55 protein-coding genes and 1 rRNA gene (1 of these 56 cut by a window edge) are annotated in these 56,668 nt (G+C 62.7%); 21 read left to right on the top strand and 35 right to left on the bottom strand.

The features are described 5' to 3' along the window. Positions 1–578: the 3' portion of a methionyl-tRNA formyltransferase gene (fmt, locus tag OX459_RS23610; RefSeq protein ID WP_289906774.1), read on the top strand. 379 nt of this gene lie to the left of the window's left edge; the window shows 578 of its 957 coding nt (coding positions 380–957); the start codon falls outside the window, past its left edge; its stop codon occupies positions 576–578. Positions 579–676: 98 nt separating this feature from the next. On the opposite strand, the gene OX459_RS23605 is transcribed toward fmt, so the two are convergent. Then, positions 677–3,154 (bottom strand): IPT/TIG domain-containing protein, encoded by a 2,478-nt coding sequence (locus tag OX459_RS23605; RefSeq protein WP_289906773.1) that lies wholly within the window; start codon positions 3,152–3,154, stop codon positions 677–679. Between the two features lie 641 nt (positions 3,155–3,795). Here OX459_RS23605 and metH point away from each other — a divergent pair. Both metH and OX459_RS23595 read left to right on the top strand, forming a co-directional pair. Next, positions 3,796–7,590 (top strand): methionine synthase, encoded by a 3,795-nt coding sequence (gene metH, locus OX459_RS23600; protein WP_180278628.1) that lies wholly within the window; start codon positions 3,796–3,798, stop codon positions 7,588–7,590. 120 nt (positions 7,591–7,710) lie between these two features. Beyond that, a complete protein-coding gene (locus tag OX459_RS23595) occupies positions 7,711–8,082 on the top strand; it encodes an SPW repeat protein (RefSeq protein ID WP_289906772.1) in 372 nt (123 codons plus the stop codon). Positions 8,083–8,154: 72 nt separating this feature from the next. On the opposite strand, the gene OX459_RS23590 is transcribed toward OX459_RS23595, so the two are convergent. The 8 genes from OX459_RS23590 to rsmB all read right to left on the bottom strand — a co-directional run bounded on the left by OX459_RS23590 (position 8,155) and on the right by rsmB (position 16,379). Further along, a complete protein-coding gene (locus OX459_RS23590) occupies positions 8,155–9,435 on the bottom strand; it encodes an EAL domain-containing protein (protein ID WP_289906771.1) in 1,281 nt (426 codons plus the stop codon). A gap of 137 nt (positions 9,436–9,572) precedes the next feature. Continuing rightward, positions 9,573–10,352 (bottom strand): class II glutamine amidotransferase, encoded by a 780-nt coding sequence (locus OX459_RS23585; protein ID WP_099668254.1) that lies wholly within the window; start codon positions 10,350–10,352, stop codon positions 9,573–9,575. Positions 10,353–10,429: 77 nt separating this feature from the next. Continuing rightward, positions 10,430–10,687 (bottom strand): DUF3567 domain-containing protein, encoded by a 258-nt coding sequence (locus OX459_RS23580; protein ID WP_077399469.1) that lies wholly within the window; start codon positions 10,685–10,687, stop codon positions 10,430–10,432. A 153-nt stretch (positions 10,688–10,840) separates the two neighbouring features. After that, complete coding sequence (locus OX459_RS23575) at positions 10,841–11,242, bottom strand: GTPase (RefSeq protein WP_289906770.1); 402 nt, start codon at positions 11,240–11,242, stop codon at positions 10,841–10,843. Then, complete coding sequence (locus tag OX459_RS23570) at positions 11,239–11,958, bottom strand: response regulator (RefSeq protein ID WP_034784724.1); 720 nt, start codon at positions 11,956–11,958, stop codon at positions 11,239–11,241. Before OX459_RS23570 ends, OX459_RS23575 begins: the two co-directional genes overlap by 4 nt. 98 nt (positions 11,959–12,056) lie before the next feature. Further along, entirely contained in the window at positions 12,057–14,354 is a 2,298-nt protein-coding gene (locus OX459_RS23565; RefSeq protein ID WP_099665532.1) for an ATP-binding protein, read from the bottom strand. After that, on the bottom strand, positions 14,354–14,860 hold the full coding sequence (locus OX459_RS23560) for a DUF4390 domain-containing protein (RefSeq protein WP_251350982.1): 507 nt from the start codon (positions 14,858–14,860) through the stop codon (positions 14,354–14,356). The genes OX459_RS23565 and OX459_RS23560 overlap by 1 nt, the downstream gene beginning before the upstream one ends. Positions 14,861–14,957: 97 nt before the next feature. After that, positions 14,958–16,379 (bottom strand): 16S rRNA (cytosine(967)-C(5))-methyltransferase RsmB, encoded by a 1,422-nt coding sequence (gene rsmB, locus OX459_RS23555; protein ID WP_289906769.1) that lies wholly within the window; start codon positions 16,377–16,379, stop codon positions 14,958–14,960. Positions 16,380–16,755: 376 nt separating this feature from the next. Here rsmB and argS point away from each other — a divergent pair, with 376 nt between their 5' ends. Genes argS through OX459_RS23520 form a run of 7 tightly spaced genes read left to right on the top strand, consistent with a single transcriptional unit; the run spans position 16,756 to position 22,948 of the window. Further along, on the top strand, positions 16,756–18,465 hold the full coding sequence (argS, locus tag OX459_RS23550) for an arginine--tRNA ligase (protein ID WP_251350981.1): 1,710 nt from the start codon (positions 16,756–16,758) through the stop codon (positions 18,463–18,465). Positions 18,466–18,485: 20 nt separating this feature from the next. Further along, a complete protein-coding gene (locus tag OX459_RS23545) occupies positions 18,486–19,202 on the top strand; it encodes an SPOR domain-containing protein (RefSeq protein WP_289906768.1) in 717 nt (238 codons plus the stop codon). 9 nt (positions 19,203–19,211) lie between these two features. Next, positions 19,212–19,883, top strand: a complete 672-nt coding sequence (locus tag OX459_RS23540) for a thiol:disulfide interchange protein DsbA/DsbL (RefSeq protein WP_289906767.1) — start codon at positions 19,212–19,214, stop codon at positions 19,881–19,883. A 37-nt stretch (positions 19,884–19,920) separates the two neighbouring features. Then, on the top strand, positions 19,921–20,682 hold the full coding sequence (locus OX459_RS23535; protein WP_289906766.1) for an SDR family oxidoreductase: 762 nt from the start codon (positions 19,921–19,923) through the stop codon (positions 20,680–20,682). 10 nt (positions 20,683–20,692) lie between these two features. Further along, the gene (locus OX459_RS23530) at positions 20,693–21,487 is read left to right on the top strand and encodes a biotin--[acetyl-CoA-carboxylase] ligase (protein WP_289906765.1); all 795 of its coding nucleotides are present in this window, start codon (positions 20,693–20,695) and stop codon (positions 21,485–21,487) included. Between the two features lie 4 nt (positions 21,488–21,491). Beyond that, positions 21,492–22,250, top strand: a complete 759-nt coding sequence (locus OX459_RS23525) for a type III pantothenate kinase (protein ID WP_289906764.1) — start codon at positions 21,492–21,494, stop codon at positions 22,248–22,250. Then, positions 22,244–22,948 carry an SPOR domain-containing protein gene (locus OX459_RS23520; RefSeq protein WP_289906763.1) on the top strand — a complete coding sequence of 235 codons (705 nt, stop codon included), beginning with the start codon at positions 22,244–22,246 and terminating at the stop codon, positions 22,946–22,948. Before OX459_RS23525 ends, OX459_RS23520 begins: the two co-directional genes overlap by 7 nt. A gap of 137 nt (positions 22,949–23,085) precedes the next feature. On the opposite strand, the gene OX459_RS23515 is transcribed toward OX459_RS23520, so the two are convergent. From OX459_RS23515 to OX459_RS23490, 6 genes are all read right to left on the bottom strand, one after another. Then, complete coding sequence (locus tag OX459_RS23515) at positions 23,086–24,129, bottom strand: septal ring lytic transglycosylase RlpA family protein (RefSeq protein WP_289906762.1); 1,044 nt, start codon at positions 24,127–24,129, stop codon at positions 23,086–23,088. Further along, entirely contained in the window at positions 24,129–25,244 is a 1,116-nt protein-coding gene (gene rodA, locus OX459_RS23510; protein ID WP_077399426.1) for a rod shape-determining protein RodA, read from the bottom strand. The genes OX459_RS23515 and rodA overlap by 1 nt, the downstream gene beginning before the upstream one ends. A gap of 8 nt (positions 25,245–25,252) precedes the next feature. Beyond that, positions 25,253–27,223 carry a penicillin-binding protein 2 gene (mrdA, locus tag OX459_RS23505; RefSeq protein WP_289906761.1) on the bottom strand — a complete coding sequence of 657 codons (1,971 nt, stop codon included), beginning with the start codon at positions 27,221–27,223 and terminating at the stop codon, positions 25,253–25,255. 12 nt (positions 27,224–27,235) lie between these two features. After that, a complete protein-coding gene (gene mreD / locus OX459_RS23500) occupies positions 27,236–27,748 on the bottom strand; it encodes a rod shape-determining protein MreD (protein ID WP_077399420.1) in 513 nt (170 codons plus the stop codon). Continuing rightward, on the bottom strand, positions 27,745–28,827 hold the full coding sequence (gene mreC, locus OX459_RS23495) for a rod shape-determining protein MreC (protein WP_289906760.1): 1,083 nt from the start codon (positions 28,825–28,827) through the stop codon (positions 27,745–27,747). The genes mreD and mreC overlap by 4 nt, the downstream gene beginning before the upstream one ends. A gap of 110 nt (positions 28,828–28,937) precedes the next feature. Continuing rightward, positions 28,938–29,981, bottom strand: a complete 1,044-nt coding sequence (locus OX459_RS23490; RefSeq protein WP_010393186.1) for a rod shape-determining protein — start codon at positions 29,979–29,981, stop codon at positions 28,938–28,940. 350 nt (positions 29,982–30,331) lie between these two features. Here OX459_RS23490 and gatC point away from each other — a divergent pair, with 350 nt between their 5' ends. The 4 genes from gatC (at position 30,332) to OX459_RS23470 (ending at position 34,825) form a co-directional block, all read left to right on the top strand. Then, positions 30,332–30,634, top strand: a complete 303-nt coding sequence (gatC, locus tag OX459_RS23485) for an Asp-tRNA(Asn)/Glu-tRNA(Gln) amidotransferase subunit GatC (RefSeq protein WP_077399414.1) — start codon at positions 30,332–30,334, stop codon at positions 30,632–30,634. A 53-nt stretch (positions 30,635–30,687) separates the two neighbouring features. Next, positions 30,688–32,172, top strand: coding sequence for an Asp-tRNA(Asn)/Glu-tRNA(Gln) amidotransferase subunit GatA (gatA, locus tag OX459_RS23480; RefSeq protein WP_289906759.1), 1,485 nt, complete (start codon positions 30,688–30,690; stop codon positions 32,170–32,172). Positions 32,173–32,209: 37 nt separating this feature from the next. Then, positions 32,210–33,685, top strand: coding sequence for an Asp-tRNA(Asn)/Glu-tRNA(Gln) amidotransferase subunit GatB (gene gatB / locus OX459_RS23475; RefSeq protein ID WP_289906912.1), 1,476 nt, complete (start codon positions 32,210–32,212; stop codon positions 33,683–33,685). A 102-nt stretch (positions 33,686–33,787) separates the two neighbouring features. Next, positions 33,788–34,825 carry an oxidoreductase gene (locus tag OX459_RS23470; RefSeq protein WP_289906758.1) on the top strand — a complete coding sequence of 346 codons (1,038 nt, stop codon included), beginning with the start codon at positions 33,788–33,790 and terminating at the stop codon, positions 34,823–34,825. Here OX459_RS23470 and OX459_RS23465 read toward each other — a convergent pair. The 5 genes from OX459_RS23465 to OX459_RS23445 form a co-directional block, all read right to left on the bottom strand. Continuing rightward, entirely contained in the window at positions 34,818–35,147 is a 330-nt protein-coding gene (locus tag OX459_RS23465) for a hypothetical protein (protein WP_289906757.1), read from the bottom strand. The two genes, OX459_RS23470 and OX459_RS23465, sit on opposite strands and share 8 nt — an antisense overlap. Continuing rightward, positions 35,147–35,611 carry a carboxypeptidase regulatory-like domain-containing protein gene (locus OX459_RS23460; RefSeq protein ID WP_289906756.1) on the bottom strand — a complete coding sequence of 155 codons (465 nt, stop codon included), beginning with the start codon at positions 35,609–35,611 and terminating at the stop codon, positions 35,147–35,149. The genes OX459_RS23465 and OX459_RS23460 overlap by 1 nt, the downstream gene beginning before the upstream one ends. 65 nt (positions 35,612–35,676) lie before the next feature. Further along, on the bottom strand, positions 35,677–35,868 hold the full coding sequence (locus tag OX459_RS23455; protein WP_077399393.1) for a YqaE/Pmp3 family membrane protein: 192 nt from the start codon (positions 35,866–35,868) through the stop codon (positions 35,677–35,679). A 73-nt stretch (positions 35,869–35,941) separates the two neighbouring features. Then, positions 35,942–36,835 carry an alpha/beta fold hydrolase gene (locus OX459_RS23450; RefSeq protein WP_289906755.1) on the bottom strand — a complete coding sequence of 298 codons (894 nt, stop codon included), beginning with the start codon at positions 36,833–36,835 and terminating at the stop codon, positions 35,942–35,944. A 21-nt stretch (positions 36,836–36,856) separates the two neighbouring features. Beyond that, the gene (locus OX459_RS23445; RefSeq protein ID WP_289906754.1) at positions 36,857–37,750 is read right to left on the bottom strand and encodes a LysR substrate-binding domain-containing protein; all 894 of its coding nucleotides are present in this window, start codon (positions 37,748–37,750) and stop codon (positions 36,857–36,859) included. A gap of 124 nt (positions 37,751–37,874) precedes the next feature. Between OX459_RS23445 and OX459_RS23440 the strand changes: the two genes are divergently transcribed. Both OX459_RS23440 and OX459_RS23435 read left to right on the top strand, forming a co-directional pair. Next, positions 37,875–38,618 carry a sulfite exporter TauE/SafE family protein gene (locus OX459_RS23440; RefSeq protein WP_289906753.1) on the top strand — a complete coding sequence of 248 codons (744 nt, stop codon included), beginning with the start codon at positions 37,875–37,877 and terminating at the stop codon, positions 38,616–38,618. After that, complete coding sequence (locus OX459_RS23435) at positions 38,606–38,860, top strand: GNAT family N-acetyltransferase (RefSeq protein ID WP_289906752.1); 255 nt, start codon at positions 38,606–38,608, stop codon at positions 38,858–38,860. The genes OX459_RS23440 and OX459_RS23435 overlap by 13 nt, the downstream gene beginning before the upstream one ends. Here the strand turns inward: OX459_RS23435 and pyrE are convergent. After that, the gene (gene pyrE, locus OX459_RS23430; protein WP_034784688.1) at positions 38,857–39,519 is read right to left on the bottom strand and encodes an orotate phosphoribosyltransferase; all 663 of its coding nucleotides are present in this window, start codon (positions 39,517–39,519) and stop codon (positions 38,857–38,859) included. The two genes, OX459_RS23435 and pyrE, sit on opposite strands and share 4 nt — an antisense overlap. 108 nt (positions 39,520–39,627) lie before the next feature. Here pyrE and OX459_RS23425 point away from each other — a divergent pair, with 108 nt between their 5' ends. Continuing rightward, the gene (locus OX459_RS23425) at positions 39,628–40,404 is read left to right on the top strand and encodes an exodeoxyribonuclease III (protein ID WP_289906751.1); all 777 of its coding nucleotides are present in this window, start codon (positions 39,628–39,630) and stop codon (positions 40,402–40,404) included. 6 nt (positions 40,405–40,410) lie between these two features. Here the strand turns inward: OX459_RS23425 and OX459_RS23420 are convergent, their stop codons facing one another. From OX459_RS23420 to OX459_RS23360, 13 genes are all read right to left on the bottom strand, one after another. Then, positions 40,411–41,325, bottom strand: coding sequence for a pseudouridine synthase (locus OX459_RS23420; protein ID WP_289906750.1), 915 nt, complete (start codon positions 41,323–41,325; stop codon positions 40,411–40,413). 1 nt (position 41,326) lies between these two features. After that, a complete protein-coding gene (locus OX459_RS23415; RefSeq protein ID WP_251350967.1) occupies positions 41,327–42,229 on the bottom strand; it encodes a M48 family metallopeptidase in 903 nt (300 codons plus the stop codon). Further along, positions 42,210–43,469: an AmpG family muropeptide MFS transporter gene (locus tag OX459_RS23410; protein ID WP_289906749.1), complete on the bottom strand. Its 1,260-nt coding sequence runs from the start codon at positions 43,467–43,469 to the stop codon at positions 42,210–42,212. The genes OX459_RS23415 and OX459_RS23410 overlap by 20 nt, the downstream gene beginning before the upstream one ends. Next, positions 43,469–44,080, bottom strand: a complete 612-nt coding sequence (gene metW / locus OX459_RS23405; protein WP_099665555.1) for a methionine biosynthesis protein MetW — start codon at positions 44,078–44,080, stop codon at positions 43,469–43,471. The genes OX459_RS23410 and metW overlap by 1 nt, the downstream gene beginning before the upstream one ends. Continuing rightward, positions 44,077–45,276 carry a homoserine O-acetyltransferase gene (locus OX459_RS23400; protein ID WP_289906748.1) on the bottom strand — a complete coding sequence of 400 codons (1,200 nt, stop codon included), beginning with the start codon at positions 45,274–45,276 and terminating at the stop codon, positions 44,077–44,079. The genes metW and OX459_RS23400 overlap by 4 nt, the downstream gene beginning before the upstream one ends. Before the next feature lie 135 nt (positions 45,277–45,411). Continuing rightward, a complete protein-coding gene (ptsP, locus tag OX459_RS23395) occupies positions 45,412–47,154 on the bottom strand; it encodes a phosphoenolpyruvate--protein phosphotransferase (protein ID WP_077408955.1) in 1,743 nt (580 codons plus the stop codon). A 44-nt stretch (positions 47,155–47,198) separates the two neighbouring features. Continuing rightward, entirely contained in the window at positions 47,199–47,468 is a 270-nt protein-coding gene (locus tag OX459_RS23390; RefSeq protein ID WP_034749416.1) for an HPr family phosphocarrier protein, read from the bottom strand. 92 nt (positions 47,469–47,560) lie between these two features. Further along, positions 47,561–47,965 carry a PTS fructose transporter subunit IIA gene (locus tag OX459_RS23385; RefSeq protein WP_035824452.1) on the bottom strand — a complete coding sequence of 135 codons (405 nt, stop codon included), beginning with the start codon at positions 47,963–47,965 and terminating at the stop codon, positions 47,561–47,563. Between the two features lie 14 nt (positions 47,966–47,979). Further along, positions 47,980–48,936 carry a glutathione synthase gene (gene gshB, locus OX459_RS23380; RefSeq protein WP_099665557.1) on the bottom strand — a complete coding sequence of 319 codons (957 nt, stop codon included), beginning with the start codon at positions 48,934–48,936 and terminating at the stop codon, positions 47,980–47,982. A 97-nt stretch (positions 48,937–49,033) separates the two neighbouring features. Further along, positions 49,034–50,332 carry a glutamate--cysteine ligase gene (gshA, locus tag OX459_RS23375; RefSeq protein ID WP_077399358.1) on the bottom strand — a complete coding sequence of 433 codons (1,299 nt, stop codon included), beginning with the start codon at positions 50,330–50,332 and terminating at the stop codon, positions 49,034–49,036. A gap of 204 nt (positions 50,333–50,536) precedes the next feature. Further along, positions 50,537–52,075, bottom strand: a complete 1,539-nt coding sequence (gene amt / locus OX459_RS23370; protein ID WP_285817187.1) for an ammonium transporter — start codon at positions 52,073–52,075, stop codon at positions 50,537–50,539. Positions 52,076–52,086: 11 nt separating this feature from the next. Then, positions 52,087–52,425 carry a P-II family nitrogen regulator gene (locus tag OX459_RS23365; protein ID WP_010393464.1) on the bottom strand — a complete coding sequence of 113 codons (339 nt, stop codon included), beginning with the start codon at positions 52,423–52,425 and terminating at the stop codon, positions 52,087–52,089. An 11-nt stretch (positions 52,426–52,436) separates the two neighbouring features. Next, a complete protein-coding gene (locus tag OX459_RS23360; RefSeq protein WP_289906747.1) occupies positions 52,437–53,204 on the bottom strand; it encodes a TorF family putative porin in 768 nt (255 codons plus the stop codon). A gap of 269 nt (positions 53,205–53,473) precedes the next feature. On the opposite strand from OX459_RS23360, the gene OX459_RS23355 reads away from it, so the two are divergent. From OX459_RS23355 to OX459_RS23340, 4 genes are all read left to right on the top strand, one after another. Next, positions 53,474–53,722: an accessory factor UbiK family protein gene (locus OX459_RS23355; protein ID WP_035824443.1), complete on the top strand. Its 249-nt coding sequence runs from the start codon at positions 53,474–53,476 to the stop codon at positions 53,720–53,722. Positions 53,723–53,836: 114 nt separating this feature from the next. Continuing rightward, positions 53,837–55,357, top strand: coding sequence for a YifB family Mg chelatase-like AAA ATPase (locus tag OX459_RS23350; protein WP_289906746.1), 1,521 nt, complete (start codon positions 53,837–53,839; stop codon positions 55,355–55,357). A 64-nt stretch (positions 55,358–55,421) separates the two neighbouring features. After that, positions 55,422–55,967, top strand: coding sequence for a hypothetical protein (locus tag OX459_RS23345; protein ID WP_289906745.1), 546 nt, complete (start codon positions 55,422–55,424; stop codon positions 55,965–55,967). Between the two features lie 180 nt (positions 55,968–56,147). Next, positions 56,148–56,492, top strand: coding sequence for a DUF1840 domain-containing protein (locus OX459_RS23340; protein WP_034749443.1), 345 nt, complete (start codon positions 56,148–56,150; stop codon positions 56,490–56,492). A 60-nt stretch (positions 56,493–56,552) separates the two neighbouring features. Here OX459_RS23340 and rrf read toward each other — a convergent pair. Beyond that, positions 56,553–56,665: ribosomal RNA gene (gene rrf / locus OX459_RS23335) — 5S ribosomal RNA — on the bottom strand. Positions 56,666–56,668: the final 3 nt, after the last annotated feature.

The raw sequence follows: 56,668 nt of genomic DNA, 5'->3' as shown, positions 1-56,668 counted from the left end.
CGCCCATCCACCGCGCCATCGAAGCCGGCGACGATGAAACGGGCGTGACCATCATGCAGATGGAAGAAGGCCTCGATACGGGCCCCATGCTGGCCATCGAGCGCACGCCCATCGAGGCGGGCGATTCCACCGCCAGCCTGCACGACAAGCTGGCTACCCTGGGCGGCAAGATGATCGTCGAGACCCTGCGCAAGATGCAGCTGCAAGCGCTGGAAGCCGTGCCGCAGCCGGAAGCGGGCGTCACCTATGCGGCAAAAATCGCCAAGGAAGAAGCGGCGCTCGATTTCAGCCTGCCGGCGCTGGAACTGGGCCTGAAAATCCGCGCCTTCAATCCGTTTCCCGGCGCCTGCGGCCAGGTCGATGGCACCACCATCAAGATCTGGGCCGCCGACGTGCTCGAAGCGGACAGCAAGGAAGCGCCGGGCCAGGTACTGGCGGCCGACGCCCAGCACGGCATCGTCGTGGCCTGCGGCAATGGCTCGCTGCGCCTGACGGAACTGCAAAAACCGGGCGGCAAGCGCCTGCCTGCGGCCGAATTCATCAAGGGCTTCCCCCTCGAAGGCAAGCGCTTCGCCTGACTTCACCGGATTGCACCGGATTGCACCGCGCCATCATGCCGATGGCCACAAAAAAAAGGCTTGCCGCGGCAAGCCTTTTTTGCATCCGCCCCGCTAGCTTAGCGGCGCTGCACCTTCATCAGGCGTGCGCCCACGGACGACGACAGGCTGACCTCGAAACGGCCGCCGGCCGGCACGGCGCTCACGTCGACATTGGCTTTGCCACCCGTCAAGTCACTGGCAACCACCGTCTTGCGGCCATCGGCAGCCACGTGCATGACGGCGGCATACGGTTCCGCCTCGGCATTCCAGACCAGCGCCAGCTGGCCGCCGCTTTGCGCCGCATCAAACGTGGCATCGTTGGCGGCGGCCTTGCTGCGGCGCGCCGGGCGTTCCAGCTTGGCCAAAGCCTTGCCATTTGCCAACACTTGCACATCGCTGATTTCGCCCGGGTTGGCGAAGCTGACGCGGAAATGGCTCATGGCGTTGCCGCCATGGTCGGCCACGGAGACGCCATCGAAGGGCAAGTCGATAGTCTGTCCGGACGCCGTCAACACGCGCAAGGTATAAGCATGGCCGCTGCCGCTGGCAGCGGCGCCGATGCGCGCCGACGAGGCAACGGCCGGGCGCAGGGCCACGCCGCCAGGCGTGATGCGGCCGGAAATGGTCAGGTAGCCGTTCTGGGCCACGGCCATGCTGGCGGCCAGCACATTGCTGCCCGTGATCTGCGTGCTGCGTTTTTCCAGGAATTGCTGCACCCGCGCATAGCTGTAGTCGGAGAACCAGGCGCCGCTGCAATAGCTCATCACGTCCTTCATCGGCGTGTTGCCATAGACTGCCTTGCTCAGCTGGCCGATGCTGCCTGCATAGTTGCTGTTGTACAGCGGTTGCGGACCCAGATTGCCATTCGCATACGGGTAGTCGACAGCGGCGCCAGCCGGACCGCCGCAGGCAACGTGCTGCAGCGAGTGGTTGTGGCCCAGCTCATGCACGAGCGTAGTCAGCCATAGAGGCCATTGATTGCCGAAGGGATCGACCGATGCGACGCTCTTGAACTGGGCATCGAGGCCGATGGCCGACGTGAAGTCGTTGCCGCTGCTGCGCTCGTTGATGTAGGCCAGGCCGGCTGCGTTGGTGACGGACATCCTCGGCACGAAACCATAATAGTAGGCACCGCTGTCTTCCATCGCGCGCCGGTTTTCCAGCTTGCCCAGGGCATCGCTCCACCAGCTGTCGGCCGTGCTGCTGCCTGGCAGGCTCAGCGCGGCGCGCGTCGTGATGCTGATATTTTCCGTCGCATACGGATACACGCGCAGCAGCGCGGCGCGGATCACCTCGGCGTCAGGCAGTTGCGCCACGCCATCATCGGTGCTCAAGGGCACGAGCACCAGACGGATCTTGGCCAGGCTGGCCACCACGGGCGCCGCTTCCTGGCTCACTTGCACGCCGTCATTGCCGACGGCCGTTACGCGCACGCGCACGCCGGGCAAGATCCAGCCTGCAGGCAGGACGGCACTGAAATTGCCGTTGAAACTGTCATCGGTCTTCGTCGTCGGCAAGAGCGCCGGTCCCGTCATCGCGATGCTGCCCAGGTTGCTGCCATTGGCGGCGGTCGCATTCAAGGTGACCGCCGGGCTGGCCTGACCCGCCTGCCCGGCCAGCACGGACACGCGCACGGCGGCCGGCTTGCCGCGCGTCAGGCGCAAGGCCGTATTGCTGGCATTCAAATTCAGTACTTGCGCGAAATCAATGCTGCCCAGGGTAAAGGCCGACACCGTGCCCGCATTCACGGCGATGCGCGACGCAGCCGCCAGCATCACGTTGCCCGTGGCCGCGGCCGGCGCGGACAGCAGCAGCTGGCTGGCAGTGGCGCTGACGATGACGGCCGGCGTATTGCCCACCGACGCCGAAGTGACCTGGTCGAGATTGCTGCCCTGCACCGTCACGGACAGGCCCCCGCTGTTGACGGCCGAGGTGATCGACGTCACCGTCACGCTGGCCAGCACCGTGTACGTGTCGCCGCTGAGCACATCGTTGTAGGGACCGCGCACCGTCAGCGCGCCTGTCGCCGCGCCCGCAGGCACCAGCACCGTCACGCTGCCGGCCGTCTGGCTTTGCGGCGTTGCCGCCGCACCATTACCAAACTGCACCGCCGTCACGGCGCCCATGCCGCCGCCCGTGATCGTCACGCTGGAACCGACGCCGCCCGTCGCCGGTGCGACGCTGCCCACGCTCAAGGGCAGGTACACATTGACGTTATAGCTGGTGGCCGCCGTGCCGCTGGCGCTGACGAGGCTCAAGGCGCCCGATACGGGCACGCCCGGCATGGTCAGGGTGATGCTGGTATCGCTGGCGGCGCTGGTGGCAACGGTCACGCCGCCCACCTGGAAAGCCGTCACGCGGCTCAGATTCGTGCCCGTAAGTACCAGGCTGCCCCCGACGGCGACATTCGCCGCCGAAACGGCCGTCACGGCAGGCAGCAGCACGGGCGTGCCCGACGTGGTCGCCACCACCGTGTCGCCGCCCCCACCGCCGCCACCGCCGCAGGCGGACAGGCCCAGCATGACAAACAATGCGACAAGCAGATGGTTTTTCATGGCTGGCAACCATGTTGATGCAGCGCGATGCCGGGAAGGACACGAGATAAATGTGACATATTGGTGACTTTTGGTGAGAATTTAATTTCGAAGAACCAATATTATGGTTTAGTTCGATTCCCAAAGACAACTATTAATGCTTTTGATTCAATTGGTTTTGATAATAATTAAAATATCTGCTTAGCAAACTTTATTCTGAGCATTATTCCCCTCACTCTGTGTTGGCTAAAATCAAAATTACTTTCCTTTGCAGCTATTGCCATTCGACTCATTAAAAATATGCTGATGCGGCGCAAATAATGTGGAAATTTTTCCACAGCCTAGACGCCATATCGTTCTGCCAACTTTGCTGGAAGAATTAACGTTTTGAGTAAGATTTTCAGGAATGTAATTTTCAGAAGCAGGCGTGGCGGCAGGCGATGTGTTGCAAGAAGGCCTGCCGTGGGGCGAACGGCCGCTTTTGCTTAAAACCAAAGCAGTCTGATGCCGTATAATTTTAGACCCGGTGAAATCAGGCGATTGCCACCTTCTGCCTGCCCTACCCGGCCGGCAACTCTCCGTCAGCTGATCCTGCTGACCCGCATCCGCCTCGTAACGTCTTGTCGCCGCGCCGCCGCCCGTTTGCCTATTGAAAGCATGAAATGAACGATACCGTGATCCCCGCCATGTCCCCGACCGAAGCCACCTTGCGCGCCATTCTGGCGCAGCGGATCATGATTCTCGACGGCGCCATGGGCACGATCATCCAGCAATACAAGCTCGACGAAGAAGCGTATCGCGGCGGCCCCGCCGGCCGCTTCATCGATTTCGCCGCGCCGGCCGACAGTGGCGCGCGCGAACTGTTCGTCAAGGGCAATAATGAGTTGCTGACCCTGACGCAGCCGCACATCATCCAGGAAATCCACGAGCGTTACCTGGCGGCCGGCGCCGACCTGATCGAAACGAATACCTTCGGCGCCACGACGATCGCGCAAGACGATTACCACATGGCCCACCTGGCCTATGAAATGAACGTTCAGGCGGCCAAGCTGGCGCGCGCCGCCTGCGATAAATATTCCACGCCGGACAAGCCGCGCTTCGTCGCCGGCGCCCTGGGGCCCACGCCGAAGACGGCGTCGATCTCACCCGACGTGAACGATCCGGCCGCACGCAACGTCACCTTCGACCAACTGGTGGCCGCCTACCTGCAGCAGACGCAGGGCCTGGTGGAAGGCGGCGCCGACGTATTGCTGGTGGAAACCATCTTCGATACCTTGAACTGCAAGGCGGCCCTGTTCGCCATCGACCTGTTCTACGAGCAAAACCCGGATGTCGTGCGCCTGCCGCTGATGATTTCGGGCACCGTCACGGACGCGTCGGGACGCATCTTGTCGGGCCAGACCGTGCCCGCCTTCTGGAATTCCGTGCGCCACGCGAAACCGCTGACCATCGGCCTGAACTGCGCGCTGGGCGCCGCCCTGATGCGCCCGTACGCGGAAGAGCTGGCCAAGATCGCCGACACCTTCGTGTGCATCTACCCGAACGCGGGCTTGCCCAACCCCATGAGCGACACGGGTTTCGACGAGTTGCCAGCCGACACGTCCGCCCTGCTGCGCGAATTTGCCGACGCGGGCTTCTTGAACATGGCGGGCGGCTGCTGCGGCACCACGCCCGAGCACATCGCCGCCATTGGCGAGTTGCTGTCGAAAAACACCCCGCGCACCGTGCCGGCCCCATCGCACGACTTGCGCCTGGCGGGCCTGGAACCGTTCGTCGTCAATGACGAGTCGCTGTTCGTCAACGTGGGCGAGCGCACCAACGTCACGGGCTCGAAGGCGTTCGCGCGCATGATTCTCAACGAGCAATATGACGAGGCACTGTCCGTGGCCCGCCAGCAAGTGGAAAACGGTGCGCAAGTGATCGATATCAACATGGATGAAGCGATGCTCGATTCGCTGGCCGCCATGACGCGCTTCCTGAACCTGATCGCCTCGGAACCCGACATTTCGCGCGTGCCCATCATGGTCGACTCGTCGAAATGGTCGGTCATCGAAGCGGGCCTGAAATGCGTGCAGGGCAAGGCCATCGTCAACTCGATTTCCATGAAGGAAGGCGAAGAGGAATTCCTGCGCCAGGCAAAGCTGTGCCGCCGCTACGGCGCGGCCGTCATCGTCATGGCCTTCGATGAGAAGGGCCAGGCCGACACCTTCGAGCGCAAGATCGAAATTTGCGCGCGCGCATACCATTTATTGATCGATGCGCTGGACTTCCCGCCGGAAGACATCATTTTCGATCCGAACATCTTTGCCGTCGCCACCGGCATCGAAGAGCACAATAATTACGCCGTCGACTTCATCAACGCCACGCGCTGGATCAAGGAAAACCTGCCGTACGCGAAGATCTCGGGCGGCGTGTCGAACGTGTCCTTCAGTTTCCGCGGCAACGATCCAGCCCGCGAAGCCATCCATACCGTATTCCTGTACCACGCCATCAAGGCCGGCATGACCATGGGCATCGTCAACGCCGGCATGGTGGGCGTGTACGACAACCTGGACCCGGAATTGCGCGAGCGCGTGGAAGACGTGGTGCTGAACCGCCGCGAAGACTCGACCGAGCGCATGATCGAATTTGCCGGCACCCTGAAGGCGGGCGGCAAGGCCGAGGCGCAAACCCTGGCCTGGCGCGAAGGCACGGTGCAGGAACGCCTGTCGCATGCGCTGGTGCATGGCATCACGCAATTCATCGTGGAAGACACGGAAGAAGCGCGCCAGGAACTGTTGCACAATGGCGGACGCCCCATCCACGTAATCGAGGGCCCGCTGATGGCCGGCATGGACGTGGTCGGCGACCTGTTTGGCCAAGGCAAGATGTTCCTGCCGCAAGTGGTGAAATCGGCGCGCGTGATGAAACAGGCCGTGGCCCATCTGATCCCGTTCATCGAGGAAGAAAAGCTGCTGGAAGAAAAGCGCACGGGCATCGTCGCCAAGCCGAAAGGCAAGATCATCATGGCAACCGTGAAAGGCGACGTGCATGACATCGGCAAGAACATCGTCACCGTCGTTCTGCAATGCAATAATTTCGAAGTGGTGAACATGGGCGTGATGGTGCCGTGCTCGGAAATCCTCGCCCGCGCCAAGGTGGAAAACGCCGACATCATCGGCCTGTCGGGCCTGATTACGCCATCGCTGGAAGAAATGGCCTATGTCGCCAAGGAAATGCAGCGCGACGAACACTTCCGCATGCTGAAGATTCCTCTGCTGATCGGCGGCGCCACCACCAGCCGCGCCCACACGGCCGTGAAAATCGCCCACAACTACGAAGGCCCCGTGATCTACGTGCCGGACGCCTCGCGTTCCGTGTCCGTGGCGCAATCCTTGCTGACGCCGGAACAGCGCGACAAGTACGTGGAAGACATCGAACTCGACTACGCGCGTATCCGCGAGCAGCACGCCAACAAGAAGGCGCTGCCGATTTTGCCGCTGGCGCAGGCGCGCGCCAACAAGATGCTCGTCCCGTTCGACGGCGCCTGCACGCCCGTGAAACCGAAGTTCATCGGCCGCCGTGTCTTTAAAAATGTCGACCTGGCCACCCTGGCCAACTACATCGACTGGGGCCCGTTCTTCCAGACCTGGGACCTGGCCGGCCCCTTCCCCGCCATCCTGACGGATGAAGTGGTGGGCGACGCGGCCACCAAGGTCTACGCGGAAGGCCAGGCCTTGCTGAAAAAACTCATCGACGGACGCTGGCTGACGGCCAATGGCGTCGTATCCTTGCTGCCAGCCAACAGCGTCAATGACGACGATATCGAGGTGTACACCGACGATACGCGCAGTAGCGTGGCGTTCACGTATTACGGCATGCGCCAGCAGGGCGTCAAACCCGTGGTCGACGGCGTGCAGCGTCCGAACCAGTGTCTGGCCGACTTCATCGCGCCGAAGGCATCGGGCGTGAAGGATTACATCGGCATGTTCGCCGTGACGTCCGGCCTCGGCATCGAGAAATACGAAAAACGCTTCGAGGATGCGCACGACGATTACTCGTCCATCATGCTCAAATCCCTGGCGGACCGCCTGGCCGAAGCGTTCGCCGAATACCTGCACGAGCGCGTGCGCAAGGATTTGTGGGGCTATGTGCCGGACGAACACCTGGGCAACGACGACATGATCGCCGAGAAATATGTCGGCATCCGCCCCGCGCCAGGCTACCCGGCCTGCCCCGAGCATACCGTCAAGAAAGAGATGTTCGAGGTCATGCAAGCCGAAGAAATCGGCATGCAGCTGACGGAATCGTATGCCATGTTCCCCGGCGCGGCCGTGTCCGGCTTCTATTTTGCCCACCCGGAGTCGAAATACTTCGTCGTCGGCAAGATCGGCATGGACCAGGTGGAAGACATGGCCAAGCGCCGTGGCGTCAGCATCGAGGACGTGGAACGCTGGCTGGCGCCGAACCTGTCGTAATGCCATAATATAAGCACAAGGCGCGCGGAACTTATCGCGCGCCGAAGCGCACTAACGCAGTATGCCGGCCGGCATGCTGCATGCCCGCTCCGGCCCGTTCCCAACCGGCAAGGAGGATATATGGCAACCAATTTCAAACTGAAACGCTGGCAGGATCAGGTGATCCTGTTGCTGGGCCTGTGGCTCGTCATCTCGCCCTGGGCGTTTTCCTACCCCGAAGGCTCGCCGCAGATGATCAACGCCTTTGTCTCGGGCCTCGTGATCGCCATCCTGGCCGCCTTCGACCTGTACAAGACGTATTTCTGGGCCGTCGTCGTCAACCTGCTGCTGGGCGTCTGGGTCGCCGCCTCGCCGTGGATACTGCGGCTGGCCGAACAGCGCGTCGTCCTGTGGAACGAGCTCATCGTCGGTATCGCCGTCGTCGTGCTGGCCCTGTGGGAGCTGCGCACCGACCCCGAACTGCACAAGCACTGGCCCGGCGCCGCGGCGTAGTGCAGCTACCGGCGTAAAAAAACCCCGCCGGGCACTGCCGGGCGGGGTTCTTGATATGGCTAGCTATGCCAATTACAGGGCGTATCTGACAACGTTATCGCTCCATTCGTAGGCAGCCATTTCCAGCTCCACCAGGTCGTCCGGCGACATGGCCAGGTCGCGCAAGGTTGGCACGATCTCGCCTTCCATGTCTTCGATGCGCTCGATGCACTCGGCCAGGCGCAGCAGGTCGCCGTAGAAGCCTTCGCGCGACAGCAGAGCTTCGGCCACTTCGTCGATCACTTCGATCTGGCCGAGGATTTCCGACATCGGCACGCCGAACAGGGTATCCATCAGCGACATGATGCCGACCGTAAAGGCGATATCGGCCGAATGGGCGTGGTTCGGGCGCAGTTTATGCGCGAGCAATTCCAGCAAACGGCCGCGCGTGGTGGCCAGCATCAGCAGCGGCGTCATGCTATGGCCGCGCTTGCTTGGTTCCGCATACAGCATGATCTGCAGCCAGCGCTGCAATTGGCGGCGGCCCAGCACGGTCACGGCCTGGCTCAGCGAATCGATGCGCTGGCGCGCGCCCACGGCCGGTGTATTGACCAGGCGCAGCAAGTTCAGGGCCAGCGACACGTCGCGCTTGATGGCCCGCTCGATGTCCATATTGTCGGCATCCGACGTCACCAGTGTCATCAGTTCCATGACGGCCAGTTGCGACGGCGACAGTTTCTTGCCCGTCATGATGGCAGGCTTGGCAAAGTAATAACCCTGGAAGTAATCGAAGCCCAGGTCCAGGCCCGACTTGAATTCTTCGCGCGTCTCGACCTTTTCCGCCACCAGTTTCTTGTTTTCCTGCTTGAAACGGGGCGCCAGGGCTGCCAGCACTTTCGGGTCGACCGTGCTCATGTCCATCTTGACGTACTGCACCAGCGGCAGCAGTTCCTGCACTTGCGCCGTGTCGGAGACGACGTTTTCCAGCGCGAAAGTGAAGCCGTGGCCCACCAGCTCGCTGATACGCGCGCACACTTCCGGCGTGACGGGCATCGATTCGACGATTTCCAGCACCACTTTTTCACGCGGCAGGAACACGAAGATGTCGCTCATGATCACGTCGGCATCGACGTTGACGAAACCGAGCGCGTCGCCGATGACCTTTTCCATGCCCAGCTGGGAAGCGTGGGCGATGACGGAGGCCGTGGCGGACAGATCGCTGGTAATGTTGGCGGGACCGACCGGAGCGTTGCGGAATAGCAACTCATAGCCAAACAGGGCTTGATTGCGGTCAAGGATAGGTTGTCGCCCCAGATAGAACTCGCGCACGCGCAAGGGTTTCGGGGTGATGTCGTTGCTGGAAATATCGATCATTAACTCTTCATCAATCACGTCGAGTGACACCGGCCGCGCCGCGCCCGCATCAAGGTTCACTATTGACAATACTTTAGCTGAATTCCGCCCGCGCTGTGGGTATTTTGGCAGCAATCCAGTTTATTGTCGTCAACAAATTAGGCGACTGGCGTGTCTTGCACCATCCCGTCGACAAATAATTTCAATTCGCCCGGCGCAAACGCCGTCCATTGCTCATTCGTCGTCAGCGGCTGGGTAACAATCACGGCCACGCGGTCCTGGGGTGTCGTCACCTGGGAAAAGTCCACGCTCAGGTCTTCATCGGAGAGTTTAGCAGTTGGAAACGGATGTTGTCGCACCAGATAGTGCAAGCTGGTCGAGCAATGGGCAAACAGCGCCTCGCCGCTCGACAGCATCATGTTGAAAGTGCCGTGGGCCGCGATGCTGGGCAACAACTCCGCCAGGGCCGCATGCAGTTGCGGCAACGCCGGCGGCGCATCGCCAAAGCGCGCGTGCAGTTCCTGCAGCAGGTAGCAGAAAGCCCGTTCGCTGTCCGTGCAGCCGACGGGGCGGTAACTGCCCGTCAGCACGGGGTTGAAATCCTTCAAATCGCCATTGTGGGCAAAGACCCAGTAGCGGCCCCACAGTTCGCGCACGAACGGGTGGCAATTTTCCAGCGCCACCTGGCCTTGCGTCGCCTTGCGGATATGCGCGATGACATTGCGCGACTTGATCGGGTAGCGTTTGATCAGTTCGGCCACGGGCGAGGCGATGGCCGCCTGGTGGTCGACGAAATGGCGCACGCCGGCGCCTTCGAAAAAGGCGATACCCCAGCCGTCATGGTGGGTATCGGTATGGCCGCCGCGCATGGCGAAGCCGGTAAAACTAAAGACAATGTCCGTAGGGACATTGCAATTCATTCCGAGAAGTTGGCACATGGTCTGTTTGCAGCTGGATAACACAACCACCATACCATGCCGTCAGACGGATTGGTATGGTGGCGATAGCCATCCGGTCAGTGCAACAGGACGGGCTGGCTCATGAGGGAATCATAGCTGCCCAAAAATTCATCGATCTCTTCCATGCTGGGTTCGCTGGCGATCAGCTCCGTGACGTCGCGGCGGAAGTGTTGCGCAAGGATGCCGGCGATAAACGTTTCCCGCTTGCCCCCCTTGTCGACGATTTCATAGCCGCCAAAGCGCAGGGCCTCGAGGTCGCCGTCGACGCCGAATTCCACGACGCTGTATTGTTCGCTGTTATAGATCAGGTTCATTTTGCATCCTTCGCTCAAGCAGGAGAAGCTCCTGCGGTGTCAGAACAGAGGTGGGGTTCACACGGCGCCATTTCAAGCGGCCATGCCACCCTGCGGGCTACAGAGTTGTAACGAGATGCAAACTACGACTGCGGTAAGGCGATCAAGAAATCGTCAGGAAACCACGATGTCTGCTTGCAGCGCCAGCAGGGCATCGTAGGGACTGGCGGTGAGCCAGGTGCGCAATTGTTCGATGTGCGTGGCGTCGGCCAGGCTGATGAACAAGTGTGCGGGTGGATGGCGCAGCAGACGATTCAATGTTACACGCAATACGAGATTGCCGCTGCAGCACAGGCAACCTGGCGCGATGCGCAACAGTTGCAATGGAAATAATAGAGAAGGAGAAACTTGCCCGGCCAAGTCGGCCAGGATGGCGTTGCCGTCAGCCAATCCTTCGAGGATCACGGCGGCCGGCTGGCCAGGCGGCAAGGCTTGCGCGATGGCCGCTTCGCGCCCGGCGGCGCGTCCACCGCTGACCAGAGTCAGCGGCGTCGGACGCCGCACGGCTGCCGTCACAGGCTTTTCTTGGCCAGCTTGCCCGGTTCGACGCCCAGCTGTTTCAGCTTGCGATACAAATGGGTGCGCTCGAGGCCCGTTTTTTCCGCCACGCGGGTCATGCTGCCGCCTTCGCGTCCCAGGTGATGTTCGAAATACATGCGCTCGAACGCGTCGCGTGCCTCGCGCAGCGGCAAGTCGAACGACAGGTTGTAGCCATGGCCTTCGGCCACCGCCGGTACGGCGATGCCTGGGCGCACCATCAGCTGTTGCGGCGCGCTGCCGCCAAAGCTCGGTACGGGATGGCTGCTTTCCTCGGCCACCACGGGCGCCACGGGACGCGGCGCCACGCTCGGCGCGCGCACGGTTTCCTGTGCCCGCGTCAAGCCTTGCTGGACTGCCTTCAGCAGTTTTTGCAGGGCAATCGGTTTCTCCAGGAAGTTCATGGCGCCGATGCGCGTCGCCTCGACCGCCGTATCGATGGTGGCGTGGCCCGACATCATGATCACCGGCATGGTCAGCAAGCCGTCGCGCTGCCATTCCTTGAGCAGGGTGACGCCATCGGTGTCGGGCATCCAGATATCCAGCAATACCAGATCCGGCGCACCGGCGGCACGCGCTTCGCGCGCCTGCTGCGCATTTTCGGCCAGCTGGATAGCATGTCCTTCGTCGCCCAAAATTTCCGAGAGCAACTCACGGATACCCATTTCATCATCCACTACGAGTATGTTTGCCATTCGTGTCTTGCCTTCCTCATTTCGCCGGCCGTCGCGCACAAGATGCACACGGCGGACAACTATGATTTTATTAGTGTTTTAAATACTAAACCAGACCCTCACGCCAGGAATTCCTGGGCAGGAGTGTCGGGAGCTAACTTTAACAGCAAAATGACCACCGAAGCGCCATTGCCGTCGACCCGGTTCTCGATATCGATGCGTCCGCCGTGTTCATCGATAATTTTCTTGACCATCGCCAGGCCCAATCCCGTGCCGCGCGCCTTCGAGGTCACATACGGCTCGAAGGCCCGCGCCAGGATTTTTGGCGCGAAACCAGGGCCATTGTCGCTGATGGCCAGCCGCACGGCGATATTCACGCCACCGTCCGCACTGCGATAATGAATTGCTTCCGTCCTTACGTCAATCCGCGGATGCGGCGAGTCCGGCGGCAGGTCGGCCATGGCGTCCTGCGCGTTCTGCAGCAAGTTGTGTATCACCTGGCGCAACTGGGTCGGATCGCCCATCACCATCGGCAGATTCGGCGCCAGCAGCGGGTGGATGATGTCGCCATCGTCGCCGCGCAGGTACAGGTTCAGTATCTCTTCGATCAGCTCGTTCAGACGCAGCGGCGTGAGCACGGCCGGCGGCGTGCGCGCATAGTCGCGGAAGTCGTCGACCATGCGCTTCATCGCATCGACCTGCTTGACGATGGTGGTGGTGGCGCGGCTGAGCAGGTCGGCATCAGGCTGCTCCAGCTTGCCTTCGAGCTTCATCTGCAGGCGCTCGGCCGACAGCTGGATGGGCGTGAGCGGATTCTTGATTTCATGCGCCAGGCGGCGCGCCACCTCGCCCCAGGCGATCGAGCGCTGCGCGGAAATCACGTCGGAAATATCGTCGAAAACGACGATGTAGCCGCTGCCTGACTCCAGCGGCAGGCGCGAACCGCGCGCCAGCAAGGTGATGTCATGCTCGTCGGCACTGCTGCCCAGGCGGCGCGGAATCTCGATCTGGCGCTGCCAGTGCAGGCGCTGCTGGTTACGACCCGATGCCGATTGCGCGCTTTGCGCCGTGAAGGCGCTGATGATGGCGCCGCCGAACTCTTCCATTCCAGCAATATTCGCCAGCGGCTGGCCCACCATGCTCATGCCCGAATGCTGCAGGATGCGCTCGACCGACTCATTGCAGGTCACCAGTTTAAAGTCGCCGTCGAGCACCATCACGCCGGCCGACATGTTCGCCAGCACCGATTCCAGGTGGGCCTTGGCGTTTTGCAAGGCGGCGCGGTTGCTTTCCACGGCCGTGCGCGCATCGAGCAACTGGCGCGTCATGATGTTGAACGACTGCGTCAGGGTGCCCAGTTCATCCTTGGTGGCGACGATGGGGCGCGGCGACAGGTCGCCCTCGGCCACGGCGCGCGTGCCTTCGGCCAACAGCAGCAGGGGCTGGGCCAAATTGCCGGCGATCAGGAAAGCGCTGCCGATGGCGCCAAAAATGGCCAGCAGCAGGGTCAAGGTGAGGATTTCCATGTACATCTTGCGCAGTCCCACGCGCGCGACGAAACGTTCCTTGTATTCGCTGTAGGCGGCGCGCAGCACTTCGCCATTCGTCGCCAGCTTGGGCGGCACCGATTGCAGCAGTTGCAAATAGCGGGGCGAGACGGAAGGCCCCGGCACGGCCACCAGCACGCGCAGGCGCAGGCTGGCCGCCGTTTCCAGCGACGCCGGCAAGCCCGAGCGGAAACCGCCGCCGCCCGACTCCGTGCCATCGTCGTGCAACTCCAGTCCGCCCTCGGCGGAGGCATAGCCGGCCGGCAAGGCCGCCTGCACCAGCATGGGCGGCGTCGGCAAGTCGGCCGCGCTGTGCGGCCCGGCGCTGGCCAGCAGCACGCCGTCGCCGCTGACGAGCATGACGTTTTGCATGCCCTCTTCGCGCAGCAGGCTCGTCAGCACGGCCGGACCGGCCACCGGGTCGGCGCCCAGTTCTTCGACGGCCTTGTGGCCCCGGTGGTCGAGCTCGACCAGGGCCGCATCGAGGCCGGCACGGCCCAGCTCAATCCCCGATTCCAGCGCCGCTTCGATCTTGACGTTGAACCAGGATTCGATGGAGTGGGAGACGAATTGCACTGAGACAAGGAAAATCACCAGACCCGGCAGGATGCCGACGGCGGCGAACAGCATCACCAGGCGCGTCATCAGCTTGGAGCCGAACTTGCCGCTCTTGTAGCGCGCGTACAGGCGCGCCAGGGAAATGCCCACCAGCGCCAGCAGGGACACGGCGACGGCCGCGTTCAGGCCCAGCAGCCAGGTGTAATAGCGGTCGAAAAAGCCGGAATTGTCGGAAGCCGACGCCAGCAGGAACAGCAGGATACTGACAATGCCGCCGCCCACCACCAGCAAATAGCGCAATGCTTGACTCACTACTCCGCCGTATACAAGAAGGTTTTTTTATTCGAAGCCAGGCGCCAGTCGCTGTTATTGAAGGCATTGACCTGTATCGGCTTGGGCAGGTAGTCGCGGTCCATGCCCATGCGCAAGGTGACGTTGTACGTCTGCCCCACTTTCAGCTCGCCGCGCCGCGCCACCAGCCAGCGGCTGGGACGGCGGATCAGGAACAGCGCATCGTCGAGGGTGGGAAAGCTTTGCTGCAAGCCGCCGCCCGACACATGATACTGGCGCGTCAGCACGTTATAGGACAGCTTGCTGGTCTGGCGCGCCACGATGGCTTTTTCATCGAACCAGTACCAGCGGGGCCGGGTCAGTTCGATTTCTGTCGTGAAATACAGCGGCACGCCATGCTGTACTGCATCATCGAGGTCGTGATTGAGCTCGAAGGAATACGTGGCGGCCAGCTTGTAGCCCTCTTCGCCCGACTCGATATAGGCACGGGTGATCTCGACCATGTCGGCGGCATGCGCGCGTGGCATGGTACATGCCAGCATCAGCAGCAGGGCCAGGAGTCGGAAGAGTCGTGTTGTCACAAGTGTGCCGGTAGTGTCCGTAAGATAAGGTTCGACGAATCGCTCAAGCCGCATTTTTTTGGAATAGCGCATAGAACAAACCGTCGTGGTCCTGCTCCGCGCTGCCAGTCGGCAACAGCTGGCCAGGCGCTGTCAATCGGATCGCATTATTGCGTACCGCAAATGCCGCCGCCTGTGCCTCGGATTCTTGCGGCCACAATGAACATGTCACGAACAGCAATTTACCATCGGGGCGCAGCATCTGCCACAGGTTGTCCAGAATTTTGGAGGAAAGTGTTGCAAGTTGGAACGCATCACCCTTGCGGCGCAACCAGCGAATGTCGGGATGGCGGCGCACGATGCCCGAGGCCGTGCACGGCACGTCGGCCAGGATGCGGTCGTACTGCTGGCCGTCCCACCACGCGTTCGATTGCGCATCCTGCGCCTTCAGGGTGGCATCCAGGCCGAGGCGCTCGAGGTTTTCCGCGATGCGCGGCAGGCGCTTGGCGTCCGCATCGATGGCCGTCACTTGCACGTCGGCCAGTTCCAGGATGTGGCACGTCTTGCCGCCCGGCGCGGCGCAGGCGTCCAGCACGCGCATGCCATCTTGCAAGTCCAGCAGCGGCGCGGCCAATTGCGCGCCAGCATCTTGCACGGAAACGACGCCCTGCTCGAAGCCGGGGATCAGCGCCACGCCGATCGGTTTGTCCAGCCGCACGGCAAACGGTCCCACCTGGCGCGCGGCAATGCCGGCCTCCGCCAGCACGGCCAGATACGCTTCGACCGTGCTCTTGCGGCGATTCACGCGCAAGGTCAAGGGCGGCACGGCATTGCCGGCCGTCAGAATGGCTTGCCAGTCGCGCGGGTAAGCCAGGCGCAGCGAGTCGATCCACCACTGCGGATAATTCCATTGCGCCAACGGTTGCTGCAGGGCCGCTTCCAGCAAGGATTTGCGCTCGCGCAAGAAACGGCGCAAGACGGCATTTACCATGCCCTTGGCATGCGCCAGGTCAGGATGCGAAGTGGCCACCGTGACAGCCTGGTCGACAACGGTAAACTCTTCGTACGGCTGCTCGCCCGGCTCGGCCGACATCAGCGACAGCGCGCAGCACAGCAGGGCGGCCAGCATCGGCGGCTCGGGCGCCTTCGACGTCATCAGGCCGACCAGGGTTTCGCTGCGGCCCAGCTGGCGCATGGTACGGTAGGAGATATCCTGGATGGCGCCGCGCGCCTGCGGGCTGGCGTTCGATTGCGTAAACACCTTGGCCAGCGCCTGCGGCAGGGCCGTGCCCGTGCGCACTTGCGCCACGGCATTGGCCGCGCCCAGCAGGCAAAACGCCAGCGAGTCGGCGCGCAAATCGGGTTGGAAGCCTGGCTGCAAGACCGGTTTCAGGTCGGGATGGTAGCTGGGACGCAATTTCGGTGCGGCAGGAGCCTGGCCTGGCGCCGGCTTGGTTTTCAATTTCAGCGTGGGGCGCTTGTTCATAGTTATCCGGTGTGGCTGCGCGCGGCGGGCTGCATGGTGGCAAAGTCGCGGCCGCGCGTCATCAATAAAGGGTCGATTGTAGCGTTTGTGGCGCCCTCTGGCCCAAGCGATTGCAGCGATACATGTAAATTGCGGCAAAAAACTGCATATATACAAGCAGAATGCGCCATGCTGATGTTTTCATGCACCAACATAGGCATGCTGTCCTGATAATATCGTGAAAAGCGCCGGCACGGGCACACTGCCGGCTGGCGTATTGTTCCCGGCAGCAAACCAGTATAATTAACGCAGTCTGGGCGGCTTGGGTACTGGCCGTCCGTTTTGCTTTTTGATTCATTCTATTCATTCTTAACGCGGTTCCACCGCCATCCTGCTCATGCTCGCCCAACAGAAACAAGAAATCATCGCCCTGTTCCAGGCCGCCCTCGCTCCCGTTCTGGCCGGCACCTCGCTTGCGCCTAGCGTAGTGCTCGAGCGACCACGCGATGCATCGCATGGCGACGTCGCCTGCAATATCGCCATGCAACTGGCCAAGCAGCTGAAACAGAATCCCCGCGAACTGGCGCAAACCATCGTGACGGCCGTGCTGGCCAATCCGGCCGGCAAGGGCCTGGTCGAGGCAGTGGAAATTGCCGGTCCCGGCTTCATCAACGTGCGCGTCTCCGCCGCCGCCAAGCAAGCCGTGGTGAAAACCATCTTGAGCGAGGCCGACAGCTATGGCCGCAGCACGGCAGGCGCCGGCAAGCAAGTCATCCTGGAATTCGTCTCGGCCAACCCGACCGGTCCGCTGCACGTGGGCCACGGCCGCCAGGCAGCCCTGGGCGACGCCCTGTCTTCGCTGTTCGACGCGCAAGGCTATCAGGTGACGCGCGAGTTCTACTATAACGACGCGGGCGTGCAGATCCAGACCCTGGCCAACTCCGTGCAGGCGCGCGCGCGCGGCTTCAAGCCGGGCGACGCCGAATGGCCCGAATCCGCCTACAACGGCGACTACATCGCCGATATCGCCAACGACTTCAAGGCCGGCAAGACGGTCTCGGCCAGCGATGGCCAGCCTGCCACGGCCAATGGCAACGTGGAAGACATCGACTCGATCCGCCCGTTCGCCGTCACCTACCTGCGCAACGAGCAGGACATCGACTTGCAGGCGTTTGGCGTGAAGTTCGACAATTACTACCTGGAATCGTCGCTGTATGCGGACGGCAAGGTCAACAGCGCCGTGGAAACCCTGATCAAGGCGGGCCACACGTATGAGCAGGATGGCGCGCTGTGGCTGCGCACCACCGACTTCGGCGACGACAAGGACCGCGTCATGCGCAAGACGGACGGCACCTACACGTATTTCGTGCCGGACGTCGCGTATCACCTGGTGAAATGGCAGCGCGGCTTCGTGCAAGCCATCAATATCCAGGGCAGTGACCACCACGGCACCATCGCGCGCGTGCGCGCCGGCCTGCAGGCGGTCGACATGGGCATCCCGCAAGGCTACCCCGACTACGTGCTGCACAAGATGGTCACCGTCATGAAGGATGGCGAAGAAGTCAAGATTTCGAAGCGCGCCGGCTCCTACGTGACCGTGCGCGACCTGATCGAATGGTCGGGCGGCGGCGACATCGCCAAGGGCCGCGACGCCGTGCGCTTCTTCCTGATCTCGCGCAAGGCCGACACGGAATTCGTCTTCGACGTCGACGTGGCGCTGAAAACCACCGATGAAAACCCCGTCTATTACGTGCAATACGCGCATGCGCGCATCTGCCGCATCCTGGAAAACTGGGGCGGCGATGCCAGCACGGTCGCCAGCGTCGACCTTTCCCCGCTGACGGCGCCGACCGAAGCGACCCTGCTGGCGACCCTGGCCGCCTACCCTGAAATGCTGGCGCGCGCGCAAGCCGAACTGGGACCGCACCAAGTCGCCTTCTACCTGCGCGACCTGGCCGCCAACCTGCACAGCTTCTACTTCGCCGAAAAAGTGCTGGTCGAGGACGAAGCCGTCAAGATGGCCCGCCTGGCCCTCGTCATCGCCGCGCGCCAGGTACTGCGCAACGGCCTGGCACTGATCGGCGTGTCCGCGCCAAACAAAATGTAATCGCGAAGGTCAAACCGTCAATGAATCACGCTTCCCGCTTCTCTTCGTCCCGGCGCCAGCAGGGCAATACCCTGGTCGGCATCATCATCGGCCTGGTCATCGGCCTGGGCATCGCCGTGGTGGTCGCCCTGGTGATCACCAAGGGCGCCTCGCCCTTCACCGACAAATCGGGCAAGGCCGGCAAATCGGCCGAGCCGACGGCCGGTCAGATCGCCGATCCGAACAAGCCGATGTACGGCAACAAGGAAGCGGCCAAGGAGGCGGCGCGCGACTTCTCCAAGGAGCCGCGCGAGATCGTCACGCCGACGCAGCCTGCCGCACCGGCACCCGCGCCCGCCACCGCGCAGCAGCCGAAGGCGCCGCCGCCGGACGCGCTGCAGGAATTGATCGGTACCTTGAAGGACAAGCCGGCGCCGAAAACGCCGGCGGCAGCACCAGCGGCGCCCGCGCCGCAAGCCAAGGCCGACGCGAAAGAGGCCAAGGCCGATGCAGCCAGCGACAAATGGATTTATTATCTGCAGGCCGGCGCCTTCCATGACATGTCGGACGCCGAAAGCACGCGCGGCAAACTGGCGCTGCTCGGCTTCGAAGCGGCCATCAGCGACCGCAGCACCGATGCGGGCGTGCTGCACCGCGTACGGGTCGGGCCGTTCAACCAGCTCGAGGCGATGAACCGCGCACGCACCAAACTGTCTGAAAACGGCATCGATGTCGCCGTCGTCCGCAACCAAAAATAAGGAACCAGCATGCGTTTTCTGAAGAAAATCCTGATCGCCGCCGCCCTGTTCACCGCCGCCATGGGGGCGTCGGCCTCGCCGGCCGAGCCGAAGAACGGCGTCGAGTACGAAACCCTGCCCACGCCGCAGGCGACGGAATCGGGCAAGAAAATCGAAGTGACGGAATTCTTCGCCTATTACTGCCCGCATTGCAACGTGCTCGAACCGCAACTGGCGGCCTGGGTCAAGAAACAGGGCGACAACATCGTCTTCAAGCGCGTGCACGTGTCGCGCGATGACAGCGTGGCGCCGCAGCAGCGCTTGTTCTTCACCCTGCAAGCCATGGGCCTGGTCGACAAGCTGCACACCGGCGTCTTCCACGCCATGCACGTGGAACGCAACCGCCTGAACACCGACGACGCCGTCTTCGACTTCGTCGCCAAGCAGGGCGTGGACCGCCAGAAGTTCATCGACACCTACCGTTCTATGGGTGTCTCGGCCCGCGTGCGCCGCGCGGACGCCATGATGCAGGGTTATAACGTGACGTTCTGGCCCATGATCGCCATCGATGGCCGCTACATCACCTCGCCTTCGCAGGCGAACCAGGGCAGCAAGTCGGCACAGAACGAAGAGCAGCTGAACGCCCAGGCGCTCAGCGTGATGGACGTGCTGGTCGCGAAAGCCAAAGCGGAAAAGAAATAAGCATGGCCACTTCCCTGGCGCGCCCGGGCATCGCCTGATGCATCGCGTTTTCATCACGGGCGCGTCGAGCGGACTGGGCGCCGCCTTGGCGCTGCAGTACGCGCGTCAGGGCGCCCATCTGGGCTTGCTGGCCCGCCGCGGCGACACCCTGCAGCAACTGATCGCCTCCCTGCCCCACCCTGAACGCCACCGCGCCTACGCCGTCGATGTGTGCGACCACGCCGCCCTGAAAAGCGCGGCCGGCGACTTCATTGCCCAAGCCGGCGGCATCGACGTCGTCATCGCCAGCGCCGGCGTGTCGTACGGCACCTTGACCGAACATGCGGAAGACCTCGACGCCTTCGCCCGTTTGATGGCCATCAACGTCACGGCCACCGTCGCCACCTTCGCCCCCTTCATCGCCGCCATGAAAAGCCAGGGCAGCGGACGCCTGGTGGGCATCGGCAGCGTGGCCGGCATCCGCGGCCTGCCCGGCGCCGAAGCCTACAGCGCCTCGAAGGCGGCCGTCATCAGCTACTGCGAATCGCTGCGCCTGGAATTGAAACCGGCGGGCATCAAGGTCGTCACCATCACGCCCGGCTACATCGACACGCCCATGACGCGCCACAACGCCTACCGCATGCCTTTCCTGATGCCGGCCGAAAAATTCGCCGTGCGCGCCGCGCGCGCCATCGCCGACGGCGACAGCTACCGCGTGATCCCGTGGCAGATGGGCGTCGTCGCCAAGCTGCTGCGCGCGCTGCCCAATGCCGTCTACGACCGGGCCTTCGCGAATGCGCCGCACAAGGCGCGCAACTGAACTGACCACCATGACGAAGCACTCAGACCTGAACAGCGCGGCCATCGCCGCCCATTGCGCCACAGGCGCCTCCCACGTGGCCATCGAAGTGGTCGACGAAACGGGATCGACCAACGCCGACCTGCTGGCGCGCTGCGCCACCCTGGCCGGCCCCACCCTGCGCATCGCCGGCCAGCAGACGGCCGGACGGGGACGCGCCGGGCGGCCCTGGGTGTCGCAACCGGACGCCAGCCTGATGTTCTCGCTGGCCTGGCGCTTCAAGGGACCGCTGCACCGGCTGGTCGGCCTGCCGCTGGCCGTCGGCGTGGCGCTGGCCGAAACCATGACGGCGCTGGGCGTGCCCGTGCAACTGAAGTGGCCAAACGACCTGCTCAAGGATGGGCATAAACTGGCCGGCATCCTCGTCGAGACGCAGCAGACGCCAGACGGTGGCGTGTGGGCCGTCATCGGCTGCGGCATCAACCTGCTGATGCCCGATGCGCTGGAACGGCAGATCGGCCGCAGCGTCTCGGCCGTGCCCTGGCTGGCGCAGATGGAGCGCAATACCCTGGTGGCAGCCCTGCTCAGCCGCCTGGCCGGCGTGCTGGCCGAATTCGACGACACGGGCTTTGCGCCCTTCACGGAACGCTGGAACGCACTGCATGCCTGGCAAGGCCAGCACGTGAAAATCCTCGACAATGGCCAACTGCTGCAGCAAGGCGTGGCGGCCGGCGTGGATGAACTGGGCCGGCTGCTGCTGCGCGGCGAAGATGGCTTGCAGCACATCATGTCCGGCGACGTGTCCTTGCGCCTGACGGGGGAGTAAGCGCATGCTGCTGCTGATCGACGCCGGCAATACGCGCATCAAATGGGCACTCGTGGCCGCCGACAGCGCCGCCGGCGACTGGCTGGCCAGCGGCGCCGTCACACATGCGCAGATCGACACCCTGGCCGCGCAGTGGGCGTCACTCGCCATCGGCGAAGCACTGCTGTCGAACGTGGCAGGCGCCGTCATCGGCGCGCGCCTGCGCGCCATGCTGCCGGTCGTTGCCCGCGACTTTGTCTCGCTGCCGCAGCTGGCGGGACTAAAAAATGGCTACCGCATGCCGTCGCAACTGGGCTGCGACCGTTTTGCCGCCGCCATCGGCGCGCACGCGCTGGCGCCTGGCCAGGCCGTCATCGTCGCCAATTGCGGCACCGCCACCACCATCGACGCCATCACGGCCGATGGCGTTTTCCTCGGCGGGATGATCTTGCCGGGACTGGGACTGATGGCCAGCTCGCTGGCGCGCAACACGGCGCAGCTGCCGCAAATCGCCAGCGACGCCCTGCTGCCGGCCGGCTTTGCCGACAACACGGATGACGCCATCCTCTCCGGCTGCCTGGCGGCCCAGGCGGGCGCCATCGAACGGGCCGTTCGCATGCACGGCGCCGGCGCCTGCCTGCTGTCGGGCGGCGCTGCATCGCGCATCGCACCGGCCCTGGCGCTGGCGGTGCCGTTGCACCTGGTCGACAATATCGTCATGCTCGGCCTGCAGGCGGCCGCGCGTGCCGGGGCTGCAGGAACACAAGGAAACCACCCATGCTGAAATTCGTCTTCTGGCTGCTGGCCGGCGTCAACCTGCTGGTGCTGGCCATCGGCCAGGGTTATCTGGGCAGTTTTCGCACGGAGACGCGCGAACCGGCGCGCCTGAAAAATCAGCTGCAGGCGACCAAGCTCACCTTGCTGACGCAGGAGCAGGCCATGGCGCCCGCCGCGCCGCCTGCCGCCGAAGAGGCAGTGACGCCGGCGGCGGCCGCACCGGCGCCACCGCCACCGCCATCGTATGCGTGCACGGAAGTGGGCAATTTCCTGCTGGCTGACGGACGCCGCTTCGAAGCGCAAGTGGCGTCGCTGGACCTGGGCGACCGCCAGTCGCGCCGCAACGTGGCCGGCCAGGAGATTTCCAGCTACATGGTGTACATCCCGCCACAGGGCAGCAAGGAAGGCGCCGACCGCAAGGCAGGCGAATTGAAGCAGCTGGGCGTGACGAATTACTTCATCATGAATGAAAGCAGCCCGCTACGCTGGGGCATTTCACTGGGTGTGTTCAAGTCGGAAACCAGCGCGCAAAGCCAGCTGGCATCGCTCAACAAACAGGGCGTGCACAGCGCCCGCGTCGCACCGCGCTACAGCGCCAGCAAGCAGATGGCTTACCAGTTCCGCGACCTCGACGCCGCCACGCGCGCGCGTCTGGAAAAGATCAAGGCGCAGTTCCCTGACCAGGAACTGCGCAACTGCAAATAAGCACCTGACTAAACCTACTGCGCGTCGCGCTTTGCGGCCTGCGATGCTCGCTGTGCTCCAGCACAGCTGCGCTTCTTAGCCCAAAATCGCTGCCGCTCGCTACGGTTTTATCAGGTGCTTTGCACCATCAGGCGCGCCTAGCGTTGGATGACTATAGGCTTGATGCCTGTCGATTCCGGCAAATTCGCCGCCGCGCGGGCCGCTTCGGCGCGGCTGGAGAACGGTCCGCCGTACAGGCGGAACAGGTTACCGGCCTGCACCACGCCCAGGCTACCGAGGGCTGCCGCGTATGGCGCCAGGCGCGAACGTCCCGATTCCGCGTTGTCGGCACGCGAGTAGGCGCCCAGCTGCAAATAGAAGCCGCTGGCCAGCGCCGCCGGTGCCGGCATGGCCACCGTCGCATCGACGGGCAGCATCTGCGTCGACACTTCCGGCTGCACCACGGTGCCCGTTTCTACCGGCGTGTCGATGGAGATGGCCACCACGGACGGCACCGGCTTGGGCGCCGCACGGGCCGCAAGGATGGCGTCGATATCGGCTGGCAGCAGCCGTTCGACGACCACCTGGTGGCTGCCCTTGCCGAGGAAGCCCAGTTTCAGCGCCGCCGTGTAGGACACGTCGATCACGCGCGTGGCGTGGAACGGCCCACGGTCGTTGATGCGCACGATCACCTGCTCGCCGCTGTCGATGCTCGTCACGCGCGCATACGATGGAATCGGCAAGGTCGGATGGGCCGCCGTCATCTTGTACATATCGTAGATTTCACCGGACGAGGTGCGCTGGCCATGGAATTTCTTGCCATACCAGGTGCCCGTGCCCTTCTGCTTGAACGGTTCGTTGTCGGTGATCGGCGTGTAGGTCTTGCCGAAGACGACATACGGACGGTTCGAGCGCGTGGAATACGGCTCGTTGCGCACTTCCGCATCGGGCACGTCGCGCAGGTTGGCCGGCGGATTATCGCCCGGGCCATCGTCCTTGTAGTAGCCGCCACGCCCGGAGCCGGCCGCCGGCAGCGCAGGCAAGGTGGGATCCTGGCGCACAGGGGACTTGACCTTGCCGCCGGATGGCAGCGGCACGTTATTCGATGCGGGCTTTTGCGGCGTCGTGCCGCAGGCGGCCAGGGTCAGCAAGACCGTCAGGCCCAGCCCGCGCATGGCGAAGGTATCGAAAGGCGCGCGCATCAAGTCTGCACCAGCTTGCGGTGGCGCTGAATGCTCATCAGGATACCGGTGGCCACGCCCAGGGTCAGCAGCGCGGTGCCGCCATAGCTGAGGAATGGCAAGGGGACGCCGACCACCGGCACGATGCCGCTGACCATGCCCATGTTGACGAAGGCGTAAGTAAAGAAAATCATAGTGATCGCTCCTGCCAGCAGGCGAGTGAAAAAACTGGGGGCGTTGGCGGCGATCATCAGCCCCCGTCCCACCAGCAGCAAATACATCAGCATCAGGATCAAGTTACCGACCAGGCCGAATTCCTCGGAATATACGGCAAAAATAAAATCGGTCGTGCGTTCCGGAACAAACTCCAGGTGGGCTTGCGTGCCGTGTGTCCAGCCCTTGCCCGTCATGCCGCCGGAACCGATGGCGATGATGGACTGGATGATATGGAAACCCTTGCCCAGCGGGTCCTTGGTCGGGTCGATCAGCATCATCACGCGGTCGCGCTGGTAATCATGCAGGTGCGACCAGGCGATCGGCAGGCAGGAAACAAAAGTGATCAGCAAGCCGGCCAGCACCTTCCACGACAAACCTGCCAGGAAGATGACGGTAAAGCCGGCCGCCACCACCAGCAGCGCCGTGCCCAAGTCGGGCTGGCGCGCGATCAAATAGACGGGCGCCAGCAACAGCACGGCCGCCATCACGAACGATTTCCAGCGCAGGGCGCCCGCATTGTGCTGGAAGAACCAGGCCAGCATCAGCGGCGTGGCGATCTTCAGGAACTCGGACGGCTGGATGTCGATCACGCCGATATGCAGCCAGCGCCGCGCACCGAGCTTGATGGTGCCGAACAGCGCCACGGCCACCAGCAAGATCACCGACACCGTATAGGCGGGCACGGCGATGCGCATCATCATCTGCGGCGTGACGTTGGCCGCCACCCACATGACGAAAAAGCACAGCAGGATATTGCGCAAATGGTCTTCGATCTTGCCGGGGATGCCGATGCTGGCAGAATACAGGGTCAGCAGGCTGGTGCTGAGCAGCATAAGGATGATGATCATCAGCGGCGGATCGAACACCGCCAGATAGGGTTTGGCGCGCCGCCACAGCGAGCGCCTCTCGTTAATGGGCATGTGCTTCCTTATTGCCTGGCAGGTACCGCCGGGGCGGCCTGCTCGTCAGTGATTTCTTCCAGGGTGCGCACTTCGTCGACATCTTCCTTGGGCACCTTGGTGGTGTCCTTTTCCTTGTCGCTTGGGCGCTTGCCCAGCAGGTAGTAGTCGAGCGCCTTGCGCGCGATCGGCGCGGCCACGCCGGCGCCGAAGCCCGCGTTTTCCACCACGATGGCAATCGCGATGCGCGGCTTGTCGGCCGGCGCGAAGGCCGTAAACAAGGCGTTGTCGCGCAGGCGTTCGGCCAGCAGCTTGGCATTGTACTTCTCGTTTTTCTTGATGCCCACCACCTGCGCCGTACCCGTCTTGCCGCCCACCGTGTACTGCACGCCGGTGAAGATGCGTGCGGCCGTTCCGCCTTGCTCGCTGGTCACGCCCACCATGGCGCGCTTGATGGTGTCGATGTTTTCCTGCTTGAGCGCGATGCGGTAGCTTTCCTTCGGCACCGTCAGGGTGCGCGCGCGCGTGGCGGCGTCTTCGATGATCTTCACCAGATGCGGTTTCATCACCACGCCGTTATTGGCCAGGTTGGCCGTCGCGTGGGCGATCTGCAGCGGCGTATACGAATTGTAGCCGGAACCGTTACTCACCGAAATCGTGTCGCCGCCCACCCATTTTTTCTGCTGCGGCGTCTTGAAGCGGTTGCGCTTCCATTCCGTCGACGGCAGCACGCCCGTCTTTTCGTTATTCAGGTCGATGCCCGTCAGCTGGCCGAAACCGAACGGCTTCATGAAGTCGTGGATGGCGTCGATGCCCATGTCGCGCCCCAGCTGATAGTAATAGGTGTTGCACGAGACGACGATGGACTTGTGCATGTCCACCGTGCCATGGCCGCCCACCTTATCGTCGCGGAAGGTATGCCCGCCGAGGATGAAGAAACCGGGATCGGAAATCGACTGGCTCGGCGTGCGCTTGCCCAATTCCAGCGCGGCCAGCGCCATGAAGGGCTTGAAGGTCGAGCCGGGCGCGTAGGTGCCGGACAGGGGCCGGTTGACCATCGGCCGGTCCAGCGAGGTATTGAGTTCATTCCAGCTTTGCTGGTCGATGCCGTCGACGAACAGGTTGGGGTCATAGCCTGGCTTGGAGACGTAGGCGAGGATGTCGCCCGTGGCCGGGTCGATGGCCACGGCCGCGCCGCGCCATTCGCCGAACGCTTCCTCGACCACTTTTTGCAGTTCGATGTCGATCGACAGGATCAGGTTGTTGCCAGGTGTGGCCGCCGTGCGCGACAGGGTGCGCATGGCGCGCCCGCCGGCCGACACTTCCACCTCTTCGTAGCCGGTGGTGCCATGCAGCTGCTTCTCGTAGCTTTTTTCCAGGCCTTCCTTGCCGATATGGTCGGTGCCGTTGTAGTTGGCCGCGTCCTCGCCCTCTTCCAGCGCCCTGGCTTCATTGCGGTTGATGCGGCCGATGAAGCCCACCACGTGCGAAGCGATTTCGCCCATCGGATACTGGCGGAACAGGCGCGCCTGCACCTCGACGCCAGGGAAGCGGAAGCGCTGCGCCGTGAAGCGCGCCACTTCCTCGTCCGTCAGGCGCGTGCGCAGCGGCACGCTGACGAAGTTCTTCGATTCTTCCAGCAGCTTCTTGAAGCGGCGGCGGTCCTTGATGTCGATCTGCACCAGGGTCGACAGCTCATCGATCACGGAATCGAGGCTGGCGCTCAATTTCGATGGCGTGATTTCCAGCGTATAGGCCGAGTAATTGCGCGCCAATACCACGCCGTTACGGTCGAGAATCAGGCCGCGCGTGGGCACGATGGGCACCACGGCGATGCGGTTGTCCTCGGCCTTGGTGGCGTAATCCTCGTGCTTGATCACCTGCAGCCAGATGAAACGCGCCAGCAGCAGCGAAAAGCAGACGAAGACGAGCGCGCCCAGGATGGTCAGGCGCATGCGGAAAAAATGCAGTTCGCGCTCGGTGTTCTTGAGTTCAGTCATGGCAGGCGCCCGTCAGATCGGCCGGTTGTGGTCACGGTCCACGGCGCGGCGCTGCGGTGCCAGCAGGATCCACGTGACGAGGGGCCACAGCGCCACGGCGACGAAGCTCTCGATGAAATTGAGCCAGCCGGGGAAGCGGCCCGAGACGATCAGCCGCGTCAGCAATTGCAGCGCCTGCGTCAGCAGCAGCAGCGGCAGCACGTGCAGCGCCTGCGTCAGGATGGGGAACCACAGCACGCGGCGGTGCATCATGATGGCGAAATACGACAGCAAGGTGTAGGCCAGCGCATTCTCGCCCAGCAGGGTCGAATCGTGCACGTCCATCATCAGACCCATGAAGAACGCCACGCCGATGCCGACCTTGCGCGGCTGGTGGATGCCCCAGAAGACCAGCACCAGGGCGACGAAATCAGGCACGCCGACGAACTGCCCCCACGGCAGCAAATTCAGCAAAAAAGCGCACAGCAGGGAAAAACCGATGAAAAGGGGGCTGACCGGCAGCAGGATGTAATGCGGGCGGTTCATCGTGTCGCTTCCTTCGGTGGCACGGCGGCAGGTGTTGGTACAGGCGTTGGTACAGGTCCTGCAGGCGCCGCCGGTTTCGGCGCGGGGCTCGCAGGCGGTTTCGCGGCCGGCACTGCGGCCGTATGGGCGGCAGGTGGTGTCGCAGCGGCAGCCGCAGGCTCCTTGGCAGGGTCCTTGATCGGCGCCATCTTGCCGGCGATCTTGCGGCCCGTCTTGACTTCTTCGGCGGGCGGACGCGGTGGAATGTCCGGCGACGTCATCAAGATGAGCAGCTGGGTGTTGCGTTCGATACCGGCCAGCGGCTGGCACACGACGCGGCCGAACGGGCCATGCGCATTGCGCTCGACCAGCGTCACGCGCGCCACGGCCAGGCCGGCCGGGTACAGGCCGTCGAGGCCCGAGGTAATGACGATGTCGCCGATCTGGATGTCGGCGCTGGGGGCCGTGAAGCGCAGTTCCATGGTGCCGGACTTGCCGCGGCCGATGGCCACGCTGCGCACGCCGTTGCGCAGCAGCTGCACGGGAATGGCTTGCTCTTCATCGGTCAGCAGGGTCACTTCGGAGGTGAACGGGAACACGCGCGTGACTTGCCCCACCACGCCCAGGTTGTCGATCACGGGGCGGCCCAGTTCCACGCCATGCTGGATACCGCGATCGAGCACGATCTTGCGCGTGGCCGAATCGCGCGTGTCATACAGGACTTCCGCCATCATGGTCTTGACGGGAACGCGCTCGCGCGCTTCCATCAATTTGCGCAAGTGGTTGTTTTCAACGATATTGAGCTGCGCCTGCTGCAGGATCTGCGCCGAGGCGATTTGCTCGTGTTTCAGGTCGCGCACCTGTTTTTCCAGGGCGGACAGCGAAGAAAAGTAATTGCCGACGCCAAGCGCCACATCGCGCGGCACCAGGGCCGCCATCTGCACCGGATACAGCACGGTGCCGACGGCCTGGCGCACGGCCGTCAGCACGTGCATGCGCGAATCGACCAGCAGCAGGGCGATTGAAATGCCGGCGAACACCATCATCTTGACGCGGGCGGAGGCGCCTTGTTTGAAAAGTGGCGGAGGACTGTATTCCATGACTTCCAATAATCAGGCCAGGCGCAGTGCGCCAACGTGCAGGCCCCGGTCAGACGCCGGCGCCAAAACCAAAAAAAGGCCGGAAAATGGTTTCCGGCCCTTCTGTCAGATTATTCGTAGGAGAAGATCGAGCCGAGCTTGTCCATACGTTCCAGAGCCATCCCGGAACCGCGCACCACGCAGGTGAGCGGGTCCTCGGCCACCAGCACCGGCAGGCCGGTTTCCTCCATCAGCAGGCGGTCCAGGTCGCGCAGCAGTGCGCCGCCGCCCGTCAGCATCATGCCTTTTTCGGCAATATCGGCACCCAGTTCCGGCGGCGTCTGTTCCAGCGCGTTCTTCACGGCCGAGACGATGTTGTTCAGCGGATCGGTCAGCGCTTCGAGGATCTCGTTGCTGGAAATGGTGAACGAACGCGGGATGCCTTCGGACAGGTTGCGGCCCTTGACTTCCATTTCCTTCACTTCCGAACCGGGGAAGGCCGAACCGATGGCCTTCTTGATGGCTTCAGCCGTCTGTTCGCCGATCAGCATGCCGTAGTTGCGGCGGATGTAGTTGACGATGGCTTCATCGAACTTGTCGCCGCCGACGCGCACGGAACCCTTGTAGACCATGCCGCCCAGCGAAATGATGCCCACTTCGGTGGTGCCGCCGCCGATGTCGACCACCATCGAGCCGGTCGCTTCGGACACGGGCAAGCCCGCACCGATGGCCGCTGCCATCGGTTCTTCGATCAGGTACACCTGCGAGGCGCCGGCACCCAGGGCCGATTCGCGGATGGCGCGGCGTTCGACCTGGGTCGAACCGCACGGCACGCAAATGATGATGCGCGGCGATGGACGGAAGAATTTCGAGTCGTGCACCATGCGGATGAATTGCTTGAGCATCTGCTCGGTGACGGTGAAGTCGGCGATCACGCCATCTTTCATCGGACGAATCGCTTCGATATTGCCCGGCACTTTGCCCAGCATCTGCTTGGCTTCCTTGCCGACTGCCTGAATGGTCTTCTTGCCATTCGGACCGCCTTCCTGGCGGATGGCGACAACGGATGGCTCGTCCAGGACGATACCGAGGCCGCGTACATAAATAAGGGTGTTGGCCGTGCCCAAGTCAATGGCCAGATCGGTGGAGATATACCTGCGTAAAAAACCAAACATGAGTGTCCTGTAGCGCATCGAGCTGCGCAAAAGCTGTTTATGGGGAGTTTCAAAGCGGGCGCTTTCAGGCACCCTGAAAATCCAAAAGGCGATTTTTCCGGGTTTCGCTTGGCGCTTGCGCAATCTTTTCTATGCTGCGGCAGCAGTCCATCAGCGCCGGCAACGCATTAACCCGCCATTCTACCTTATAATTTGAATGCGATTTGCTCAAAAACCATGGAAAAGTGCGACTCTTGCAGCCGCGAGTTACGCGGCATTCCTCGATTTTTGTGAGCAAAATAGCAGTAAATACCCGCGTTTTATCAAAACGCCAACTTAATACTAATGCGCGGCACTCCGCGCCATTCGCCATGTCCCTGACACTCTCCGACGTAAAACGCATCGCCCACCTGGCCCAACTTGAAATGGCCGACGACCAGGCCGTCACGTCTTTGGCCCAATTGAACAAGATTTTTGCACTCGCGGAACAAATGCAAGCCGTCAATACCGATGGCGTGGCGCCCCTGAGCCACCCGCTGGCCGCCCACATGGACAATATCGCCCTGCGCCTGCGCGACGATATCGCCACGGAACAGAACCGCCGCGATGCCTACCAGGCCGTGGCGCCGAAGGTACAGGATGGCCTGTATCTCGTGCCCAAGGTCATCGAGTAAACACGCCGTAGCGCTGTTCCCGCCTTTTTGCCGAATATCAAAATAGAAACGCCATGCATACAAAATCCATCAAACAGCTGTCCACGCTTTTGCAGAACAAGGAAATTTCCGCCGTTGCACTGGCGACGCATTTCCTCGACCGCATCGAAGCGGACACCTCGAACGCCTTCCTGCACGTCGACCGTGCCCTGACCCTGGCGCAAGCTGCCGAGGCCGACGCGCGCATCGCCGCGGGCACGGCCACGCCCTTGACGGGCGTGCCGATCGCGCACAAGGATTTGTTCGTCACGAAAGGCTGGCGCACGACGGCCGGCTCGAAAATGCTGGCCGACTACGCCAGCCCGTTTGACGCCACCGTGGTGGAGAAATTCCAGGCCGCCGGCATGGTCACCCTGGGCAAGGTCAATTGCGATGAATTCGCCATGGGCTCCGGCAATGAGAACTCGGCCTTCGGCGCCGTGCAAAACCCGTGGGACAAGACGGCCGTACCAGGCGGCTCGTCCGGCGGCTCGGCCGCCGCCGTGGCGGCTGGCCTGACGCCGGCCGCCACCGGCACCGACACGGGCGGCTCGATCCGCCAGCCAGCCGCGTTTTGCGGCATCACCGGCATCAAGCCGACGTATGGCCGCGTCTCGCGCTTCGGCATGATCGCCTTTGCCTCGTCGCTGGACCAGGGCGGCCCGATGGCCCGCTCGGCCGAAGACTGCGCCCTGCTCTTAAGCGCCATGGCCGGCTTCGACGAACGCGACTCGACCAGCCTGTCGCCGGAACAGGGCGGCGTGGCGGAAGATTTTTCGCGTGAACTGGGCCAGCCGCTGACGGGCTTGCGCATCGGCGTGCCGCGCGAATATTTCGGCGAAGGCCTGGCCAAGGACGTGGAAGCGGCCGTGCGCGGCGCGCTGGCGCAGTATGAAAAGCTGGGAGCCACCCTGGTCGACATCTCGCTGCCTAACACCGCCCTGTCGATTCCCGCCTATTACATGATCGCGCCGGCCGAAGCGTCGTCGAACCTGTCGCGCTACGACGGCGTGCGCTACGGCCACCGCGCTACCGAGTACAAGGACTTGCAGGACATGTACAAGAAGTCGCGCGCACAGGGCTTCGGACCCGAAGTACAACGCCGCATCATGGTCGGCACCTATGTGCTGTGCCACGGCTACTACGACGCCTACTACCTGAAGGCGCAAAAGATCCGCCGCCTGATCGCGCAGGATTTCGACGCCGTGCTCAATGGCCCGAACGCCGTCTGCGACGTCATCATGGGCCCCGTCGCGCCGACCGTCGCCTGGGACCTGGGCGACAAGACGGACGACCCGGTGGCGAACTACCTGGCCGACATCTACACCCTGTCGACCAGCCTGGCCGGCCTGCCCGGCATGTCAATCCCGTGCGGTTTCGGCGAGGGCGAAAAGAACGCCAAGCGCCCCGTCGGCCTGCAAATCATCGGCAATTACTTTGGCGAAGCCAAGCTGCTCAATATCGCCCACCAGTTCCAGCAAGTGACGGACTGGCATACGCGCAGCCCGGCAGGCATTTAAGAAATAATTCGCGCCGCCCAGGCGGCGCCACCAAAAAATAAGCGAGAACACTATGCAATGGGAAGTCGTCATCGGTCTTGAGAACCACGTGCAGCTCACGACCGAATCCAAAATTTTCAGCGGTTCGCCGATCAAGTACGGCGCCGAAGCCAACACGCAAGCGAGCCCCGTCGACCTGGCGCTGCCAGGCGTGCTGCCGGTCATGAACAAGCAAGCCGTCGACCGCGCCATCCGCTTCGGCCTGGCCGTCGGCGCCACCGTCGCGCCGCACTCGGTCTTCGCGCGCAAAAACTATTTTTATCCCGATTCGCCCAAGGGTTACCAGATCAGCCAATTCGAAGACCCCGTCGTCATCGGTGGCGCCCTGACCTTCGGCTATGAAAAGGATGGCGAATTCGTCACCAAGACGGTCAACCTGACGCGCGCCCACCTGGAAGAAGACGCGGGCAAATCGCTGCACGAAGACTACGCGGGCATGAGCGGCATCGACTTGAACCGCGCCGGCACGCCGTTGCTGGAAATCGTCTCGGAACCGGAAATCCGCAGCGCCGCCGAAGCCGTGGCCTACGCCAAGGCCCTGCACTCGCTGGTCATGTGGCTGGGCGTTTGCGACGGCAACATGCAGGAAGGCTCGTTCCGCTGCGACGTCAACGTTTCCGTGCGCCCCGTCGGCCAGAAGGAATTCGGCACGCGCTGCGAAATCAAGAACCTGAACTCCTTCCGCTTCATCGAGGAAGCCGTGCACGTGGAAGTGCGCCGCCAGATCGAACTGATCGAAGACGGCGGCGAGGTCGTGCAGGCGACGCGCCTGTACGATCCGGACCGCAAGGAAACGCGCGAAATGCGCAGCAAGGAAGACGCGCAGGATTACCGCTACTTCCCGGACCCTGACCTGCCGCCGCTGGTCATCTCGCAAGCGTGGATCGACACGGTCAAGGCCTCGATGCCGGAACTGCCGGCCGCCATGCGCGCCCGCTTCATCAGCGAATACGCGCTGCCGGAATACGACGCGCTGGTGCTGACGCAGTCGAAAGCCATGGCCACCTACTTCGTCGCCGTGGTCGACAAGGCTGGCAAGGAAAACGCCAAGGCCGCCGCCAACTGGCTGATGGGCGACGTGTCGTCGACCCTGAACCGCGAAGGCGTGGACCTGGACGACGCCCCCGTCTCCGCCGCGCAGCTGGCCGCCATGCTCAAGCGCATCGCCGACGGCACGATCTCGAACAAGGCGGCAAAGGAAGTCTTTGCCGGCATGTGGGAAGCGAAGTCAGACGACGAAAATCTGGTCGACACCATCATCGACGCCAAGGGCCTGAAGCAGATCTCGGACTCGGGCGCCCTGGAAGCCATCGTCGATGAAGTGCTGGCGGCGAACGCCAAGTCGGTGGAGCAGTACCGCGCCGGCAAGGAAGCGGCCATCAACGCGCTGATCGGCCAGGCCATGAAAGCGTCCAAGGGCAAGGCCAACCCGGCGCAGCTGACGGAACTGCTGAAGGCCAAGCTGGCGGGGTAATCTTCGCGAGAGGCATGCAAAAGGACGCTGCGGCGTCCTTTTTTTATGCGCCGCCCGCTTGCAGTATGATCATGGATTCTTCCACGCACCTGTGAACACGCCATGAACAAGATCAAAACCGGCCTAATCGGCTACGGCTTTGCCGGCTCCACCTTCCACGCTCCCGTCCTGTCCTCCATCGAGGCCCTGGAGCTGGCGGCCGTCGCTTCCAGCAAACCGGAGCTCGTGCGCAAGGATTGGCCGCACGCGACCGTGTATGCCGAGCCCGCGCAGCTGTTTGCCGATCCGTCCATCGAGCTGGTCGTCATCGCCGCGCCCAATGAAGCACATTTCAGCCTGGCGCAAGCGGCCCTGCAGGCAGGCAAGCACGTGGTGGTCGACAAGCCATTCACGATTTCCAGCGCCGAGGCGCAAACCCTGATCGCCGTGGCGAAGGAACGCAAGCTGGTGCTCAGCGTGTATCACAACCGGCGCTGGGATGGCGACTTCCTGACCCTCAAAACGCTGCTGGCGCAGGGTACCCTGGGGCGCATCGCCAGCGTCGAATCGCATTTCGACCGTTTCCGTCCCGAGATCCGCCAGCGCTGGCGCGAGTCCGGCGCGCCGGGCGGCGGCCTGCTGTACGACCTGGGTCCGCACATGCTGGACCAGGCCATGCAGCTGTTCGGCCAGCCGGAAAAGCTGTACGCCGATATCGCCCTGCAGCGCGACGGCGCACAGGCTGCAGATTATATGCACCTTGTGCTGTACTACGACCGGCTGCGCGTGGTGCTGCAAGCCGGCTGTCTGGTGAAGGCGCCGACGGCGCGCTTCGCCGTGCATGGCGACAAAGGCAGTTTCGTGAAATTTGGCCTCGACCCGCAGGAAGACGCTCTGAAGGCAGGCGGCAGGCCGGGCCAACCCGGCTGGGGCGTGGACCCCGTGCGCGGCGCCCTGCACCTGGGCACGCAGCCGGACGGACATGTTGAACACCTCGAGATGCAGGCGGGCCGCTACCAGGACTTTTACCAGGGCATGGCCGACGCCATCCGCCACGGCGCACCGGCGCCCGTGGCAGCCGAAGATGCGGCGGCGACGATACGCCTGATCGAACTGGCGCTGCAAAGCGCCACCGAAGGGCGCGTACTCAAGGTCAGTTGATGACGAAGGCCAGCACCACGGCGCCCAGCGCCAGCAGGGCCAGGCCGCAAATGAACAGCAGTTCGCCCCACCATTCGTAGCGCAAGCGCGATTGGCCGGGGCGCAGCGACATGAACGAAAGCACGGCGCTGACGAGAAAGACGATGGCATCGACGGCCAGCAGCTTGTCGATCGCCACGCGCACCTCGCCGCGCGGCGCCAGGTGGCCGATCGACAGCACCGTCATGCATACGCCCACCATCGTCGCCGACGTGGGCAAGATATGGGCAGACAAACCGCGCGCCGGCACGCCCCGTTCGGACGCCTTGCCGTCGCCCGGCATCAGGTCCGGCCCTGGTTCGTTCCCGCCGGCCAGACCAGCTCCACGCGCGCGGAGCTGCCCGCCTTGACCTGCACCTTGCGTTCCAACGTCTTGCCGGCCAGGGTGGCGCGCAGGCTGTAGCTGCCCGGCGGCAGTTTCGCCAGCAGGAATGGCCCGCTGGCCGTCGTTTCCAGCACCTGCGTGCCCTTGGCGTCGCTGATCTGCAGCTTCACGTCGGAGGCAAATTCCGCTTTGCCTGCCGCCTGCACGGAAAACACCAGGCTCAATGGCCAATGCCGGCTGGCGCTCTTGATGGCCGTCGACTCGTCGAGGCCGATGCCGCCGCTCAGGTACTCCACCGCCCCGCTCTTCTGCACGGGCGGCAGCGCGTTATCCGTTTGCGCCTGCGCCGCACTTCCCAGCAACAGCCCGGCGGACAGCATTGCCGCCACCAGGCCCAGGGTACCGCGTCTGTTTGATGCCATCTCACTCTCCTCGTGTCGGTTGAATCAAGATAGGAAGCGCAGCTTAGGCAGGACTTAGGAAACCATCAACGCCGGCGCATGGCCTCGGCGATCTTCTGGTCCGTCTTGAACTGGCTCAGCGCATATACGGCCCAGATCGTCGCTGGCAGCCAGCCGATCAAGGTGATTTGCAGGATCAGGCAAATGATGCCGGCGATCGGACGGCCGATCGTGAAAAAGGTCAGCCACGGGAATATCAGGGCAATCAGCAAGCGCATCGTTCGTTCCTTCAGTATTCCCCTGCGCCGCGGGGACCGGGCCGGCATGCGGCGGTAAAATCCATTGACCTGATTATAACGATACCTGCGCCTCACGCGGCGCGGGTGCCAGTTGTTTTTCCATCCACGCCAGGATGGCGGCGAAGATCACCTCGCGGTTCAGCTCATTGAAATTCTCGTGGTAATTTGCCGGATAGTAGTGATAGTCGAGCAAGCCATCGGGCACGCTGCGCAGCATGCTCTCCGTGGCGCGGCTGTCGGCCAGCTTGTCGTCACCGGCCACCACGGCGAACAGGGGGAAACGCCAGCCCGACAAGCCGCTCGCCAATTCCTTTTGCGCCGACGTCAAGGCATGGGCGAAACGTACCGAGGCGGCACTGGCGCGGATGCCGTCGCGCTCATCCTGGAAATGGCGCGCGGTGATGGTCTGGTCGTGCGTGAGCAGCATGGTCAGATTCCCCAGCGGTACCTTCATCGTGGGGAAGCGCTGCGCCAGCCAGCCCGACAGCATTTGCAGCACCTTTGGCACGGGAATCGCATTCACGTAATACGGCGATGAGATGACAAAACCCTTGATGGCCGGGTCGCCCGCAAAGCGCCGCAGCCCCAGATGCGTGGCGATCAGGCCGCCCATGGAGTGGCCCATGACGAAGATCGGTACACCCGGATACGCCTGCTTGACCCAGGCGAGGAACAGCTCTTCGTCGTCGAGGAAAGCCTCGAACGATGGGATATCGACCTTGCGCTGGCCATCGTGGCCCACCATGTCGAAGCTGACGGTGGCGATGCCGCGCTGGCGGAAGGTCAGCGCCGGCGTGACGTAATCGCCCGCATGCGCCATGCCGCCGTGGATCGCCAGGATCACGGCACGTGGCTGTTGTGGCCCTGGCGGCTGCCAGATGTGGATGGGGCGCTCGACCTGGTCGCTGCACCGCAGGCTGGCCATCTTGTCTTCTGAAAAACGCATCGCTGCTCCTGTCATGCCCTGTCACGCCTTCAGGTGATCGATCAACTGGCGCGCATACAGGGGTAATTCACTGAACTGGCGCACGCAAATCGTCAGATTGCGTACCGACCAGGGATCTGATAATTCCAGGCAGCGCAGCGCCATCGTCTGCTGGCAGCGGCTGGCAGCCGCCAGCGGCACCACGCTGATGCCCACGCCGCTGGCCACCATGCGGCACACGGCATCGAAGCTGCGCAGGCGCACGCGCACCTTCAATGGGCGGCCCAGGCGCGCCGCATGCATGCCCAGGTACTGCTGCATCGCGCTGTCGTCGGCCAGCCCGATGAAATCGTGATCCAGCAGCGTGGAAAACGCGACGACACCATCCTGGCCCAACGCGCGGTGGTGCACGCCGTCGGCCGCCGCGATGACCACCAGGCGGTCGGGGCGAAACAAAAACGTCTGCAAGCCGCGCATGTCGACCGAGTCGGACACGATGCCCATGTCGGCCAACCCTTCCGAGACAGCCTTGACGATATCGTAACTGAGGCGTTCTTCCAGGTCGATGGTCAGGTTCGGATGGCGGTCGAGAAAAGCGCCGAGTGCCTCGGGCAAAAATTCGCTGAGCGCCGCCGTATTGCACAGCAGCCGCAACTGCCCTTTCAAGCCGCGCGCAAACTCACCGAGCTCGCCCCGCATTTTCTCCATTTGCAGTAAAACGAGGCGCGCGTGATACAGCAAGGTCTGGCCCACGGGGGTCGGCTCCACGCCGCGCCGCCCGCGCAGCAGCAAGGGCATGCCCAGCATCTCTTCCATGCCGCGCACGCGCGCACTGCTTGAGGCCAGCGCCAGGTGACTGCGCGCGGCGCCCGCCGTCAGGCTGCCCGCCTCCACCACGTTGACAAACAGCTGCAAATCGACCAGATCAAAGCGCATGCGGCTCTCCTTTTCGCCATCTTATCAGCCTTCGTATTTTACTAAGGCTGACTCAAAATAATCCACCTTGGCGAAATCCCCGGGCAAGCGCAGAATTCACGCAAAATCACTCTGGACAAAAAAGATGGAGACGTCATTTCTGCTGGCCGTTGGCGCCAGCTTCCTCGTCGCTGGCTTCGTCAAGGGCGTAGTCGGCCTGGGGCTGCCGACGGTGGCCATGGGCACGCTCAGCCTCATCATGCCGCCCGTGCAGGCGGCAGCCCTGCTGATCGTGCCCTCGATGGTGACGAATGTCTGGCAACTGGCGGCCGGCCCCGGCCTGCGCGCGCTGCTGCGGCGCTTGTGGCCCATGCTGACCGCCGTCATGGCGGGCACGCTGGCGGGCGGCGCCTTGCTGCCGGCCGACAGCGGGGTCTGGGCCATCGTCGCGCTGGGCGTGGCGCTGATGCTGTATGCGCTGGCGGGCCTGTTCTCACTGCAGCTGCGCGTGCCGGCGCGGCACGAAGCGTGGCTGGGGCCCGTGGCAGGCGCGGTGACGGGACTGGTGACGGCCGCCACGGGTGTCTTCGTCATCCCCGCCGTGCCGTATCTGCAGGGATTGGGATTGGCGCGCGATGCGCTGGTGCAGGCGCTGGGTCTGGCGTTTACGGCGTCGACCGTGGCGCTGGCGGCCAGCCTGGCTTTGCACGGCGACTTCAGTCTCGGTGCGGCCGGCGCGTCGGCGTATGCGCTGCTGCCGGCGCTGGCCGGCATGCTGGCCGGTCAATGGCTGCGCGGGCGCATCGCGCAACCAGTATTCAAGCGATGCTTTTTTATCGGCCTGTTCGCCCTGGGTTTGCATGCGGCGCTCAAACCATGGCTGGCGTGATGCAGATAGACTGGCAAGGAGACAGCGCGCTGTGCGCATGGATCGACGGCCAGCAGGTGGCCATGCTCGACATCAGCAAGTGCGCGAATGAGGTGACGGTGAACATGCTGTTCGTGAAACCGCCGTTCCGCCGGCGCGGCATCGGCGGCGCGCTGCTGCGGCGGCTATTGCAATGCCATCCGCAGGCCAGCGCCGCCTGCAGCGACCCGCGGCTGCGGGCGCTACTGGAGAAGACTACTTAAATCCCATACTTGGTGCGGTATGCCGAAACAGCCTCTTTATGTTTCAACAGTTCCGGATCGGCGCCGGCGCCATTCAGGTAGCCGAACAAGTCGTCCAGGTTGCCGATCGAGATGACGGGAATGCCGTACTGTTTCGACACTTCCTGCACCGCCGAACTTGGCGACAGCTGGCCGTCCGGGCCCGAGCGCTCCATGCGGTCCAGCGCGATCAGCACGGCGCATGGCTCGGCGCCGGCGGCGCGAATCATGTCCACCGATTCGCGCACCGAGGTACCGGCCGAGATCACATCGTCAATGATGACGACTTTGCCATGCAATTTGGCGCCGACGATGGTGCCGCCTTCGCCATGGTCCTTGGCTTCCTTGCGATTGAAGGCGAACGAGGTGTTGCGGCCCTTGCCGGCCAGCGCCACGGCGGTGGCCGACGCCAGGGTGATGCCCTTGTAGGCGGGACCGAACAGCATGTCGAATTCCACGCCCGAATCGAGCAGGGTCTGTGCGTAGAACTGCGCCAGCTCGGCCAGGGTAGCGCCGTCATGGAACAGTCCCGCATTGAAGAAGTACGGCGACTGGCGTCCGGCCTTGGTGGTGAACTCGCCAAACCGCAAGACTCCCTTGGATACTGAAAACGCGATAAACTGCTGGCGTAAATTATTCACATTAGCCTCATTTTTTAAAAGTGCCTGTATTTTAATCCGCGCGCACCGGCGAGACAATCGCCATGCCGCGCCCGCCGGCCCCGTCCAGCGCCCTTTCACTCTAGACCTATGCCAAAAATTATCTCCGCCAACCTGAACGGCATCCGTTCCGCCGCCAAAAAAGGCTTTTTCAACTGGATGGGCACGCAAACGGCCGATTTCATCTGCGTGCAGGAATTGAAGGCGCAACTGCCCGACATGACGCCGGAATTCCTCAACCCGCACGGCTATCATGGCCATTTCCACTATGCCGAGAAAAAGGGCTATTCCGGCACGGGCGTATACAGCAAGGTCGAACCGGACGCCGTGCATATCGGCTTCGGCAGCCCTGAATTCGACGCCGAAGGCCGCTACGTGCGCTGTGATTTTGGCAGCCTTTCCGTCATTTCCGTGTACTGCCCGTCCGGTTCGTCCGGCCCGGAGCGCCAGGAAGCCAAGTTCCGCTTCATGGAACTGTTCCTGCCGCATTTGCTGGAATTGAAGGCGCTGGGCCGCGAAGTGGTCATCTGCGGCGACTGGAATATCGCCCACCACGAAATCGACCTGAAGAACTGGAAGGGCAACAAGAAAAATTCCGGCTTCCTGCCGGAAGAACGCGCCTGGCTGACGCGCGTCTTCGACGAAGTGGGCTTTGTCGACGTGCACCGCGGCCTGGACAAGCGCGAAGACCAGTACACGTGGTGGAGCAACCGCGGACAAGCCTACGCGAAAAACGTGGGCTGGCGCATCGACTACCACGTCGCCACGCCCGGCATCGCGGCCCAAGCGCACACGGTCAGCGTCTACAAGGACGAGCGCTTCTCCGACCACGCGCCGCTGATCATCGACTACACGCTCAAGGCGTAAGCGCCACTACAGGCTGCGCCGGCTTTCAAAACGGCGCGGCGCGCCGCTCAACGGGTCCGTGAAATCGATCGCACGCGCCAGCAACTGCAAGGGCTGCGACATATCGTCTTCCTTGCACGGCAGGGCCAGCGGATAAAACGCATCGTTGACGATGGGGATGCCCAGCGCGGCCAAGTGCACGCGCAGCTGATGCTTGCGCCCCGTGTGCGGCTGCAGCCGGTACAGATTCAACTCGCCACGCCGCTCGATCACGTCGATGACGGTTTCCGAGTTCGGCTCGCCCGCTTCCTCGCGCATGAGGAAAAACTGCTCCCCCTCGACCATGCGGCTGCGGTAGGTAAATGGAAAATCGCGGCCATCGAGGCGCGGCGCCAGCGCCTCGTACGTCTTGCGCACTTCGCGGCGCTGGAACAGCGATTGATACGCGCCGCGACTGGCCACCTGGCGCGAAAAAATCACCACGCCAGCCGTCTCGCGGTCGAGGCGGTGGATCGGCGTCAGGTCGGCGCAGTCCAGGGTTTTCTTCAGGCGCGTCAGCAGGGTCTCCTGCACGAAGCGCCCGGCCGGCGTCATGGGCAGGAAGTGCGGCTTGTCGACCACCACCAGGTGGTCGTCCTGGAACAGGATCTCTTCCTGGAAGGGGATCGGCGTTTCCCGCTCCAGCTCGCGGTAGTAAAAAATGCGCATGCCGCGCTTGTAGGCGCTGCCGGGTGCCAGCACGGCGCCGTCGCCGTTGACCACTTCGCCGCGCGCCATGCGGTCCCGCCATTGCGCGGCGCTGATCTGCGGATAGCGCTCGAGCAGAAACGCCAGCATGTCGGGCCACTGCCCTTCCGGCAGCCACAGGTAGCTGGGCGCCACGCCGTCGCGCATGGGCAACGGCGCCGCTGCCGGCTTGTTGCCGGGACTGCGTACAGACATCCTAGCGCTGCGCGATGGCGTTGCTGCGGTACGGCGGCAAGGCGTCCACGCTGACGCCTTTGCTGCGCGCGTACAGGGGCAACACTTGCGCCATGTGGCTGTTCATCTGCGAGATGCGGTCCTTGCCCGACGGGTGGGTCGAGAGGAATTCCGGCGGCGCGCCCGCGCTCACAGCCGCCATCTTCTGCCACAGCACCACACCGGCGCGCGGATCGAAACCGGCGCGCGCGGCCAGGTCCATGCCGATCAGGTCCGCTTCGCGCTCATCGTCGCGCGAGAACTTCAGCATCACGCCCTTGGCCGCCATGTTCGTGGCAGTGCTGGTCAGATTCGGGTCGACGCCGAGCCAGGCCGACAGGCCGGCACCCACCAGCTTCGAGCCGACGGCGGCCAGGTTGCCCTTGCCAGCCTGCGCTTGCGAGTGTTCGCGCAAGGCGTGCGAAATTTCATGGCCCATGACGACGGCCACTTCATCGTCGGTCAGGTTCAGTTTGGTGATGATCCCGCTGTAAAAAGCGATTTGCCCGCCCGGCATGCAAAAGGCGTTGACCTCGTCCGAGTTGAGCAGGTTGATCTGCCAGTTCCAGTTGGCCGCCGCATCGTTCCAGCGCGTGGCAAACGGAATGATGCGCTGGGCGATGGCGCGCAGGCGTTTCACTTGCGGATCGCTGTCCGGCACCAGCGCATTTTTTTCCTTCGCTTCGTTGACCAACTGCGTATATTGCTGCTTCGATTCCGCATTGAAATCGGTGCCGCCGGCAAAGATGCGCGACGTCGACAAGGGACGCACCTTGATGCCATCCTGTACCGTCGCCTGCTGGGCGTGGACGGACAGGGGCGCCAGCGCCGTGACCGCGCACAGGCTGGCCAGGACGGTGTAACGTTTAAGGGATATTGGTGCCATTGGCAGACCTCCATGGAGCGATTTTAGGCAGCATCATCATGGCCGGGAAGGCCAGGAAGAAGCACACGATGAAAAACGAGAACCAGCCCAGCTCGGCGACCAGGAAGCCCACCGAGGCATTGATCAGGGTGCGCGGCACGGCGCTCAGGCTGGAAAACAGCGCATATTGCGTGGCCGTGTAGCGCGGGTCCGTGGTGCGCGACAGGAACGCGACAAAGGCGGCCGCACCCAGGCCCAAGCTGGCGAAAGCTTCAAAACCGATCACGGCGCTCAATAGCATGGTGTTCGGCCCCACCTGCGCCAGCCAGGCGAATCCCAGAATCGCGACCGCCTGCAGCGCGCCAAACACCCACAGGCCCCGGTTGATGCCCAGCTTGAGCATCCACACGCCGCCCACCACGCCGCCGGCCAGGCTGGCCCAGAATCCCGTGGTGTTGGCGGCCAGGCCGATCTGCGTCATGCTAAAACCCAGGTCCAGGTAAAACTTCGTCGCCAGCGCCGTGGCCATGCTGTCGCCGATTTTATAGAGTAATACGAAAGCGAGAATCCACATTGCGTTACGCCAACCATCGCGCGCGATGAATTCCTGGAATGGCAAGATGATCGCTTCGCGCATGGTCTTCGGCGGCGAGCCATACACGGTCGGCTCCCTGATCAGCAGGGTGCACACGAGGCCAGGCAGCATGAAGGCGGCCGTGATCCAGAACACGGGCTGCCACGGCATGCGGTCGGCCAGGATCAGCGACAGCGCGCCCGGCACCATGCCCGCCACCTTGTACGCGTTGACGATGACGGCGGCGCCCAGGCCCTGCTCGTTATCGCTGAGGATTTCGCGCCGGTAGGCGTCGATGACGATATCCTGGCTGGCAGACAGAAAAGCCACGCCGCCGGCAGCGGCCGCGATCAGGCCGATCTGCGTGAGCGGATCGAGCATGCCCATGCCGCCGATGGAAAAGAACAGCGCCACCTGCGTCAGGGCCATCCAGCCGCGCCGGCGGCCCAGGCCCAGGATGCGGTAGCGGTCCATCAGGGGCGCCCACAGGAATTTCCAGATGTACGGGAACTGCACCAGGGCGAACAGCCCCAGCGCCTTGACGTTCAAGCCCGACTTGGCCAGCCATGCCTGCAACAGATACAGCAGGATGAACAAGGGCAGGCCGGAACTGAAGCCCAGCACCAGCACGGCCAGCATGCGGCCATTGGCATAGGAACGCCAGCCTGGCGCCGGGCTTGTGCTCATCAATGCACCGCTTTTTTACGCAGGCGGAAGACGGCCAGGTCGCCGCGCAGGTTCGGCAGCACAGAAACCATCTTGCCTTCGGCCAGGGCCACGCATTCGATCACTTCCAGGCCGCATTCCTCGGCCAGTTCGCGGAAGTCGTTGATGGTTGCGCAGCGCACGTTGGGCGTGTCGTACCACTGGTAGGGCAGCGATTTCGACACGGGCATGCGCCCTTTCAGCAATGCCACGCGGTGCGGCCAGTAGGCGAAGTTGGGAAACGACACGATGGCTTCGGCGCCCACGCGCACGATGTCGCGCAGCAGCGGCTCGACCTGTTTCATCATCTGCAGGGACGACAGGCACAGCACCGTATCGAAGCTGTTGTCGCCAAAGACGGCCAGGCCTTTTTCCATGTCCTGCTGGATCACATTGACGCCGCGCAAAGTACTGGCCAATACCTTGTCGTCGGCGATCTCGATGCCGTAACCGCTGCACTCCTTGTCGCTTTGCAGGTACTGCAGCATCACGCCGTCGCCGCAGCCCACGTCCAGCACATGCGCGTTGTCCGGCACCCAGTGGGCGATGAAGGCCAGGTCGGGGCGCAGCGCGCTCAATTCGTCAAAAGTCATGCGGTCTCCTTCGCGCCCTGGCGGACGGCGGTGTGCTGTGCAGGAGCGGGCAAGCCCGCCCCGATGTCGTTCCATACCTGGCCATAATAGGCGCGCACCATGTTCATGTAGCGCGCATCTTCCAGCAGGAAGGCGTCGTGGCCGTGCGGCGCGTCGATTTCCGCATACGTGACCTGGCGGCGGTTGCAGACGAGCGCTTCGACGATTTCCCGGCTGCGCTCGGGCGAGAAGCGCCAGTCGGTGGAAAACGAGGCGAGGAAGAACTTGGCCTTGGTGCCCGACAGGGCCTTGGCCAGGTCGCCGCCGTGCGCGCGCGCCGGGTCGAAATAATCGAGCGCCTTGGTGATCAACAGATACGTGTTGGCGTCGAAGTATTCGGAGAATTTGTCGCCCTGGTAGCGCAAATACGATTCGATCTCGAAATCGATGCCGAAGCCGAACTTGTAGTCGCCCGTCTGCGCCGCATCGCGCAGCTTGCGGCCGAATTTTTCGGCCATGTCGTCATTCGACAGATAGGTGATATGGCCCACCATGCGCGCCACGCGCAAGCCGTTCTTCGGCACCACGCCGTGGGCATAGAAGTCGCCGCCATGGTAATCGGGGTCGGACAGGATGGCCTGGCGCGCCACATCGTTGAAAGCGATATTTTGCGCCGACAGCTTGGCCGTCGAGGCGATCACCACGCAGTGGCGCAGCCGCTCGGGGAACATGATGCTCCACGCCAGCGCCTGCATGCCGCCCAGCGAACCGCCCATCACGGCGGCAAACTGCGCGATGCCCAGTTCATCGGCCAGGCGCGCCTGCGCGCTGACCCAGTCTTCCACCGTGACGACGGGGAAGGAGGCGCCGTACGGCTTGCCGGTGGCGGAATTGGTGTGCATGGGGCCCGTCGAACCGAAGCAGGAACCCAGGTTGTTGACGCCGATGACGAAGAATTTGTTGGTGTCGAGCGGCTTGCCCGGTCCCACCATATTGTCCCACCAGCCCGTGCTTTTCGGCTCGTCCGCATACACGCCGGCCACGTGGTGCGAGGCGTTCAGGGCGTGGCAGACCAGCACCGCGTTCGATTTGTCGGCGTTCAGGGTGCCGTAGGTTTCATACATCAACATATAGTCTTGCAGCGATGCTCCGCTTTGCAGCTGCAAGGGTTGCGCAAAATACATGGTTTGCGGCGAAACAATTCCAATGGATGACATGTGTGTCGGTTTATAAAAGGGGGGCGGCCCCACGGGCCATGGTCGATGCAGCACCGCGATGATAGGTGCTGCAACTTTAGCATCAGGGCACCTCTTGCCGCGCGCGAGGTGTCCTGATGCTGATAAGGTGACAGTTTACATGAGCTGCAGTTGCTGGACAGCTTCCGCGATCACATTTGGTTCCATGGAACGCATAATTTTGCGCATTTGTGGCGCAATCAGGCCAAGATCGCTGTTGAGTATCTCTTGCTTGACTGCCAACAGCTGGGCCGGATGCATGGAAAACTCGCGCAAGCCCATGCCCAGCAGCAAGCGCGTGAGCTTCACGTCGCCCGCCATCTCGCCGCAGACGGCCACGTCGATGCCCGCCTTGTGGCCGGCGGCGATCGTCATGGAGATCAGTTGCAGCACGGCCGGGTGCAGCGGATTGTACAAATGCGCCACTTCATAGTCGACGCGGTCGATGGCCAGGGTGTACTGGATCAAATCATTCGTGCCGATCGACAGGAAATCCATGCGCTTGACGAACATGGGCAGGGCCAGCGCAGCGGCGGGAATCTCGATCATGGCGCCCACTTCGACCTCGTCGTCGAACTTGACGCCGTCCTCGCGCAGGCTGGCCTTCGCTTGCGCGATCATGGCCAGCGACTGGTCGATCTCGAACGCATGCGCCAGCATGGGAATCAGGATGCGCACCTTGCCGAAGGCCGAGGCGCGCAAAATGGCGCGCAGCTGCGTCAGGAACAGCTGCGGCTCGGCCAGGCAGTAACGGATGGCGCGCAAGCCCAGGGCGGGATTCAAGGCCGTATGGTCGGACTGGTCGAGCGGCTTGTCGGCGCCGATGTCGAGCGTGCGGATGGTCACCACGCGCCCTTTCATCGATTGCACCGTGTTGCGGTAAGCCTCGAACTGCTCGTCCTCGGTGGGAATCTTGTGCGCGCGACCCATGAACAGGAATTCGGAGCGGAACAGGCCCACGCCGCTGGCGCCCGATTCCAGCGCGAACGGGCAATCCTCGGGCAGTTCGATATTCGCCAGCAGGGTAATCGGCGTGCCGCATCTGGTGACGGCCGGCGTCTTTTTCAGCTTGCCCAGCTTCTTGCGCGCGCGCTGCATGGCCACCTGGCGCTCGCGGTACTGTTCCAGCACCAGGGGACTGGGGTTGGCGATTACCACGCCCGCGTCGCCGTCGATGATCAGCCAGTCGTCCTGCTCGATCAGCATCGACGCCTGCGACATGCCGACGGCGGCCGGGATATCCAGGCTGCGCGCGACGATGGCCGTGTGCGAGTTCTGACCGCCCACGTCGGTGATGAAGCCGATGAAGGAGCGGTCGCGGAACTGCAGCATGTCGGCCGGCGAGATATCGTGGGCGACGACGATCATCTGCGCCAGCAATTCATCGTCGGCGGCCGCTTTCGGCAGCAGCTGTTCCGTACCCAGCAAGACCTTCAGCACGCGTTCGGCCACTTGCTGGATGTCGGCCTTGCGTTCGCGCAAATACGGGTCTTCAATTTCGTCGAACTGCGCCGACAATTCATCAATCTGCGTCAACAGCGCCCATTCGGCGTTGTAGTGGCGCGAACGGATGATGTCGAGCGGCGCTTCGGCGATCATCGGATCCGACAGGATCAGCGCATGCACGTCGATGAACGCGCCCAGTTCCGTGGGGGCGTCCTTCGGCAGCTCGTTCCACAGGGTTTGCAGCTCCTTGTGGACGGCGGCGATGGCGTTTTGCAAACGCTGGACTTCCGCTTCGATCTGTTCCTGGGCAACCAGGTAGTGTTTGACGTCAAGGGCGGCCGGCGCCAGCAGATGCGCGCGGCCAATGGCGATGCCGCGGGAGACCGGGATGCCGTGGAGCGTGAAAGATGCCATGGGGTGACCTGTCGGAATGCGGCTGCGGCTGCGTTCGGCGGGCATTACTCGCCTTCGCCAAACCTGTCATTAATCAGGGCGGTGAGCGCATCGACACATGCCTGCTCATCATCGCCCTCGGCTTCCAGGGTCACTTTTGCGCCCTTGCCGGCGGCCAGCATCATCACGCCCATGATGGACTTGGCGTTGATGCGGCGCGCGTTGCGGGTCAGCCAGACGTCGCTCTTGAACTTGGCGGCGAGCTGGGTAAATTTGGCGGAGGCGCGTGCGTGCAATCCCAGCTTGTTGATGATTTCGAGTTCTCTTTGAATCATTTTTGTATGGTCTCTATCCCTGAATGCACTACGCTGATGACAATCTTGGCCTATAAAAACCGCCGCCTTCAGGGCGGCGGCCATGCACTTCCTTATTCTCCCACGCGGATGCGGTTATCGACGCGCACGGCGCCGCTTTGCGCACCGGCCAGCGCCATCTCCACCACCACGTCGAGCGTGTCGCGGCGATACGTGATGGCGCGCAGCAGCATCGGCAGGCTGATGCCGGCGATGACTTCCACCCGCCCCGCGTCGGCCAGCTTGTTGCAGCAGTTCGACGGCGTGCCGCCCTTCACGTCGGTAATCACCAGCACGCCGGAGCCGTCGTCGAGACGGCAGATAGCGTCCGACGCCAGCTTTTGCACTTCCGCCAGGTCCTGGTCGGCGACGACGTCGATGGCTTCAAACCGTTCCGTTGGCCCCCGAAACACATGCGCGCAGGCGGCGATGAAAGCCTGTCCCAGCGGTGCATGTGTCATGAGCAAAATCCCTACCATAGTCATTTCACCTTCTAGCGCTGCTGCGCTTGCGCAACGCCATGCTCGACGGCGTCGACAAACATGGCCGCCACGTCAAAGCCCGTCTGCTGCATGATTTCCTGGAAGCAAGTCGGGCTGGTGACATTGACTTCCGTCAGATAGTCGCCGATCACGTCCAATCCTACCAGCATCAGACCACGCGCGGCCAGGATCGGGCCCAGCTTTTCCGCGATTTCCAGGTCGCGCGCCGTCAATGGCTGCGCCACGCCCGTGCCGCCGGCGGCCAGGTTGCCGCGCACTTCCCCCGCCTGCGGGATGCGCGCCAGCGAAAACGGCACCGGCTTGCCGCCGATGACGAGGATGCGCTTGTCGCCCTTGACGATGTCGGGAATAAACCGCTGCGCCATGATGGTCTGTGCGCCGTTCTCGCTCAGGGTCTCGATGATGGCGCCCAGGTTCAGGCCGTCGGCCTTGACACGGAAGATGCCCGTGCCGCCCATGCCGTCAAGCGGCTTGAAGATGACGTCCTGGTGCTTGGCGTGGAAAGCGCGCAGGCGCGCTTCGTTCGACGTCACCAGGGTCGGCGAAGTGAATTCGGAAAACTGGGCAATGGCCAGCTTTTCATTGTTGTCACGGATGGCGGACGGCTTGTTGAAGACGTGCGCGCCCTGCTTTTCCGCCAGTTCCAGCAGATACGTGCCGTACACGTACTCCATGTCGAACGGCGGGTCCTTGCGCTCGATGATGGCGTCCAGGGTCGACAGGCGCACTTCTTCGGTGGAAACGACCTTGTACCAGTCGTGTTCGTCACCCGTCAGCTCGATATGCTGTACCCGTGCCGTGACGATGCCCTCTTCCAGCGCCATGTCCTTCTGTTCAAACGCGTACACGGCGTGGCCGCGTTTGGCCGCCTCGCGCATCATGGCGAAAGTGGAATCTTTGTAAGTCTTGAAGCCTGCCAGCGGGTCGGCAAGGAATGCAATTTTCATGGTGCGTCCAATCGGGGAGCCTGGATAAGGAATGCTTGATTCTAGCCGAGATCGCCGGGCGCGGTAGTCACCGCGCCTGGCAAGCCGCAGGGATGGATCAATACACCTCGGGATTCGGGTCCGTGCGCTCCATTTCCAGCGACGCGGCCAGCAAGGCCAGGCGCGCCACCACGCCATACACATAGAAGCGGTTCGGCGCGGCCGTGCCCGGCTTGGCCTTCAAGTCCGGCACGGCATGCTGCTGGGCAAATGCCAGCGGCACGTACTGCGAGCCGGGCGCGTTCAGGTTCTGGTCCACGCCCTTTTCCGCGTGCACGCGGTAGAAGCCGCCCACCACATAGCGGTCGATCATGTAGACGACCGGCTCGGCCACGGCATCCTTGATGCTTTCAAAGGTCGGCACGCCTTCCTGGATGATGACATCGGTGACAACCTTGCCGTCCTTGACGATGGACATCTTGTCGCGCTGCTTGCGCGACAGGTCGCGCACTTCGCTGGCGTCGCGCACCGTCATGATGCCCGTGCCATACGTGCCCGCATCGGGCTTGACGATGACAAACGGCTTTTCCTTGATGCCGTATTCCTTGTATTTCTTGCGGATCTTGGCCAGCAGCACGTCGACGCTGGCGGCCAGCGCATCTTCGCCCTCGCCTTCCTGGAAATTCACGTCGCTGCACTTGGCGTGGAAGGGGTTGAGCATCCACGGGTCGACATCGATCATCTTGCCGAATTTCTTCACCACTTCATCGTAGGCCGTGTAGTGGTTGCTCTTGCGGCGCAAGGCCCAGCCCGCATGCAAGGGCGGCAGCAGGCTTTGCTCATGAATATTTTGCAAGATATCGGGAATGCCGTCCGACAAGTCGTTATTCAGCAGAATCGTGCACGGGTCGAAATCCTTCAAGCCCAGGCGGCGGCCATTGTTCAGGCGCACGAGGGGCTCGATGACGAGCATGTTGCCATCTGGCAACGCCAACGGTGTCGGCTGGGTGATGTCGGGCGACCAGGAACCGAAGCGCACGTGCAGCCCCGTCTGGCGGAAGATCTGCATCAATCGCGCCACGTTCTGCAGGTATTGCGGCGTGGTGTTGTGCAATTCCGGCACGATCAGCAGGTTGCGGGCATCCGGGCAATATTTGTCGATGGCGGCCATGGCCGCCTGCACGGACAAGGGCAGCATTTCCGTCGCCAGGTTGTGGAAACCGCCAGGGAACAGATTGGTATCGACGGGCGCCAGCTTGTAGCCCGCGTTACGCAAGTCTACCGAGCAATAGAAGGGCGGCGTGTGCTCTTGCCACTCCATGCGAAACCAGCGCTCAATGGCCGGCGTCGCGGCCAGAATCTTTTTTTCGAGGTCGAGCAGCGGTCCGGTCAGGGCCGTGACGAGATGGGGAACCATAGTTACATCCTTAAATTATGTGCAGTATTCAAAAAAGCACACAGAACTGCCGACTATATTACCGTGTAAGTACCCCAAATCGGGGCAAAAGCCTTGTTTTAAAGACCTTTTACATTCCCACAACGAAAAAAAGGCACCTCAATGAGGCGCCTTTTCCAGCAGGACATGCCGCGCCGGGGCGCTGGCATGCCAGATAATTGCTATTTAACCATGGTACGCTTGCTCGCCGTGGCTGGTGATATCGAGGCCTTCGCGCTCTTCCTCTTCCGGTACGCGCAGGCCGATGACGATGTCGACCAGTTTATAGGCAACGAGGGAAACCAGGGCCGACCAGACGATGGTGGTGCCGACCGCTTGCGCCTGCACCCACACCTGATGGCCGATCGAGTACGGATCCGCCGACATCTTGTTGGTGACATAGTCGAAGATGCCCTGGCCGCCCAGTTGTGGTGCAGCAAACACGCCCGTCAGCAAGGCGCCCAGGATACCGCCCACGCCATGCACGCCGAATACGTCGAGCGAATCGTCGGCGCCGATCAGGCGTTTCAGGCCATTCACGCCCCACAGGCAGACGACGCCGGCCAGCAAGCCGATGACGAGGCCGCCCATCGGGCCGACAAAACCGGCCGCCGGGGTGATCGCCACCAGGCCGGCCACGGCGCCGGACGCGCCACCGAGCATGGAAGGCTTGCCCTTGGAAATCCATTCGCCAAACACCCACGACAGGGTGGCGGCGGCCGTTGCCAGCAAGGTATTGACGAAAGCCAAAGCCGCCACGTCGCCCGCTTCCAGCGAGGAACCGGCATTGAAACCGAACCAGCCCACCCACAGCAAGGATGCGCCTATCATGGTCATCGTCAGCGAGTGCGGTGCCATCGATTCGCGGCCGTAGCCGACGCGCTTGCCGATCATGATGGCGCCCACCAGGCCGGCGACAGCGGCGTTGATGTGCACCACGGTGCCACCGGCGAAGTCCAGCGCGCCTTTTTGCCAGATCCAGCCCGCCTTCAGGGCTTCGCTGGCCGAGGTGGCGGCGTTGGTGATCAGGTCAGGACCGGTCCAGAACCATACCATGTGGGCCGCTGGCAGGTAGGCAAACGTGAACCACAGCACGACAAAGGCCAGCACGGCGGCAAACTTGGCGCGCTCGGCAAAGGCACCGACGATCAGCGCGCAGGTGATGGCGGCAAACGTGCCCTGGAAAGCGACGAAGACGAACTCGGGAATGACGACGCCCTTGCTGAAGGTGGCGGCGGCGGCAAACGTGCCCTTGGCCGGATCCCAGATGCCGTTCAGGAACAGGCGGTCGAAGCCACCGAAGAAGGCGGTTTTTTCCGTGAAGGCGATCGAGTAACCGTAGATGCACCACAGCACAATGACCAACGCGAACACCATGAACACCTGCATCAGCACCGACAGCATGTTTTTCGAGCGCACGAGGCCGCCGTAGAACAGGGCCAGGCCGGGGATCGTCATCAAGATCACCAGCAAGGTGCTGATCATCATGAAACTGGTGTCGCCCTTGTTGGCAACGGGCGCGGCGGCTGGCGCGGCAGCGGCCGGGGCCGGAGCGGCGGCAGCCGGTGCTGCTGCGTCAGGCACGGGCGTCACGGCCGGGGCGGCAACGGCCGCGGTCGTGGCCGCCTCCGTCTTGGCGGGCGCATCGGCAAAGCTCGGCGTGGCGACGCCAAACGCACACAGACAGGCTATCCCGGCTAGCAATTTTGTTATATTTTTATGCATCAATATTCCCCTTAGAGCGCTTCGTTGCCGGTTTCACCGGTACGGATGCGGATGACCTGTTCCAGGTTGTAGACGAAAATCTTGCCATCACCGATTTTACCGGTACGCGCGGCGCCTTCGATCGCTTCGATGGCCTGGTCGACAATGGCGTCATCGACGGCCGCTTCAATCTTGGTTTTTGGCAAGAAATCAACGACATACTCGGCGCCACGGTAGAGTTCCGTGTGACCTTTCTGGCGGCCGAAACCCTTGACTTCCGTGACCGTAATGCCTTGCACATTGATAGCCGACAAAGCTTCGCGTACTTCGTCCAGTTTGAACGGCTTAATGATTGCAGTAATCATTTTCATGGCAGTCTCGCTTAAAAGGTTTTGGACACGGTCAGCACGAGACCGGATTTCGCCAGATTCTTGCCATTCGGTGCCATCGAATCGATATTGGCCTTGACGGCTGCCAGGGAAACGGTCGCCACGCCAAAGTCCTTGGTCACGCCGATCTTGTAATCGCTGTAGCTGAGGGAATCGTTGTGCTCGACCTTCTGACGGCCCGCATGCAGGTTCAACATGTAGCCATCATGCACCTCGACGTTGGCGCCCACGTCGAGGTAGCCGCTGTTCTTGCTGTCGGCAACGCCGAACAGATTGGTGGTCGAATGCGAGTATTTGATATACATCGGACCGTAGCCGAGCTGGCCGTACAGCTCGAAGGTGTTGGCATTCGTGCTCAGCCCATTCGATGGGTAGAAGTAGTACAGGCCGCCCACGTCATAGGTAAAATCCTTGCTGATCTCGCCCCGCTTGCCGCCGTAGATATCCCATTCCAGATTGGTATCGCCGCCGCCGTCCTTGATCCATTTGATGCTCGACAGCCAGGTGCCCACATACAGGCCCGTCGGGTTATGGGTGTAGTCGGCACCGCCGCTGACGGCCGGGTTCAAGCGGCTTTGCGAGATGCCGCGGTAACGGTAGTCGCTGGTCAGCGCCACGTTGTAGCTCACCACGTTATCAGGTACGGCTTCGGCCGCAACAGGCGCCGCCACTGCATCCTGGGCCATGGCGCTACCGCACAAGGCGGTCATGGCCAGCGTCAACGCTGCAGCTAAAGTCATGTTCTTGGACAGATTCTTCATGGCGATTCCCTTTTATTGAACTTTTAAAGCGGTTGAGGTTTAAAATCTTGGCTGGAGATCACAAAGCGTTCATACCTTCTTTAGCAGAATACGTGCCAGCTCTCTTGCCACCTTGACAGGTGCATTTCCGTCCATATATACCCTGCACACGGCCAGGAATGCGGCAACGGACTGCTGAAGCACAATGAAGCGCCCAGTTTCGCACCAGATTAACGCCGCTGTGCACCGCAATGGTGCGATGCACAGGCCGCACCATAAAAGGACTGACCATGGACATGAATACCTTCTTTAACGACTTGCAAGGCAAGATCCATCAAGCCATCGAAAACTCGCCGGCCAAGGATATCGAGAAAAATGTGAAATCGATGATGACCCAGGGCTTCGCCCGCCTCGATCTCGTCACGCGCGAGGAATTCGATATCCAGGCGCAAGTACTGGCCAAGACGCGCGCAAAACTGGATGCACTGGAATTGCGCCTGATCGAACTGGAAACGCGCCTGAACGATCCAAAAGCCTAAGCAGCCGCTGCACGCAGGGCGCCGTAATCGGCGACCTTGCTGGCATACCTCAAGCCTCACACCTTTTCAAGCGCTAGACTGATCCTGCCCGCGTCCGCGCTACAGGGGAGTCTGATGAGCCTGGCCGTCCTGAAAAGCCGCGCCCTGGCCGGCATGGAGGCGCCAGAGGTAAGTGTCGAAGTCCACCTTGCCAATGGCTTGCCTTCGTTTACGATAGTCGGCCTGCCGGATACGGAAGTGAAGGAGTCTCGCGACCGCGTGCGTGCCGCACTGCAAAACTGCGGCTTCGAGATGCCGGCGCGGCGCATCACGGCCAACCTGGCGCCGGCAGACTTGCCCAAGGAATCGGGCCGCTTCGACTTGCCCATCGCACTGGGCATCCTGGCCGCCTCCGGCCAGTTGCCGGGCGACCAATTACACCACTATGAATTCGCGGGCGAACTGTCGCTGTCTGGCCAGTTGCGCCCCATCCGCGGCGCCCTGGCGATGACCTTTGCCATGCAGCGCAGCCAGTCGGGCCCGCCACGCGCCTTCATCCTGCCGCAGGCGAACGCGGACGAGGCGGCTCTCGTCAGCGATGCCTGCATCTATCCCGCCCACAGCCTGCTCGAGGTCTGCGCGCATTTTGCCAGGCACGCCAGCCAGACTGCCCTGCAACGCCACCAGCCCGTGCTGGCACCGCGCGCTTTTCCCTATCCCGACTTTGCCGACGTGCAAGGGCAGCTGCAGGCACGACGCGCACTGGAAGTGGCGGCAGCGGGCGGTCACAACATCCTGATGGTAGGACCACCGGGCGCAGGCAAGACCATGCTGGCCAGCCGCTTCCCTGGCGTGCTGCCGCCCATGAGCGATGAAGAGGCGCTGGAATCGGCGGCCGTGCATTCGCTGGGCAGCCACTTCAAGGTGGAACACTGGAAACGGCGGCCCTATCGCGCCCCGCACCAGACGGCATCCGGCGTGGCACTGGTGGGTGGCGGCAACGTGCCGCGGCCAGGTGAAATCTCGCTGGCACACTGCGGTGTGCTGTTTCTCGATGAAATTGCCGAATTCCACCGCCGGGTGCTCGATGTGCTGCGCCAGCCCATGGAATCGGGCGTGATCAGCATTTCACGCGCGGCACGCCAGGCCGAGTTTCCTGCCCGTTTTCAATTGATTGCCGCCATGAATCCTTGCCCGTGCGGCTATCTGGGGCACGCTTCCGGCCGTTGCCGCTGTACGCCAGACGCCGTATTGCGCTATCACAATCGTCTGTCGGGCCCGCTGCTCGACCGTATCGACCTGCAGATTGAAGTGGCCGCCATGCCGCCGACGGCGCTGGGACGACGTGCAGGCGCCGGCGAAAGTACGCAAGCGATCGCCGCGCGGGTAGCGGCAGCCTATGCCTTGCAACTGGCACGCCAGGGAAAAGCGAACCAGCGGCTGAGCAACACGGAAATCGAACAACATTGTCGCCTGGAACCACATGGCGAACAGTTGTTGCATGGCGCCATGACGCGCCTGCACTGGTCGGCGCGTACCTATCACCGGGTGCTGCGCGTGTCGCGCAGTATCGCGGACCTGGCGGGCAGCCCCGCCATCACGCAACCGCATGTTGCCGAAGCGATCCAGTACCGGCGCGTACTGCGCGAGATATAAGGCAAGCGGTGAACCCCGCACGTGCGCGATTGCGCGTGATTGGCAGCGCTGCTACCATCTGCTGATGAAAAAAACATCACTTGCCCTCTTTCTGGCTACGCTCGCGGCCGCCAGCGTCCTGTCCGCCTGCAGCCCGAAATTCGACTGGCGCGACTATCGCAGCCCCGACGCCCAGTTTACGGCCCTGTTTCCGGGCAAACCGGCCGTGCTGACGCGCGAGATCGATCTCGACGGCAAGAAAGTCAGCTTGACCATGACGGCGAGCGAGGTCGATGGCAATACCTTCGCCATCGGCAGCGCCGTGCTCGACAGTGCGGAACAGGCACAAACGGCCCTGCCCGCAATGCAGACAGCCCTGTTGAAAAATATCAATGGTGTCGTGCGCAGCGAGAAATCCGCATCGACGGCCAGCAGCACGGCGGCCGGCAGCCATCAACGCAGCGCGCTGAGCGTCGAAGCGACGGGGATGCAGCAGGGCAAGCCGGTCCTGCTGGTCGGCCGTTTTGTGGCGCAGGACAAACGCATCTTCCAGATCATCATACTCGGTGAAGAAAGCAAGCTGTCGCGTGACACCATCGACACTTTCATAGACTCGGTGAAACTGGATTGAGACTTAACGATCGCTTAAACGGATGTTTTCACGGTAAACACGCTCTTGTAAATACGTACGTTGTCCAACAGATGGGCCTATCCGGCTTGCAAATGTGCAATCCGGGCAATCGGACAGCCTGTGCGACATTTCAAGTCGTGATATTGTTTCGACACTAACAACAAGTTTCAGAAAGCGCTTATGTTGATCTCATTCAAATCCAAATCCTCCCCAGAAGTGCTGATGTACCAGGAACATGCCCAGCGCATCCTCGACATCCTGCACAAGAACCCCACGCGCGGCGTCATCACGCCAGCGGAAGCGGGCGATGCCCTGGCCCTGCTGGAAAAAGAAGTCGCGGAAAGCAAACTGCATCCGGAAAATGACATCGAACACGATGCGCATACGCCGGAAACGCTGGAAGACGGTGAAACAGGCGCCCATGCGCGCGCGCAAAAAGTGCATTTTTCGCAGCGCGCCTACCCCTTGATGGAAATGCTGCGCTCGGCCAAGGCGGAAAATGAAAGCATCACCTGGGGCATCTGATCCGATGAACGCTGCAGACGAAAAAAAACCCCGCACACGCGGGGTTTTTTTATATAACAAGCCTGACGATAACCTACTTTCACACTGGTTGCAGCACTATCATCGGCGCAAAGTTGTTTCACGGTCCTGTTCGGGATGGGAAGGGGTGGGACCAACTTGCTATGGTCATCAGGCAT

It is taken from the genome of Janthinobacterium sp. SUN026 (assembly GCF_030397625.1).
GTDB lineage: Bacteria > Pseudomonadota > Gammaproteobacteria > Burkholderiales > Burkholderiaceae_D > Janthinobacterium > Janthinobacterium kumbetense.
The sequence above is the reverse complement of the archived record's forward strand: the minus strand, read 5'-3'. Positions and strand labels throughout refer to the sequence as shown.

Bases quoted from the DNA above. Each gene is read 5' to 3' on its own strand.
- OX459_RS23605 (WP_289906773.1), bottom strand. From the start codon at position 3,154: ATGAAAAACCATCTGCTTGTCGCATTGTTTGTCATGCTGGGCCTGTCC.
- metH (WP_180278628.1), top strand. From the start codon at position 3,796: ATGAACGATACCGTGATCCCCGCCATGTCCCCGACCGAAGCCACCTTG.
- OX459_RS23595 (WP_289906772.1), top strand. From the start codon at position 7,711: ATGGCAACCAATTTCAAACTGAAACGCTGGCAGGATCAGGTGATCCTG.
- OX459_RS23590 (WP_289906771.1), bottom strand. From the start codon at position 9,435: ATGATCGATATTTCCAGCAACGACATCACCCCGAAACCCTTGCGCGTG.
- OX459_RS23585 (WP_099668254.1), bottom strand. From the start codon at position 10,352: ATGTGCCAACTTCTCGGAATGAATTGCAATGTCCCTACGGACATTGTC.
- OX459_RS23580 (WP_077399469.1), bottom strand. From the start codon at position 10,687: ATGAACCTGATCTATAACAGCGAACAATACAGCGTCGTGGAATTCGGC.
- OX459_RS23570 (WP_034784724.1), bottom strand. From the start codon at position 11,958: ATGGCAAACATACTCGTAGTGGATGATGAAATGGGTATCCGTGAGTTG.
- OX459_RS23560 (WP_251350982.1), bottom strand. From the start codon at position 14,860: ATGCCACGCGCGCATGCCGCCGACATGGTCGAGATCACCCGTGCCTAT.
- rsmB (WP_289906769.1), bottom strand. From the start codon at position 16,379: ATGAACAAGCGCCCCACGCTGAAATTGAAAACCAAGCCGGCGCCAGGC.
- argS (WP_251350981.1), top strand. From the start codon at position 16,756: ATGCTCGCCCAACAGAAACAAGAAATCATCGCCCTGTTCCAGGCCGCC.
- OX459_RS23545 (WP_289906768.1), top strand. From the start codon at position 18,486: ATGAATCACGCTTCCCGCTTCTCTTCGTCCCGGCGCCAGCAGGGCAAT.
- OX459_RS23540 (WP_289906767.1), top strand. From the start codon at position 19,212: ATGCGTTTTCTGAAGAAAATCCTGATCGCCGCCGCCCTGTTCACCGCC.
- OX459_RS23535 (WP_289906766.1), top strand. From the start codon at position 19,921: ATGCATCGCGTTTTCATCACGGGCGCGTCGAGCGGACTGGGCGCCGCC.
- OX459_RS23530 (WP_289906765.1), top strand. From the start codon at position 20,693: ATGACGAAGCACTCAGACCTGAACAGCGCGGCCATCGCCGCCCATTGC.
- OX459_RS23525 (WP_289906764.1), top strand. From the start codon at position 21,492: ATGCTGCTGCTGATCGACGCCGGCAATACGCGCATCAAATGGGCACTC.
- OX459_RS23520 (WP_289906763.1), top strand. From the start codon at position 22,244: ATGCTGAAATTCGTCTTCTGGCTGCTGGCCGGCGTCAACCTGCTGGTG.
- OX459_RS23515 (WP_289906762.1), bottom strand. From the start codon at position 24,129: ATGCGCGCGCCTTTCGATACCTTCGCCATGCGCGGGCTGGGCCTGACG.
- rodA (WP_077399426.1), bottom strand. From the start codon at position 25,244: ATGCCCATTAACGAGAGGCGCTCGCTGTGGCGGCGCGCCAAACCCTAT.
- mrdA (WP_289906761.1), bottom strand. From the start codon at position 27,223: ATGACTGAACTCAAGAACACCGAGCGCGAACTGCATTTTTTCCGCATG.
- mreD (WP_077399420.1), bottom strand. From the start codon at position 27,748: ATGAACCGCCCGCATTACATCCTGCTGCCGGTCAGCCCCCTTTTCATC.
- mreC (WP_289906760.1), bottom strand. From the start codon at position 28,827: ATGGAATACAGTCCTCCGCCACTTTTCAAACAAGGCGCCTCCGCCCGC.
- OX459_RS23490 (WP_010393186.1), bottom strand. From the start codon at position 29,981: ATGTTTGGTTTTTTACGCAGGTATATCTCCACCGATCTGGCCATTGAC.
- gatC (WP_077399414.1), top strand. From the start codon at position 30,332: ATGTCCCTGACACTCTCCGACGTAAAACGCATCGCCCACCTGGCCCAA.
- gatA (WP_289906759.1), top strand. From the start codon at position 30,688: ATGCATACAAAATCCATCAAACAGCTGTCCACGCTTTTGCAGAACAAG.
- OX459_RS23470 (WP_289906758.1), top strand. From the start codon at position 33,788: ATGAACAAGATCAAAACCGGCCTAATCGGCTACGGCTTTGCCGGCTCC.
- OX459_RS23465 (WP_289906757.1), bottom strand. From the start codon at position 35,147: ATGCCGGGCGACGGCAAGGCGTCCGAACGGGGCGTGCCGGCGCGCGGT.
- OX459_RS23460 (WP_289906756.1), bottom strand. From the start codon at position 35,611: ATGGCATCAAACAGACGCGGTACCCTGGGCCTGGTGGCGGCAATGCTG.
- OX459_RS23455 (WP_077399393.1), bottom strand. From the start codon at position 35,868: ATGCGCTTGCTGATTGCCCTGATATTCCCGTGGCTGACCTTTTTCACG.
- OX459_RS23450 (WP_289906755.1), bottom strand. From the start codon at position 36,835: ATGCGTTTTTCAGAAGACAAGATGGCCAGCCTGCGGTGCAGCGACCAG.
- OX459_RS23445 (WP_289906754.1), bottom strand. From the start codon at position 37,750: ATGCGCTTTGATCTGGTCGATTTGCAGCTGTTTGTCAACGTGGTGGAG.
- OX459_RS23440 (WP_289906753.1), top strand. From the start codon at position 37,875: ATGGAGACGTCATTTCTGCTGGCCGTTGGCGCCAGCTTCCTCGTCGCT.
- OX459_RS23435 (WP_289906752.1), top strand. From the start codon at position 38,606: ATGGCTGGCGTGATGCAGATAGACTGGCAAGGAGACAGCGCGCTGTGC.
- OX459_RS23425 (WP_289906751.1), top strand. From the start codon at position 39,628: ATGCCAAAAATTATCTCCGCCAACCTGAACGGCATCCGTTCCGCCGCC.
- OX459_RS23420 (WP_289906750.1), bottom strand. From the start codon at position 41,325: ATGTCTGTACGCAGTCCCGGCAACAAGCCGGCAGCGGCGCCGTTGCCC.
- OX459_RS23415 (WP_251350967.1), bottom strand. From the start codon at position 42,229: ATGGCACCAATATCCCTTAAACGTTACACCGTCCTGGCCAGCCTGTGC.
- OX459_RS23410 (WP_289906749.1), bottom strand. From the start codon at position 43,469: ATGAGCACAAGCCCGGCGCCAGGCTGGCGTTCCTATGCCAATGGCCGC.
- metW (WP_099665555.1), bottom strand. From the start codon at position 44,080: ATGACTTTTGACGAATTGAGCGCGCTGCGCCCCGACCTGGCCTTCATC.
- OX459_RS23400 (WP_289906748.1), bottom strand. From the start codon at position 45,276: ATGTCATCCATTGGAATTGTTTCGCCGCAAACCATGTATTTTGCGCAA.
- ptsP (WP_077408955.1), bottom strand. From the start codon at position 47,154: ATGGCATCTTTCACGCTCCACGGCATCCCGGTCTCCCGCGGCATCGCC.
- OX459_RS23390 (WP_034749416.1), bottom strand. From the start codon at position 47,468: ATGATTCAAAGAGAACTCGAAATCATCAACAAGCTGGGATTGCACGCA.
- OX459_RS23385 (WP_035824452.1), bottom strand. From the start codon at position 47,965: ATGGTAGGGATTTTGCTCATGACACATGCACCGCTGGGACAGGCTTTC.
- gshB (WP_099665557.1), bottom strand. From the start codon at position 48,936: ATGAAAATTGCATTCCTTGCCGACCCGCTGGCAGGCTTCAAGACTTAC.
- gshA (WP_077399358.1), bottom strand. From the start codon at position 50,332: ATGGTTCCCCATCTCGTCACGGCCCTGACCGGACCGCTGCTCGACCTC.
- amt (WP_285817187.1), bottom strand. From the start codon at position 52,075: ATGCATAAAAATATAACAAAATTGCTAGCCGGGATAGCCTGTCTGTGT.
- OX459_RS23365 (WP_010393464.1), bottom strand. From the start codon at position 52,425: ATGAAAATGATTACTGCAATCATTAAGCCGTTCAAACTGGACGAAGTA.
- OX459_RS23360 (WP_289906747.1), bottom strand. From the start codon at position 53,204: ATGAAGAATCTGTCCAAGAACATGACTTTAGCTGCAGCGTTGACGCTG.
- OX459_RS23355 (WP_035824443.1), top strand. From the start codon at position 53,474: ATGGACATGAATACCTTCTTTAACGACTTGCAAGGCAAGATCCATCAA.
- OX459_RS23350 (WP_289906746.1), top strand. From the start codon at position 53,837: ATGAGCCTGGCCGTCCTGAAAAGCCGCGCCCTGGCCGGCATGGAGGCG.
- OX459_RS23345 (WP_289906745.1), top strand. From the start codon at position 55,422: ATGAAAAAAACATCACTTGCCCTCTTTCTGGCTACGCTCGCGGCCGCC.
- OX459_RS23340 (WP_034749443.1), top strand. From the start codon at position 56,148: ATGTTGATCTCATTCAAATCCAAATCCTCCCCAGAAGTGCTGATGTAC.